Here is a 46,457-nt window from a genome sequence, read left to right on the forward strand (position 1 = left end):
GGGGATGTGCCTTAGTTTTGACACAGCCCCTTTCATATTTAGATCCAAAAAGAAGAATCTATTCCACCTCAGCTATAGTCAAAACATTCACGCCATACTTTCCATCTCTGGAAATCCACCAGTCCGTATCTCCATTAGCGCAATGGATAGCATAACGAGGATTATATCTGAGCCTGTCCGATCCGTCCGGTATCCATAACCCTAACTGATAAGTTCCGGCAGGAATCGAAGCCGGGAGTTTAAGAGATAAATTTACCGTGTGCGTCAATGAGGTATAGGTCGAATCATTCGGTTCAAACGGTTGCCAGTTCAAAGGATTGGCATCCGTTGGAAATTCCGTAACTTCTCCTTCCTTATCTATCAGCACGAAATAAACAGGATGTTCACCAAATACAGTGGCAAAGCCTCTGTTCTTCAAACTTAACTTCAGCATGTTCTCTTCTCCACCCACGAATTTTGAGGGAAGCTGAAGTGACTGCAGTTCAATCCGATAACCCAGATGATCTCGTATGTAATCAAACACATTACGCTTTACCTTCGTTCCGTCTTTCTTCCGGAAATAGCTGTCGGACACAGGCATGTGATGCTGGAGAAGAGAGTCTTCCGTTATCATCGTTTTTTTCCAGACTACCATAGAGTATTCGGGCGGGTTATTTTCGTCAAACCGATTGTTGGGATGCTGTTCTTTATAGTTATGTATAACGCTCAAGGAAGTATAGTGCTGGAGGAACAACCGTCTTGCCGCCTGCACACCGTCAATAATCCATCCGGCAGAAGGGCTGTCCGGATCGGCTCCTACACTCCAGAATCCCCAGGGCAGTTCACCGTCAACCACTAAATAAGGAGATTCCGCCACTATCTGATCAAACTTGGGAGTTCCTTCGTGCATGCCGGCATCCCATCTGTCAGGACGTATGACAATAAAATCATCATGGAAAGAAAGTCTCTTATAAAGCTCCGGTTTATCCTTCAACAGATTCTTGAATTCAGGAAGTCTTACTTGTACATTTCTCTCCGCAGGTACTATAGAAAGCAGTTTCTCCAATACGGCAGCCTTTGTTTCTTCCGAGTTTTCCAATCCTTGAACTGAACTATGCCATTCTCCCCATGCACCGATCATTCCGGCTTGCACCACTAAAATCAGATCTTTATTTTTCTCCAGGAAAGGTTTCAACTGGTCCAGATGATCCAGTATCTGTTCGCCGGTAGGACCGATGGGTGATCTCCCCATAAAGTCCCGTTCATAGGCAAAACGCAGTACAGCCTTTTTCCCTTGATTTTGCAGTTCATCAAAATAAGCCTGCATAGTCCGGAAGTTTTCTTCAGATAGCTTCTCGCCTATTAAATAGGTAAGATAAAAGTAACTCTGTGCCAGTGACACACTATCGGACATATATTTAGCGGACAATTCATCCAGTTCTTTGGTAGGGCTATCTTTTTCGTGCAGTACATCCACGGCTGTTTCCAGCCGGAATCCTCTTCCTGGATTGTACAATCCATGTTCTCCCTGCGCATCATCTACACAAATTCCACGAAACTCCAGAGTCCGCTGTGAATTACCGCACCCGCCTGCCAACAAAGCAAACATGGCAACGACCATAGTGCTACATATCCAATTCCTTTTCATAGTCTTATTTTTGTTTACCGGACAAATGTATAACAAATCCGGAGACAAGCATCACCCTACAGTCATTTTGCACAAGAAAGTATCAGTATCTGATAAATAACGCAAAAGTATTAGTGAATGCTAAAATTGTATTTGTCCCACTATCAGAATAATCCTACCTTTGCCATATCATTCGTTATGACAGTTCATGATCGTAAGATTAATCTTAAAAATAAGGCAATACATGAAAAATCTCAATTGGTTATTACTATTCATTATTCTGCTGATTCCGATAAAAAGTATCAGTGCCAAAAAGAAAGCGGAAAAGAGTGACAGAGAAATCTGGTGTGATATAATGTACCGAATGGCAGCCCCTGTATTGAGTAATATGAGCGAAGGACTTCTGAAACAGAATATGCTGGTTGAATTAAGTCCGACATGGGACGGACGCAATAAGAACGTCACCTACATGGAATGCTTCGGACGTTTAATGGCAGGGCTGGCACCCTGGCTGGCACTGCCGGATGACGACACACCGGAAGGAGTCCGACGCAGGCAACTTCGTGAATGGGCATTGAAAAGCTATGCCAATGCCGTAGATCCGAATTCCAACGATTATTTGCTATGGCGTCAGGAGAATCAGACATTGGTAGACGCCGCTTTTATTGCAGAGAGTTTCTTAAGAAGCTATGACACTTTATGGATGCCATTAGACAGCATCACCAAACAACGATATATCGCTGAATTTACTGATCTCAGGAGAGTAGACCCTTCTTATAGCAACTGGCTGTTGTTCAGCGCCACTGTCGAATCATTTCTCCGGAAAGCAGGTGCATCCAGCGATACCTATCGCATCAGTTCTTCTCTGCGTAAAATAGAAGAATGGTATATAGGAGACGGCTGGTACTCGGACGGTCCTAATTTCGCTTTCGACTATTACAACAGTTTTGTCATACATCCTATGTATATAGAAACACTGGAGATCATTACCGAAGCCGGCAAACATAAAAAGATTGGAAATATGCCCGGCTGTAACTATCATGAAGCGATCAAACGCGCGCAACGATTCGGAATCATTCTCGAACGCCTCATCTCTCCGGAAGGTACACTACCTGTCGTCGGACGGTCTATCACTTACCGCACAGGCTCCTTACAGACCTTGGCCCTGCTCGCCTGGCGCCATTGGCTACCCAAAGAATTACCAAACGGTCAAGTACGTTCTGCTATGACGGCAGTCATCAAACGTATGTTTGGAGACAATCATAATTTCAATGAAAAAGGCTTCCTTACATTAGGATTCAATGGTTCTCAGCCTGATATATCTGACTATTATACCAACAATGGCAGCCTATATATGGCATCTCTCGCCTTCCTGCCGTTAGGTCTCCCTGCCGATGCTCCATTCTGGACAGATGCTCCACTGCCTTGGACGTCGAAAAAAGCATGGGAGGGAGAAGATTTCCCGAAAGACCACTCTTATCATAGAAACGATTGATAATCAATATTATACTATAGTTTCCATTCGTACTGAAAACTATTATTCATGAGGTTGTGTCAAAATGCTGGCACAACCCCATTTTGTTTATATAATTCCCCAATAATCCGAAAATTCTTCCAAAATAGTTTCTAATACACTTGGAGACCATTTATAATAAACCCTTCAACTATTTATTAAAAACACTGTGACCGTTTATTCTAAAACTGTAAAGATATTATCTCTAACAAAAAGAGAGTCTATTCATCTTTGGAGAAGAAGACTATGTTGATAGTTAATATTACATACAAAAAACGTATGCGCATAAATTTACAATCAGGATATCGAAAAGCAAAATCAAAATATAGAGCATCCAAAGAAATAGTATAAAAAGTATTAGTATCTGCTAATATTATATTTGTCTTCCCCCTAAAATAGTCCTACCTTTGCCTATCATTAGTTAGGGTCCTCCCATTAAATAATGAATAAAACATTAACCATATAAATAACAATATCATGAATAAACAAACCTTTTTAACCCTACTTGCTACATTCGTCCTTCTCTTCAGTTTCACCTTCTCCTGCAGTGCCAAAGGAAAAGATAAAGCCAAACACGTTGTCTTCATCGGTTTAGACGGCTGGGGAGCCTACAGCCTTCCTAAGGCAGATATGCCCAATGTGAAGAAACTGATGGAAGACGGTTCTTATACGTTGAAAAAGCGTTCTGCCCTCCCCTCTTCCAGTGCCATCAACTGGGCATCCATGTTTATGGGAGCCGGACCGGAACTACACGGATATACCGAATGGGGATCTAAAACTCCGGAACTTCCATCACGCGTATTAAACAAGAACGGTATCTTCCCGACTGTTTTCCAGTTGCTGCGCGATGCTCGCCCGGAAGCAGAAATCGGCTGTCTGTACGAATGGGAAGGTATTAAATATCTGGTAGATACACTTTCTCTAAATTACCACTACCATGTGGCCGACTGCAATAAAACACCCAAAGAATTAGGTAATATGTCCTCTTCTTACATAAAGGAAAAACATCCGGCATTGGTAGCCATCTGTTTCGACGGTCCCGACCATACGGGACATACAGAAGGACATGATACTCCGGCATATTATGAGAAACTTAAAGAACTGGATAGTTATGTCGGACAGATCGTTCAGGCAGTCAAAGATGCAGGAATGCTGGATGATACTATTTTTATATTAACTTCCGACCACGGAGGCATTGATAAAGGACACGGAGGCAAAACAATGCAAGAAATGGAAACCGCTTTCATTATATCTGGTAAGAATATTAAAAAAGGCCTCCGATTCGACGATGTAAGTATGATGCAATACGATGTGGCCTCCACAATTGCCTGCATCTTTAATTTAGAACAACCACAAGTTTGGATAGGTAGACCCATGGAGATTGTTTTCAAATAATCATTCAAGATTATTAAATCAGGAAGAGAAAAGGAGAGACTAGTCATTTTTAGTCTCTCCTTTTTAATTTATCTCTTATGCTCATGATAACGGACAAGAAACACTACACCGGCCTACTTCCAGCAAAGCAAGAATTGACGAATAGGAATTTGCTTAATACCCTGATAGGCCCCCTTCCAATTCATCCATAGTAACAACTATCTTTGGATAATTATCTGGTATAGCCAATAAATTACCAAATTCCCGTTCATGTATTTTGGAATCCATCACTGAATAGGCAACCTGGACATATAATTTCTCTCCGTTACGTTCGGCTACAAAATCAACTTCTTTGTCCCTATCTCTACCTATACATAGCGTATACCCGCACACCAGCAAATGATGACATACCACATTCTCCAACACCTGCCCAATATCAGTTACCCGGAAAGATCGGATTGCATTGCGTATTCCCAAATCCTCAAAGTAGTATTTCTCTCCAATCTGAAACTGTTTCTTTCCCAGCATATCCATCGGACAAATTCTCCTTACAAAAAAAGCATTATTCAAGTAAGTGAGATACTCTAATATAGTTTTGGGCTGCATATTTACACGCTGTGACTTCAGATAAAGACAAATATAACTATTTTAGTTCTTATAAAGAACAGATTTCGCCATCGTTATGATTTCATTTCTTATAAGTAACAAAAAACCGTACCTTCGCATCTGTTAATTACAGAATAATATTTGTATCACAATACAGTTCCTTATACCTTTACCCTCGATGTTATGATAGAATGCAGCTAAAAACCACAAAATGAAATCAATCATTCTATTAACACCAACTATTATCCCGGCAATTATTAAACTATATTTCTCCATTCAAGAAAGAACAATAATGTATTTGTAATACTACATTATAGAAAAGTATTAGAATGGGATAAAATAATACTTGTCTGCCATTACATTATCATCTACTTTTGCATCATACAATTATTGATTGAGATTTCCATGGAGCAACCAATAATTGAATAGAGTTTATAATCTAATACAATAAATCATGAGAAGAAAAGTTCAATTTTTACTATTCCTTTTTCTCTGCCTGACCAGCATTCCACTAGCAGCACAGAATATTGAAGTCAAAGGAATGGTTACAGAAGCAGCGACAAACGAACCTTTACCAGGAGTAACAGTAAGAGTAAAAGGAAAAGACGCTGGTACAGTTACAAGCATGGATGGGAAATTCACCGTAAAAGTCAATAAAGGTGATATTCTTGTATTCTCAACAATAGGTATGAAAAGTATAGAGCGTACCATATCTTCAAACGCTCCGATCAATGTCAGCATGGAAGAAGATAATGTAGCCCTTGAGCAAGTAGTTGTCATCGGTTACGGTACGGTAAAGAAAAGTCACCTCTCCGGAGCTGTCAGTTCAGTAGGCACAAAGGAACTGAATGGCGCTGTCGCAACAAATGCGGGTACAGCCCTTCAAGGTAAAATAGCCGGTGTGTCTGTGGCAAGTACAAGTGGTGACCCGAATGAAGGAATGACCATCAATGTACGTGGTATCAGTTCTCTTTCAAACAATGATCCGCTCTATGTTATCGATGGCTCCTTCGGAGACCTCAGTATGGTAGACCCGTCGGATATCGCTTCTATCGAAGTATTGAAAGACGCTGCTGCAGCGGCTATCTATGGTTCGCGTGCTGCCGGTGGTGTAGTATTGGTAACTACAAAAAGTGGTCGCAAAGATATGCCTACTAAACTTGATATCAACTTCTTCACAGGTTTCAGCCAAACTCCGAAAACATTAAACGTTTTCAATGGTGAAGAATATAGCCGTTTTGCACGCTACTATAATCTGGCAGCCGACGGCTATGGTACAGAAATTGGTTCTGTTCCTTTTATTGGTGCCGGTACTGACTGGCAAGATATCATGCTCCGCACCGCAATGACTTATAAAGCAAATGCCAATATCAGCGGTGGTTCTAAGACTGCTTCATACAGTGCGTCTGCAAGCTATTTGAACAGAGAAGGTATTCTTCGCAATACAAGCCATGAATCATATAATATCCGTTTGAAAAGCGATTACTCTTTTCTGGATAATCGGCTGATAATCGGTGAATCGATGATTGTACGTCTCTCCAAAGGAGAAGGTAACATTAATCAGGATACCATGGGGGAAATTTTACGTTTCCCTTCAGTAGTTCCGGTGTTCGACCCAACCAACCCGACCGGATGGGGAACTTCTGCAGACATCAATCTTCCGAATCCGTATGCATATTATAATACGGTGAACAAAAACAATGAAAAGACTCAAATTTTCTTAAACGCTTATTTACAGGCTGAAGTTATTAAAGGATTAAAATACAAATTGAATTTGGGACTTAGGAAGGATCATACCAAAAGCCGTACATATACAGGTACCTATGACCTAGGAACTTATGGTAAAAACGACGCTCCAGACCTAAGTGAAGGTTCTTCAGACTACGAATCATGGGTATTGGAGAATACATTGAACTATGATAAAGAATTTGGCAAGCATAACCTTGCTGCAATGGTTGGTTATTCTGCACAAAAAGACAAAAGCTATGGCTTGAACGGCAGCAATGCGGATATTCCCGAATTCATTGAAACAATGACAGGCAACGTTAAATCAATGACAGCCTCCAGTTCATTAAACGAATTGGCCTTAGTTTCTCTCTTCGGACGTATTATGTATTCTTACGATGACCGTTATCTGGTTTCCGCATCGATCCGCCGTGATGGTTCTTCACGCTTCAAGAAAGGACACCAGTTCGGCAGTTTCCCTTCAGTATCTATCGGATGGAATATCAGCCGCGAAAAATTCTTCAAACCATTGGAAAATGTATTTGACCAATTCAAGCTTCGCTTCAGCTACGGTAAACTGGGTAATCAGCAAATGGATAAATACTATCCTACCATCAGTGTAGTATCCGATGGTATGAATTATCTACAAGGTAATAACATCTGGTTCGGTCAGTTGCCGAATGTAACAGCAGTATCTCCTGCCGATCTGACTTGGGAAAGTACAGAAACTTTCAATGCAGGTCTAGACTTAAGCCTGTTGAACGGTAAATTAACATTGACAGCCGACGCTTATGTAAAAAACACCAATGACGTATTACTTCCCATTCCGTATGCTGCTTCTACCGGTATCAGCGGCCTTTCTATCCAGAACGCCGGACAGGTACGTAACAAAGGATTCGAATTATCTGTAAACTGGCGCAGTACTATCGGCGATGATTTCAGCTACTATATCGGTGCAAATGCTACTACAGAAAAGAATGAAGTAACGAAGATTACTGCCGGTGGTAACAACATGGCTATTTCCGGTTACTCAGCTCACGGTGCCGGCGGACGCGGTATTAACAGATTTGAAGAAGGACACCCTATGTCATATTTCAACCTGATTGAAACTGACGGTATCTTCCGCACTCAGGAAGAGATTGACAACTACAAAAATAAGGATGGCAAACAAATTCAGCCGGGAGCCCAGCCGGGTGATGTACGCTACAAAGACTGGAATGGCGACGGTGTCATCGATGAGAATGACCAACATGACGTAGGCAATCCGTTCCCTGATTTTACATTCGGCCTACGCTTAGGCGGTGAATGGAAAGGATTCGACTTCGGTCTGTTCTTTGATGGCATGACAGGCAACAAAATATATAACTATCAACGTTATTGCCTCGAATCGGGTAAGTTCAACGGCAATTACAGCACTAAGTTGGCTAACTCATGGAGGCCGGATAATCAGAACACCGACATTCCTCGTTTCTCTAAAACAGACGGTGCAGATAATGGACTGGCATATACTGACAGATGGTTAGAAAACGGTTCTTACTTTCGCCTGAAAACACTAGATATCGGTTATTCACTCCCGAAGAACCTGTTGAAGAAAATAAAACTGGAAAATGTAAGAATTTACACATCGATGGAGAACCTTTTCACATTGAGTAAATATTCGGGCTATTCCCCTGACCTCGGTGAAAGTGGCAGCGTAGATATCGGCGCATCTTACAGCGTATTCTCAAGAGGAATTGACCAAGGACGCTACCCAATACCACGTACTATCTCTTTCGGTATTCAGGTTAGCTTATAATACGAAGATTATACACACTAATTGAATTTATAATATGAAAAAGAACTGGTTATCATATATATGCGTGGCAACTCTCCTTTCCGGAGTGCTAACCTCGTGCAACGAATCCAACTTTCTGGATTTGTCAGACCCCAATCACTTCACAGAAAATAACTTCTGGAGGAATAAAGCTGATGCAGAGAGCGGTCTCGCTGCCGCCTACTCGCCTATTAAATATCAAATGAATGGTTATTACGGCGCATTCGACGGATGGTTGAACTTGAATAGCCGCGGCGATGATATCTTTACGATCCTGAATGAAGAGGCTTCTATGTGGGCCATCGCTACATTCCAGAACTCCAGTACCACAGGAAATGACCCATACGGAGCACTCTATGCAGGTATTCAGCGTGCCAATCTAGTATTGAAGAATATTGATCTGGTTCCGGCAACAGGTATTAGTGAAGAAGACCGTTCCATGATCAGAGGAGAAGCGCTCTTCCTGAGAGGGCTCCAATATTTCTTGCTGGTACACAATTATAAAGAGGTTCCCTTACGGGTAGTTCCATCCAATGAAGATGAAAGCAATAAGCCCGCTGCTAAAGAAGAGCAACTTTGGAAACAGGTAGAAGATGATTTGAAAGATGCTATCGACTGCAACCTTCCTGTGACCCGTTCCGGCGATGAAAAAGGTCGCATTGAGAAAGGAGCCGCTATCGCTATGCTTGGCAAAGTATATCTGTACCAGCACAAGTATCCCGAAGCAAAAGCACAACTACAATTATTAATGAGTGCTCCTTACTATCCGGGACGTTACGACCTGATAGAGAATTTTGCCGAGAATTTTACGACAGCAAATGAAAACAACAAAGAGTCAGTATTCGAATTGCAATATAGCAGCGACGGCGAATTGACATGGGGTAATGAAAGTGGTATCAGCCTCGGCAACTCCCTTCCCCAGTTTGTAGGTCCGGTAGCCGGCGGCGGTTGGGCCAAGCTGATGCCTTCCAGTTTTGCTGTTGGACAGTTTGTGAAAGAAGAACGTCCCGCCGGATCGGATACGAAGTTTGACAAGCGTATATATGCAAGCTTATTCTTCAATCCGGAAGCTATGGGAGACGTAGTAAAGAACGAAAAATGGTATGGTGGCAACCGTTCGATGGAAGACCTCTGGGATGGCAACAGTGGTAAAATGACCGGTGGTGCTCCCACATTTAGTCAGGGAGACGGCAAGTTCCTGCTGAAAAAGTACACTGCATATTTCGTAAATGCGACTAATGCCGACAACATGGGACATAAAGAAGGCAAAGCAAACAACCTACGTGCCATGCGCTTCTCAGAAGTGCTGCTGATGTATGCCGAAGCCTGTGCCATGACAAACGACGCAAATGGTGCAAATACTGCATTGAAAATCGTTCGCCAAAGAGCCGGCTTGGCAGAAAAGACATTTGCCCAAGCAGATCTAATGGCTGAGATCGAACATCAATGCTTGCTCGAATTCTTCGGTGAAGGACATCGTTTTGACGATTTGAAACGTTGGTATACGACTCAAGAGATCAAAGCAATCTTCAATGCTAATGAAAAGCAGGGAGCAGATAACTTCCAAGAGAAATACAAATATTATCCGATTCCTTCCGGTGAATTGAATAATAACAATGCTATGGTACAAACTGAATTGTGGAGATAATACCTTTTAACCAATTAATATTTAGAAAATTATGAAAAAGATATATTCATTATTATTTATAGCACTTTTCCTCTTTTTAGGATACTCTTGCGACGATGGAAGTTTGGATCACAGCGATGTCTACATTCCGGACCCTGTAGAAGAAAACTTTGAAGATGACGGAATTGCGCCGGAGCCAACCACTACCGCTGTCATAAAGATGAAGATTGGAGAAGAGAACAAACACCAAGTGATTGATGGTTTCGGTTGTGCATTCTGTGGATGGTCACACCGTATTTGGAATACCATGCAACGTGATGCGGTGATGGAAGACTTGTTCGGAAAATCAGGTTTAGCCCTGAATATTTTCCGTGGCGAAGTATTCCCTTCTTATTGTAATCCCGAAACGGGTGATATTGAGTTCAAAATGGACCGCAACTTCATGTTGCGACCCGATGATCCTTCTATGATCAATAACTATTGGCGTAACTACAACGGTGAAGAGTGCGGAGAGCAGATGCAACTGGGACAAATGTGGCTGGTTGACCATATTAACAAAAAATTTAAAGATGTCAAATTCTTCTTCTCTGTTTGGTGTCCCCCTGTTGTATGGAAAAGCAATGGTAAACTTAATGGTGGAAGCCTGAAAACAGACTACTACGAAGATTATGCAAAATACCTGATGGATTTTGTAGATGCGTATGAAAAAGGATTGGGCATTGATATCTATGCGATGTCCGGATGGAATGAACCGGACGTTCTATCCAGCATGGGAGGATGGGCCAGTTGCTCTTGGAGCGTAGACCAAATGGCTAAATTCGTACTCGAAAACCTTCGTCCGGAGATGGACAAGAGAGGATATAGTGATATGAAACTGGTATATGGCGAAAATGCCTGGTGGTCATGGGCTACTAAACATATTAACTCAAGTCTTGAAAAGTATCCGGAATTGGCAAACCAGAATATGATTACGGCAGGACACGGCTATTCCACAACAGATGCAAGTATCGCACCTTTCGAGCAAGCGGAAAAGCATAATCTCCATATCTGGCAGACAGAGATCAGTGATGATAAGGACCGTAAGGAAACATGGCCGGATGCAATGAAGTGGGCAAAAACCTTCCACAGTTATATGGCAAATGGTAATGTAAGCGGCTTTGTATGGTGGGCAGGTGCACGCCCTTGCAGCACAACGGGCGAAAACCTAATTCAGCTGGAAGAGGCATTGCCTAGTACAACCTACTATAGAGTACCCCGCTACTATACTTTCGGACAGTACACTAAGTACATCGAACCTGATGCTGTACGTGTGGATGTAGAAGCCGTTTCTTCAGAAGCCGACAAGCTTCCGGAAGAGTTATTGGTTTCTGCTTATATAAAAGACGATACTTATACCATCGTACTGGTCAATGCTTCTGAAAAGGAATCCTTCTCTACTTTAGTGGAGATCGAGGGAGTGGAATTCCAAAATATGAGAACTTATACATCCAGTGAAAATGTGAAATGGCAACAAAAAAAGATCAATCCGTCTTCAAGCGGTTTGCGTGCCATTACTGTTCCTAAATACAGTGTAGTAACTGTGACCGGCAAAATAAAAGGCCACGAAGCTGAATAATGAATTATAAATTAGAGAATACCATGAAAAGAAATATAATATACTTAGCAGGAATCGCATTTTGTGCTATCGGATTATTTTCCGGTTGTGACGAAGATGCACCCAGTTATGCAAATCTGGCTGTAAATACAAAGACCTTAACGATCAATCTGGATGAAGCAACCGAAGGAAGTTTTAATATCGTTGAGGGGAATGGTAACTATAAAGTGATTAGTTCGAATGCCACAGTCGCAACAGCAGTTGTCTCAGGCAACGAAGTAATTGTGACAGGTCTGGAATATGGCACTGCAACATTGACCGTTACTGACTGGGCCAAGAAGTCTGCCAGTGTGCAAGTTATTGTGGATCAGGAACAAGATCTGGTAATAAAGACAAGTTCCACTACTATGTTCTTCGGAGAATACAAGACTCTGGAAGTATATACCGGAAACGGTGGATATAGTATTACCTCCTCCAACGAATCAGTGGCAACTGCTACAATCAGTGAGGACGGTAAAATAGATATTACTTCTATTATCCCGGGCACCACTACGCTGACTGTAAAGGACAAACATAACAAAACGGCTGAGATTTCAGTGAAAGTCATCAGACGCCTGTCCCTTGATCGTTCAGAAGAAATTACTTATCTGACCGTGGGTGAACCTCTTACGATCAAGATTCTAGATGGTAACGGAGGCTACACTTGTACAAACAATGGTTCCGCTACTTATCTGAAATGTACGATGGCAGAAAATGGAACGGACGTAATTATCGAAGGCCTCAAAAGATATCGTTTCAACAAGGCGGTAACCATCAAAGACCAGGAAGGACAGTCCATCAATATTAATGTAGTCTATATAGACGATCCTTATCTGGAAAATCCATCTTACCGCTACTTAATAGCAGGGTCTTCTTCTTATCAGGCTATCTCTACCTCAACAGTAGGCTCTATCACTCATTCAAAAGAATTTAACATGTCTGAATTGGTGATAAAAGGAACAGGAAGTTATGCCAGTGGTTTCTCTGTTCAGTTTACCGGTGACTTGACAGAAGGCAATAAGAGTGATGCAGTATTATATAAAGTAACAAGAAATGCAGTCGATAAGAGTGTGAAATATTCGATAGAAGACTGCCGGATCGATAAAGTGGAAGGCGACTGGTATTGGGTTAGCTTTGTAGAGCCGAATTGCACCGCCCGCTCTTATATGATTACTAAGCAATAATTTGTAAACTTGACACATCCAGTATTTGAAAGTACCCCCATACTTTCAATGTGATGAATATAAAAAAGAGACTGTTCTTGCAACACAGTATATTACATATATCTGTCTGAATTGTGGTCAGTCTCTTTTTATCTCGTCAGGCAACACAGAAGAATCGTATCCGACTCTTTATAATTTTATGAATAGATATGAATAGATATGATAACAGATTACATATTCTTACGAAAGAATATGAAACACTCATCTCACGTGAAAATGAAAAAATACTGCCCGGCAATGGAATATTTGAACGTTACAAATATCCTATTTTGACGGCTGCCCACACTCCCCCCGAATGGAGATATGACTTTAATCCGGAAACCAATCCTTTTTTTATGGAGCGTTTCGGCATTAATGCAGTATTCAATGCAGGTGCTATCAAATTCAACGGAAAATATCTTGTTATGGCACGGGTAGAAGGGCATGACCGAAAATCATTCTTTGCAATCGCCGAAAGTCCCAATGGCTTTGACAACTTCCGTTTCTGGGAATATCCAGTACAACTGCCGGACTTATATCCGGAAGAAACAAATGTTTACGATATGCGCCTGACGAAGCATGAAGATGGATGGATATACGGTATCTTCTGTTCGGAAAGCAGAGATCCGAGAGCACCTGCAGGAGACCTTACATCAGCTATTGCAGCAGCAGGAATCATACGTACCAAAGACCTTAAAAACTGGGAACGCCTGCCAAATCTCATCTCCGGAAGTCAACAACGAAACGTAGTGCTACACCCCGAATTCGTAGATGGTAAATATGCTCTTTATACCCGTCCGCAAGATGGATTCATCAACGCAGGAAGTGGCGGAGGTATTTCCTGGGCATTAATAGACGACATTACCCATGCAGTGGTCAATAAGGAAACCGTCATAGAACAGCGCTATTATCACACGATCAAAGAAGTGAAAAATGGCGAAGGTCCTCATCCTATCAAAACCCCAAAAGGATGGTTGCACCTTGCACACGGAGTTCGTGCCTGCGCCGCCGGACTCAGGTATGTTTTGTATATGTATATGACTTCTTTGGAGGACCCGAGCAAAGTAATCGCACAACCGGGAGGATACTTTATGGCACCTGTAGAAGAAGAAAGAACAGGAGATGTATCCAATGTACTATTCTCTAACGGATGGATTGCGGACGAAGACGGAACCGTGTATATTTACTACGCTTCCTCCGACACACGGATGCATGTAGCAACTTCTACCATCGAACGATTAACAGATTATTGCCTGCACACACCAGAAGATAAACTTCGCTCCACAACTTCCGTGGAAAATATATACGATATTATAGAAGCCAATAAACTGGTCATGTCAGAAAGCATTGTTACATCATAGTTTCAAGTTTATTAATCAACAAAGAAATAGCTTTCAATCAAACAAGGTTTTTATACAGATAGGGTATAAAAGCCTTGTTTCTTTATATCCAACTATACGGACACCTGTCTACTATTATTTTCCGAATAAAGATACTTCTATTCAAATAGTATCAGAATGAGCTAAAATAATATTTGTTTCCTTATCACTTTCCATCTACCTTTGCAACATAGATTATTAATATATAAAACCTAATCAAAATAGCAACATGAAATTACACACACCCGATCTTCTCATCATCTGCGCCTATCTCATTACCATGATTGTCATCGGACTCATTTTGAAGAAACGGGCAGCACAGAATATGGATTCCTATTTCCTGGGTGGCAAATCACTGCCTTTCTATATGCTGGGGCTATCCAATGCATCCGGCATGTTCGACATTACAGGTACTATGCTGATGGTATACTGGGCATTCGCTTATGGCTTTAAAAGTCTTTGGATTCCCTGGTTATGGCCGGTATTCAACCAGATATTCCTGATGGTTTATCTGTCCGTGTGGCTGCGCCGTTCCAATGTACTCACCGGGGCCGAATGGATCAAAACCCGTTTCGGCAAAGGCAAAGGAGCTACCCTTTCTCACACAATCGTGGTAGTATTTGCTTTATTGAGCGTACTTGGCTTCCTGAGTTACGGATTTATAGGAATAGGTAAATTCATGGAAATCTTTATTCCTTGGGAAGTCATCTCACCTTATATTCCTTTCACTGTTTCACCGGAGTATGTTCCTCATGTATATGGCATTTTCTTTACAGCTATCGCCACCTTCTATGTAATGTTGGGAGGAATGCTGAGCATTGTATGGACAGATGTCGTACAGTTCCTTATCATGACGGTGGCAGGCATCGTTATCGTAGTGATCGGTATGCAGATGGTGGCGCCGGATATGATACACTCCTTTGTACCTGCCGGATGGGATTCCCCTTTCTTCGGATGGACGCTCGATATTGACTGGAGCAGCCGGATGAGTTTGCTGACCGAACGAATGGCGAACGAGCCTTACAGTCTGATAGGCATCTTTGTCATGATGGCGTTGCTCAAAGGTATCTTCATGAGTATGGCAGGCCCTGCGCCCAATTATGATATGCAGAAAATTCTGTCCTGCAAGTCTCCCAAAGAAGCGGCGATGATGAGTGGTTCCGTATCCGTAGTGCTGTTGATTCCGCGTTATCTGATGATTATGGGATTTGCATTACTTGCTATCTATTTCTTCAAGGAAGACGGCGGGATGACACAGATGGAAGTGACCCGCACGGACTTTGAGACGATTCTTCCCCATCTGATCACACGATATGTTCCGGCAGGACTTGCAGGATTATTATTGGCAGGTCTACTGGCAGCTTTCATGTCCACCTTTGCTTCTACCGTCAATGCAGCCCCTGCATATATCGTGAACGATATTTATCTGAAATACATCAATCCGAAAGCGAGTGTGAAGACACAGATACGCAGCAGCTATGTCATCTCTGTGGCAGTAGTAGTGGCGAGCACTGTCATCGGATTCTTCCTGAAAGATATCAATGAAATATTCCAATGGATTGTAGGTGCACTATTTGGAGGATACATCGCAGCCAACGTACTGAAATGGCATTGGTGGCGTTTCAACGGTGAAGGTTATTTCTGGGGAATGACTGCCGGAGTAGTGGCCGCTATTGTGATGAAATTTACCGTTCCGGATGCATGGGTACTTTATTTCTTCCCCGTACTATTCAGCGTCTCTCTGATCGGATGTATCATCGGGACTTACAGTGCTCCGGCTACAGATGAAGAGACTCTGATCAACTTCTATGTCAATGTACGTCCGTGGGGATGGTGGAAACCGATTCAAGAGAAAGCAATCGCCCGCTACCCGCATATCCAGACGAATAAAAATTTCAAAAGGGATGCCTTCAATGTGGCGATAGGAATCATCTGGCAATGTACGCTTACCATCATCCCAATGTACCTCGTTGTCCGCGAACAGTTAGGACTTTGGAGTTCTATCACTTTGCTTCTGATTACCACGCTGATATTAAGAAAGACCTGGTACAAGCCTTTGTGCAAGGAGGAAGCGAGATACAACGAAGAGATGAAACAAATCAAATAAGGAAAAAGAATACATAGCTTAACACACTAAAACAGAGAACCGGCCATGAAAAGACTATCAGTAATACTATTGTCATTTTTATTATACCTTCCGCTATACGCTCAATTCAGAGGAACAGTCTATATCGACACCGATCAATCGGGCACATTCGACAAAGGAGACAAACCACTGGCGGGAGTGATGGTAACTGATGGAATGAATGTAGTAAAAACAGATAAAAAAGGACGGTTCTCCCTGCCAGGGTTCGAGAAAACCCGGTTCATCAGCATGACTACCCCTGCCGGGTTCGAGACGCAACAATTCTACCTCCCTGTCAAAGAAAACAGAAAGAGTTATGATTTCCTGCTGACCGAAAGCGAACGGACCCAACCGAGAGAGCATTCTTTCGTTCAAATCACCGATACGGAAGTAACCGGAGGAATGGGACGTTGGGTAACTGACTTACAACAATATGTAAAGAACGAAAAGCCTGCCTTTCTGATTCATACCGGAGATATCTGTTATGAACCGGGATTGAAAATGCACAATCAAGTAGTGAACGCAGAGACTATGAATTGCCCGGTCTACTATTGCATAGGCAATCACGACTTAGTAAAAGGCAACTATGGTGAAGAACTCTATGAATCGATTTATGGTCCGACCTGGTATTCGTTTGATATAGGAAACATTCATTATGTCGTTACCCCCATCGATCACGGAGACAATCCCACCGATTATACTCAAAGGGATGTATATAACTGGCTAAAAAACGACCTCGCCATGATGAAGAAAGATCAGTCATTGATTCTCTTCAACCACGATCTGTTCACCCCCGGCGATACTTTTGTTTTCAAAGCCGATAACGAACATATCCTCGACTTCCGTACCTTCAATACAAAAGCACAGCTCTATGGACACATGCACTACAACTATGTCCGTAATCAAAAAGGTATTTACACGATCTGCACCGGCACACTGGATAAAGGGGGCATCGACCATTCACCTTCTTCTTTCAGGGATATAAAAGTAGATGCAAATGATCATATCACAACGCAACTGCGATACACTTTCATTGAACCGCAAGTCGCCATCGTTTCTCCGATGGAGAATCAAACAACCCCAATACATCCGGACAACAACCTGCTTCCGGTTTCGGTCAACACCTATAACTCACAGGCAAGAACATCGCGTGTTTCTTATATCCTGAATGATTTGGAAAATCATCAGGAAATAGCCAAAGGCGAACTGACTCCCCGCAGTGACTGGAACTGGAGTGAAAACATCCAAATTCCAGCTAATACAGACGGAAAGAAGCTGGGGCTGACAGTGACCTCATTCTTCAACGACGGAAAGAAAGCGACTGCCACAAACCGATTCCTTTATCAAAAGGACTTTAAATTGACTTCCATTCCGGGAAAAGACTGGAACACTTTACTTCAGAATGCCAGTCATTCCGGCGGAATAAATGACTCTCAGATCAAACTTCCCCTGCAACTCCAATGGACAGCAAACACAGGCAGTAATATTTTCATGACGTCCCCCATCATCACCAGACAAAAAGTATTCATTGCCACTACCGACGATAACACGTCACTCAATACATACATTTGTGCATTCGATTTCAATTCCGGCAAACAAATATGGAAATTCCGCACGGAAAACTCAGTAAAGAATACGATTGCCTGTGAAGATGGAATCATTATCGCCCAAGATGCCTCCTGCAATCTCTACGCCCTTGACGCAGAATCAGGAAAACTACTGCGGCAGCAATACATCCACCTGAATAGCTATCCTTATCTGACGGAAGGACTAACAATAGACAAGGGAATCGTTTATGCCGGAATCGGTACCGGACTTTCAGCCTACGACTTGAAAACCGGAAAAGTAATATGGACAAACAAAGACTGGAAACAACGGGAAGGCTCTACCACCACACTCACCGTTGCCGGAGATGTATTAATCAGTGGAACGCAATGGGGAGGGCTATACGGCAACGATATCCGTACAGGCAAACAACTTTGGAAACTCTCTGATAACGGACTCGGTAACCGGGGAGCTTCTCCGGTCTATAAAGATGGGAAATTGTGGATCATTTCTTCCAAGAGCTTTTTCATAATAGAACCTCAAACCGGAGAAGTACTCCAACAAAAAGAGTTATCAGCCAATCTGGATGTTACGTCTACACCGCTTGTCACCGAGCAAGAAATTATATTCGGAACCGCAGACCGTGGAATCATGGCACTGGACAAATCCACACTTTTCATCAAATGGAAAGCTGAAACAAAACCTTCACTCGTATATACAGCCCCTTATTCTTCCACTCCACAAGCCGGAGTAGAAACAAGCCCTGTATTATCACAAGGAATTGTTTACATCGGAGCTTCCGACGGATACTTATACGCCATCGACCAAGCAACGGGAATTATCAAAGACAAGCTGAATCTCGGGGCACCCATTTTCTCCACAGTGGCAGTGTCAGGAAATAAAATGATAGTTTGTGACTTCGCCGGGAATGTCTATTGCATAACTACCCCCTTTTCTCTAAATATCAGTCCGGAGAACGATTTATAACTTTTTATTTTTCCCGGTCAGCTCTCCGGGCACACAGTTTTCTCGCCCCACAGCGTTGTAATTTAAAGATTATCACGTATCTTTGCCCCTCAATCATAAATACGAGATATGGCTATTACAATCAAGAAAGTCTCTACAAAGAGAGAACTTAAGAAGTTTATTCGCTTTAATTACAGGATGTATAAGGGCAACCCCTATTCCGTGCCCGATCTCTACGATGATATGCTCAACACATTCAACAAAAAGAAGAATGCGGCATTCGAGTTCTGTGAAGCAGACTATTTTCTGGCATACCAAGACGACAAAATCGTAGGCCGTGTGGCTGCTATTATCAATAACCGTGCCAACGAAAAATGGGATGCTAAAAACGTCCGTTTCGGATGGATAGATTTCATAGATGATCCTGAAGTATCATCCGCACTTATCAAAACTGTAGAAGACTGGGGAAAAGAACGAGGTATGACCCATATTGCCGGACCACTCGGATTTACCGACTTCGATGCTGAAGGAATGCTGATTGAAGGCTTTGACCAGCTCAGTACGATGGCCACCATCTATAATCACCCGTACTATCCCGTACACATGGAGAAACTCGGTTTCGAGAAAGACGCCGACTGGGTGGAATACAAAATCTACATCCCCGATGCCATCCCCGACAAGCACAAGCGTATCTCCGAACTGATTCAACGAAAATACAACCTGAAGATAAAGAAATACACCTCCGGAAGAAAAATAGCCAAAGACTACGGACAGGAAATCTTCGAACTGATGAACGAAGCATACAGCCCGCTCTACGGCTACTCCCCGCTGACACAACGGCAAATCAACCAATACGTAAAAATGTATCTTCCGATTCTTGACTTACGAATGGTTACCCTTATCACCGATGCCGATGACAAGCTGGTTTGCGTAGGTATCTCGATGCCTTCACTGGCCGAAGCCCTGCAAAAATCACACGGACGATTACTGCCACTCGGATGGTTTTATCTGCTGAAAGCATTATTCATGAAACGTCGTGCCAAAATGCTTGACCTACTGCTTGTAGCAGTGAAACCGGAGTACCAAAATAAAGGTGTTAACGCTTTGTTATTTTCCGATTTAATTCCAGTTTATCAAAAATTAGGTTTTATCTTTGCGGAAAGCAACCCCGAACTGGAACTGAACGGAAAAGTTCAGGCACAATGGGATTACTTTGAGACTAAGCAACATAAGCGCCGCCGTGCGTTCATCAAAGAGATAAAATAAAAAGCAACTATGGAAGAGAACGAATTGATACCTGTAGACAACAACAATACAGTAGAGTACACAGATGACAATATCCGCCACTTAAGCGACATGGAACATGTACGCACACGCCCCGGTATGTATATCGGCAGGCTGGGCGACGGTGCGCATGCCGAAGACGGAATCTATGTCCTTCTGAAAGAAGTCATTGACAACAGTATCGACGAGTTCAAGATGCAAGCCGGTAAGAAAATCGAAATTACCGTTGAAGAAAACCTCCGTGTCAGTGTTCGCGACTACGGTCGAGGCATTCCGCAAGGAAAACTAATTGAAGCCGTAAGCATGCTGAATACAGGTGGTAAGTACGACAGCAAGGCATTTAAGAAAAGCGTCGGTCTGAACGGTGTCGGTGTAAAAGCCGTCAACGCATTGAGCTCTCGTTTTGAAGTACGCAGTTACCGTGACGGTAAAGTACGCATCGCCACTTTCTCGAAAGGCAACCTGCTAACTGACATGACGCAGGACACCGAAGAAGATAACGGAACATACATCTTCTTCGAACCGGATGCCACACTGTTCGTAAACTACTGCTTCAAGCCCGAATTCATCGAGACAATGTTACGCAACTACACGTATCTGAATACGGGACTTGCCATCATTTACAACGGCCACCGAATCTTGTCACGTAACGGTCTGGTAGACCTGCTGAACGACAATATGACGGCAACCGGACTCTATCCTATCATCCACCTGAAAGGAGAAGACATCGAAATTGCTTTTACACATACCGGACAGTACGGAGAAGAATATTACTCCTTCGTCAACGGGCAGCATACTACCCAAGGAGGTACTCATCAAAGTGCCTTCAAGGAACACATCGCCCGCACCATCAAAGAGTTCTTCAACAAGAACATGGATTACACCGATATTCGTAACGGGCTGGTGGCAGCCATCGCCGTCAACGTAGAAGAACCGATCTTCGAAAGCCAGACTAAAACCAAACTGGGCTCTACCAATATGGCTCCCGGAGGTATGACAGTCAACAAATACGTAGGCGACTTCATCAAACTGGAAGTAGACAACTTCCTGCACAAGAATACGGACGTAGCGGAAGTGATCCAACAAAAAATACAGGAATCGGAAAAAGAACGCAAAGCGATCGCCGGCGTAACAAAATTGGCTCGCGAACGTGCTAAAAAAGCCAACCTGCACAACCGGAAGCTACGCGACTGCCGTATTCACCTCAACGACCCGAAAGGGAAAGGAATGGAAGAAGACTCCTGCATCTTCATCACCGAGGGAGACTCAGCGAGCGGCTCCATCACCAAAAGCCGCGACGTAAACACACAGGCAGTATTCAGCCTCCGTGGTAAACCGCTGAACTCATTCGGACTGACGAAAAAGGTAGTTTACGAAAACGAAGAGTTCAACCTGCTGCAGGCTGCCCTTAATATAGAAGACGGCATTGAAGGACTACGCTACAACAAAGTAATCGTAGCTACCGATGCCGATGTGGACGGCATGCACATCCGCTTGTTACTGATTACTTTCTTCCTGCAATTCTTCCCCGATCTGATAAAGAAGGGGCATGTATATATTTTGCAAACGCCTCTGTTCCGCGTACGCAACAAGAAGAAAACGATCTATTGCTACAGCGATGAAGAACGGGTGAATGCTATCAATGAATTAAGTCCCAACCCTGAAATCACCCGATTCAAAGGTTTGGGAGAAATTTCACCGGACGAGTTCAAGCACTTTATCGGCAAAGACATGCGTCTGGAACAAGTGACATTACGTAAGACTGATGCCGTGAAAGAACTTCTGGAGTTCTACATGGGCAAGAATACAATGGAACGACAGAACTTTATTATAGACAATCTGGTTATAGAAGAAGACTTGGCATCATGAGAAGAGCAATATTTCCGGGTACTTTCGACCCCTTCACCATCGGTCATTATTCGGTAGTGAAACGTGCACTCACCTTTATGGACGAGGTTATTATCGGAATCGGTATCAACGAAAACAAGAATACCTATTTCCCCATCGAGAAAAGAGAAGAAATGATCCGGAATCTCTACAAAGACAATCCCTGCATCAAAGTGATGTCTTATGACTGTCTGACGATAGACTTTGCGCAACAGGTAGAAGCGCAATTTATCGTCCGCGGTATCCGCACAGTGAAGGATTTCGAGTATGAGGAAACGATTGCAGATATTAATCGTAAACTGGCGGGTGTCGAAACCATCCTGCTCTTCACGGAACCGGAACTGACCTGTGTCAGTTCAACCATTGTACGTGAACTGCTGACCTACAATAAAGATATCAGCCAGTTTATCCCCGAAGGAATGATAATCAGCGAATAATAATCAAGTTAAGCACTTGCCCCAAAGAGAACAGCAGGCAAACTTAACCCAATAATACAGAAGATGATAAAAAAGCTAACGATACTGTGTATTTGCCTGTGTGCTATTAGTGTACAAGCTCAGAACTTCGGTTCTTCCGCCATGCGAAAACTACAGATGGCAGAATTTGCCATTTCCAACTTTTATGTAGACAAAGTAGATGAAGACAAACTGGTAGAAGAAGCCATCATCAAGATGCTGGCACAGCTTGACCCGCACTCCACCTACTCGGATGCCGAAGAAGTGAAGAAAATGAACGAACCGCTTCAAGGCAACTTCGAAGGTATCGGTGTACAGTTCCAGATGATTGAAGATACCCTACTCGTCGTACAACCTGTCAGCAACGGACCTTCCGAGAAAGTAGGTATCCTTGCCGGAGACCGTATCATAGCTGTTAACGACTCCACCATCGCAGGAGTAAAGATGAGCACGGAAGATATCATGAAACGCCTGCGTGGACCGAAAGGCTCAAAAGTTAATCTGACAATTGTCCGTCGTGGCGTACAAGAACCGTTAATATTCACTGTGAAAAGAGATAAGATTCCTATTCTCAGTCTCGACGCTTCTTACATGATTCAGCCAAAGACCGGATATATTCGTATCAACCGTTTCGGAGCCACCACTGCCGAAGAATTCAAGAAAGCTATGACGGCTCTCCAGAAGCAAGGTATGAAAGACCTGATTCTCGACCTGCAAGGCAACGGCGGAGGATATCTGAATGCCGCTATCGACCTTGCCAATGAATTCTTAGGGCAAAAGGAACTGATTGTTTACACCGAAGGCAGAACTGCACAGCGCAGCGAATTCTTCGCCAAAGGAAACGGAGATTTCCGTACCGGTCGCCTCATCGTACTGGTAGACGAATACACTGCTTCTGCCAGCGAGATTGTGAGCGGTGCAGTACAAGACTGGGACAGAGGTATCATCGTAGGCCGCCGTTCTTTCGGCAAAGGACTGGTACAACGTCCTATCGACCTTCCGGATGGTTCTATGATCCGACTGACCATTGCACGATACTATACTCCTGCCGGTCGTTGCATCCAAAAGCCTTATGACAGTTCGACTGATTACAATAAGGACCTGATAGAACGCTTTAATCACGGAGAACTGATGAATGCCGACAGTATTCACTTCCCCGACTCTCTGAAAGTGCAGACCAAGAAACTGAAACGTACTGTCTATGGTGGAGGCGGCATCATGCCGGACTACTTCGTTCCAATCGACACAACTCTCTACACAGATTATCACCGGAATCTGGTCGGAAAAGGAGTCATTATCAAATTCACGATGAAATTCATAGAGGATCACCGGAAAGAATTGGCTGACAAATATAAGAAATTCGAGCACTTCAACGAGAAGTTCATCATTGATGACGATATGCTGGCCACTCTCCGTGAAATGGGCGAGAAGGAAGGTGTGAAGTTTAACGAAGAGCAATATCAAAAATCATTGCCGCTTATCAAAACGCAACTCAAAGCACTGATAGCCCGTGACCTCTGGGATATGAACGAGTACTTCCGGGTGATGAATGCCACGAATGAAAGTGTTCAGAAAGCTTTGGAAATCCTCCGCTCGGGTGAGTATCAGAAGAAGTTGAAATAAATATCGAAAAATAAAACAGATAAACCGTACCCGATCAGACACCTTGGTTGTAGTATAAGTAAAATCATTAAAACAGAAGTATGATACGACAGTTTGATTTTACTTGGACAGCAATCGGCTGGTTACTGATCGGATACGGTTTATTTTTTGCCCTTCCCCTTTTGCAGGCACAGACCTCTGCAAAGAAGTTCTCACTGGAACTGAAAAAAGAAGGTCTGCCCGAAGCACTGAAACAAATAGAAAAAGCGGGCGGAAAGAATATTCTCTTCACCTACAACGGAACAGAAAGTTATCGGGTAACCGTCAGCATCCGCGAAAAAACGGAGCACGAAGCCATTGACCTTGTATTAACCGGCAAACCTTTTGTCTGTATCGAACGGGAAGAGTATTTCGTCGTACAGCGCAAGAAATCGGACAAAGCCATCGCCGTAGAAGGCAAAGTATATGACGAAAAAGGGATGCCCCTGCCTTTTGTCAACATTCTCGCCCTTGCCGCTGATTCCAGTTTCCTTGCCGGAAGCGTGACCGAAGAAGACGGCTCCTTCCATCTGCCTCCGATAGCGGGAGAAGACTGTTTGCTGAAAGCGACTTACATAGGATACTGTCCTCAAATAATCCCCTGCCGCCAACAAAATACCATCCGCCTGCAACCCGACACAGAGCTACTGAGAGAAATAGTCGTCACCGCTTCCCGCCCGCTGATAGAACGGAAAGACGGAACGCTGACAGCCAACATAGCCGGAACGCCCCTTTCACTGATGGGGTCAGCCAAAGAAATGATCTCCCACCTCCCTTTTGTCACCGGCTCGGACGGAGAATATACCGTACTGGGCAGAGGCACCCCCGAAATCTATATCAACGGTCGCAAAGTCAGAGACAAGACTGAACTGGACCGCCTGCAAGCAAATGAAATACTATCGGCAGAAATCATCACTACACCGGGCGTACAATATGGCTCTTCGGTGGGCGCGGTCATCCGTCTGCGCACCATCCGCAAACGCGGACAGGGAATGAGCGGCAGTTTCTACACTGACTACTCGCAAGGACACGAACCGATCGGTAACGAAGGCATCTCCTTGAACTACCGTACCGGCGGACTAGATATTTTCGTGAAAGGGGACTTTGCGGAAATCAACAATTACAGAACAGGTACCTCCAGTCAGGACATTTATGCCTCATCCGACTGGAACCAATCGACAGAGGATAAGAGCAAACAAACCTATCGTACCTTCAACGGTGAACTGGGATTCAACTACGAAATCGACGAAGATCAGTCATTCGGCATGCGCTATATGCCCGGCACGAACATAGGCAATGCACATACTACCAATGAAGGGATAACTCGCATTCTGCAAGACGGCAAAGAAGTAGACCATCTGCACGCTCTCCGCCAAACAGATGCCCATACCGGCTGGTGGCAGGCAGCCAACGGATACTACAACGGTACATTCGGCAAGTGGAACATCGACTTCAACGCCGACTACCTGTACGGACGCGACCGCATCCATCAATATGCCGAAAACAACGGAACCGAAGACGCCACTTCGAGCAACCGCGTACGCAACCACCTCTATGCCGCCAAACTGCTGATCACCGCCCCACTCTGGAAAGGCAAACTCAGTTTCGGCACAGAAGAGACATTCACCAACCGCCACGACATTTTCCTCCAAAGCGGCTTCTCCGCCGATGCCGACGACCGCATCAAACAAACGATGTTCTCCGGCTTCATCGACTACAGCCTGCCATTGGGAAAGTTTAATATCTTAGCCGGACTGCGCTATGAATTTCAACAAACAGATTACTACGAGAAAGGGATTCACCAGGACGGACAAAGCCCCATCTACCACGACTGGATACCTGTAATCAGCATCAGATACACTTCCGGAAACTGGTTTCTCGCCCTTTCTCACCGCACTCTGAAATACAGTCCCAGCTATGACATGCTCACCAGCGCCATCACCTATCAGAACAAATACTCCTATCAGAGCGGAGAACCGTTTCTCGTTCCTCAGATACACCGTTCAACCACCTTCGATGTCGGATGGAAATGGGTCAACTTCAACATCAACTACGACCATTGCTGGAATATGTACACCAACTACACCCGACCGTATGACGACATCAACCATCCCGGCGTACTGCTATTCGGTATGGCAAGCATTCCGCATACCAACATATACGGAGCCGGCATCGCCCTCTCACCGAAAATCGGCATCTGGCAACCTCAGTTCACCACCAGTGTCAACTGGTACGACTCACATGCTGCCTGCGTAGGCATTCCCCAAAACTGGAATGAACCACGATTCCATTTCAATTTCGACAACAACTTCAGTTTCCCTAAAGGTTGGTTCTTCAACATCAAAGGAATACTGTCACCCGGTGCCAAACAAAGTTACGCCATCTGGAAAACCGAAGGAAGAGTGGATGCCCAACTGACCAAATCGTTCCTAAAGGACCAGTCGTTGAAAGTATCAGTAACTGCAAAAGACATCTTTCATACTGGCTACAGATACTTCACCATCTATGGTGACCGGACCTTTAGTTCCAACCGTGATTACCTTGATCAACAGCGTTTCGGCATCCGACTGAGTTATCAGTTCAACGCCACGAAGAGCAAATATAAAGGAACCGGAGCCGGAGCAAGCGAAAAGTCACGTTTGTAAACTGGTAGTTTGAAAGAGAAAAGCTACTTTTACAGCCACAGAATCCTTAAAAGAATGTTCCTGTTCCATAAAAGTCAAACAAAGCGAGAAGCCTTCGGACAGATGTTTACGGAAATGTATCCGCGAATGGTACGATATGCCACACAATTGATGGGGGATAGAGAAGAAGCACGTGATATAGTGAGCGAAGTAATGGAACAAGCTTGGAAACATTTCGAGCAATTGAACAAGAATGACCGGGGCGGATGGATATACACAGCCGTCCGCAACAACTGCCTCAACCGCTTGAAGCATCTCCAAGTAGAGCAGGAAAATGTAAAAGCTCTCTACGAAGCAACACTGGCTGATGTAGAAAATAACTATCGGGAACACGAAGCGCTGCTACAAAAAGCGGAAGCGATTGCCCGAAGTCTGCCTGAACCAACTTGCACGGTACTTCGTTTGTGCTACTACGAACATCTTACCTACCGGGAAGTCGCCCGGCAGCTTGGTATCAGTCCCGACACAGTAAAAAAACATATATCTAAAGCTTTGCGTACACTACGCGAAGCCATGAAAGATTAAAAAGGAGGACAGGTTATGAAAGAGAAAGAAAAATGTACGATGAAAGCGGAAGATTCCAGTTATGGACCGGTAGCAGATAACCGTTGTCCATTCTCTGAAGATGCTGAGATACACCGCTTGCAGAACGCCTTCGGTGAAGCATTGGGTGATATGCCCCTGCCGGAAGAAACCCGGAAAGAATGGAGTATATTCGTGCAACGTCAAGAACAGAAAAAACGGAAACTCCATCTCCGCATCTGGTTGTCCGGCGGCGTAGCAGCAATGCTCGCTTTATCCATATTGCTCTGGTCGCCCTGGCAGAAAACGGATAACAGACAGTTTATCGAAATCTTTAGTGCCCTCCATGCACCGGAGCAGATTACAACCACGGAAGAAAACGGCATCATCATCATCTCTACCCCACCAGCTACAACGACCAAAGTCACTTTGGAGGACGGAAGCAAAGTACTGCTAAACGCAAACAGTCGTCTGGAATACCCGAAAGAATTTGCTTCCAAAAAGAAACGTATCGTAAGTCTTACCGGAGAAGCACGTTTCGAAGTTACTAAGGACAACCACCATCCCTTTATCGTCTCCGCCGGGAAGATGCAAACACAGGTACTGGGTACTGTATTCGATGTAAACGCTTATCCCGGCAATCCTCCTGTCGTCACACTATACCAAGGACATGTGAGTGTAGGCAAAGTAAAATCTCTACCCGAAAAGAGAATATTGCCCGGACAATGCGCTACATTAACGGCAAACGGTGATATTCAGTTATCAAAAGCCACCCAAACAGAAAATGAAGGGTGGCTCAAAGACGAATTTTATTATGATAATACCGAGATGCTAACAGTACTGCAAAATATAGGCACTTGGTATAATATCAGCATCATCTGTCATTCGGCGGACCTGCTACACAAACGAGTTCATTTCCGCTTTAGCCGGAACGTCCCGATAAAGACTTTGCTGAATGTACTGAATGATTTAAACATTGCACACTTTCAGTATGACAATAAACAGATAATAGTCGAATAAACTTCTAGTAAGAACTGTACGGTCTGATAAACAGAGGAAAAAGAATCAAAGTATAAAACAGTTTTTATTCAAAGGAATAAACAAATAATTCTCTTCTATGAAAGCGGTTTACTCAATAATGTTATAATCGAACGTGCCGGAATCCTGACCGTTTTTCCACTCTTTACCTTTTCAACGGGCATTAAGTCTTCTCCTTCTATATCAGAAGTCCGATAAACTTGCCATTGAACTCTGTTACCGTCAATTTTGTCGATGGCAAATTCTTTCTCCGCCTGTGCATAGTTAATGAGAACAATAACGTACGAACCATCCGCATTTTTATAAGCAGAGCACATCAACCCCTGTTGATCCGTATCACCACCGGGAATTAAATTCTTCATTTTATCGAAAGCAGAAACAGTCAGGCGGACAGCTCCCGGACGGATAAAGCGACTGTAATTACCCAATGCCCACATAAGTTTGGAATCTTCCACACGTCCATCTCTGAGATCTTCATCGGTATATTCCCGAATCAATCCGTCTTTATAATCGCCGCCAATGGCACGCCACCACTGCCAGCTCTTCGCTCCCGCATACACGATGTCATGATGGATGATACGAGCGACGTAAAGCGCTGTCTTCATCGTACGGTCGAAGCCGTGACCACCGCCTATCTCTTCATCATTCCCCATGATGCAGGTTTCTGACTGCCAGAAGCCGACGTTGTATTTATCCAAGGCTTCACGCAGTTCGCAGCGCTTGGCACGCAATTCACTCAGAGGAGTCGTTGTCCAGTAGCTATGTCCAAGCATTAATCGGGGAACATTGGGTATATCCCCCAAATAAGTATCCACACTATCCGGACAAAAGAAAGACTGAATCTGATAGCCACGCTGCCAATCCGTTTGATGGGTACGGAGCATACAACGATAATCCGAAGATTCATTCACCATAATCTGCGTATCCATTTTCCGGTTCACAAACTCTTTGCTCAGCAAACGAACGGTCCGGGCAACTTCCCGATTGGTTGCCGGAGAACCTTCTTGCTTCGGTCCTACCCAGTTCCAATGCCCGTCCGGTTCATTGAAAGGGCATATATAGTCAAACTTAATTCCATCCTGCCTCTCTACTCCTTCTACTACATCTGCCAGAAAACGTGCATACTTCTCGTAACAGTCCGGTTTCAAGTTTGCCGTCCCTCCACGACCGGTATTAGTAGCCAAACCGTTTTGAGTATAATACACAGGAGGAGAATTAAGGAAAGCAAGAAACTTGGTAACACCCCGTTCCTTTGCCAGTTTCAAGAAGTTACGCTGTCCCTGTTGCTTATTCCAGTCGTACGTTCCGTCCGCTTGCAGAAAACATTCGGTACGCATCCAAGGTGAAGCAATCTGGCTTGCTTCACCTTGTTCCGTACTACCTGCTCCAACGTTGAAACGCCAGAGAGACAAACCAATCCCTTTCGGTTTACCATTCTCATCATTCTCCATGCTGAACAGCCAGTCAGCGATCTGATTTTGTTTTTCCTGCGGCCATAAACCAATGAACTGCATACTCCAGGCATCAGAAGCACCGAAATAGTCCATTGTCTGTAGCGGTTTATCCACTTCAATCTGATAGCACAGATCAGGGACAGGCTGAGAACATCCACCTACTATCCCCATATATAAAAAACCGAAAGCGCCCAAAAACATTTTACCTTTCATTACCTAGTCTTACTACCTATTAAAATATGCTCACGATCAGTTATTCTTTAAAACAACGCCTCCTTGCGGTTGAATGGTCAACTGAAACTTGCCATCAGATTTTACATTATACTGCCGTAACTGTGGTTGCAATTGTTTGTCATCACTATAGAAAGAAACTGATTTTCCGGCAAACATCGGTAAATCCAGTTTCAGTTTCAAGGGTTCTTTAGTAGCGTTCACAGCAGCCAGATACCAACTATCACCATGACGACGGGCCAGCACTACATATTTCCCGGGATAACCATCAACAAAACGACTCTCATCCCACTCAGTAGGAACTTCTTTCATAAAGTCAATGCAGACCGGGGAAACATCTGTCAGATTATTAGGAGTCAAAGCAAAGTTCTGAACCGGATTTTGGAATAAAACAGCAGTCGCTAACTGAAATACATCTGTAGTCCGGCGTGTTGTTCCCCCGTTATTTCCCTTATTCAATCGTCTGTTGAAGAAACAGCCGCCAAATTCCATAGAACCGACCGAATTACGTATAAAGGGGTGTAAACAAGCATTGAAAGCCTCTTCATCACAGAAATGCTGATTGAAAATCATATTCTCCGAAGCCAGCACCGCTTCACTGCCTACATAATTGGGATACATCCGTTCCCAGCCACGCGGCAAAGTACAACCGTGGAAGATAACCATCAGCCCATGATCATCGGCATCACTCAATATAGCTTCGTACAAACGCATTGTCTCCTGCTTGTCACCGCCGAAGAAATCGACCTTAATACCTTTTACTCCTTGACTTTGCAACCATTTCATTTCGCGCTTACGGGCAATAGGGTTATCCATCAAATTCGTAGGCCCTTGTTCGATATCATTCCAATAGCCGCTGGAACTATACCACAAAAACATATCCACCTTCTTACTCTGTGCATATTTAATAAGTTGCCCCATACGCTCATAACCGATATTCGTATTCCACCAATTATCTATCAGTACATATTCGTAACCCATAGTTGCAGCCAGATCGATATAGCGCACCTGATCATCATAGTTAATACTACCATCCTGCCAGATTATCCAACTCCATGTTCCCCGTCCCATACGATATTGGTGTTCCGTTTCATACAGCGGTTCGACTACATCCCACGGGACAGTCGTTTCCACAATAGGCTTCAATGTTTCCCCCACAGTAATAGTACGCCAAGGAGTAGAACCGGGTAAAGAGAAAGCCGGTTCTACCGTTCCATTACCATTGTTCTCTTCAGGCATAGGAAAGGTAACTGTATAAAGACTTCCCTCTGTGACATCGCTCAGACGTGAACCGCAATAGCGGCTGTCCACTCCCGTCTCACTGACAAGCACCCAACCATTTTCCCCGATTTTAAACAAACAAGGGAACGTATATCCATGTCCATATTGTGAACGCACATCCATCGGGATATCTGCCTTGTACTCTTCTTCGTAACTAGGTTTCGTCCGTTTCCAGCCAATCATAGGATCACTCTGCGGACAAAGAAAGGTGGTAGTTCCGGCAGGAAAACGGAATCCCGTTTCTTCGCTATTCACTACAACACTTCCTGTCTCTCCCTGACGAGGCAATGTATACCGGAAAGCTACATCATTGTTGCTCACCCGAAACGTTACATTCACTTTCTGCCCCTTATCATTAGAGAAATAGCAAACCAGTTCATTAGCACGATAGTGTATGCGGGAAAATTTTATGCGCGACTGAGTATAAACGGTATCAATCTGCTTCTCCTGATGTCCGATCAGCTTCATTCTTTTGACAAAACTACCCAAATTCGTTTCCAACCCCAACGGGGAAGATTCGAGCATCTGCTTTCCGTTATAAACAAGAGAGTAGGATGCCTTGCCTTCTTCCGGACACGAAACCGTGACCTGCAACTTACCATCAGGTCCGTTAACAACCACATTCTGTGCAGTCAGCGACGAAACAACTGTCGTCAACATAAAAGCGAAACCTTTTAGTCTATTCTTCATCATATCAAATATTTAATAGTCAATATAGGCAGGCGGATATTTTCCGCCTGCCATATTTATAAAAGCAATCTAAAACAACTGATAACCTTTTAAGATTCATGATTTGAATCACAACCCATATGCATATATCTCTGCCAAAGAAGTATTGAGGTCTCTGTTACTTTGTGTAATCTGTACCTTGAAATAACGGCCTTGTACCGGAGTCTCCAAAGTAAAGTTCTGAGTAGCATGAATTTTCTTCATAGTGAACGTTCCGACTTCTGTCCAGTTTACCTTATCATCACTCACATAAAAGACTCCTGTACCCGCATCCATATAACTATCATGTTGTCTTTGTACCAGACCAAACTGAGTAAATGTATATGACTCTTTGGTATCAATAATCAACTCATGAGGTAAAGCATGGGTACCACTCTGCCAGGACGAATGCCAGTAAGTCGAAAGATCGCCGTCCAATGCACATGAAGGCACACCATTTCCGGAACCTTCACCACTCGGTTCTTGTGTATTGGCCTCTATCGTCCAACTCGTACGATCTAACAGCGGACCAAGAATACGAATAGTCAAAGGATACACATCATTGGTTGAAGAGATACCAAATATAGAAACCGATTCAATACGGATAGGTAACATATAATCACCCGGTTCCAACTGATCAGCGTTTATTGTGACAGCCAATTCCGTATTCGTAGTACCGGGAGAAAGAGTCATCTGATCCTGAAAAGAATAACTGCCATCCGGCAAAGCCTGAAATATAGTCTTATTCTTTGTATTATAAGCTGTGCGATATGCATCGTCTACAGCAAACTCACAGTTTATCTCCCAGCTATTTTCCGTATCAAGCCCCAAAGCGACTTTTTCGGTAACAGCAGAACCATAACTATACTCCTTCACAGATACAGCCGAACTTTCAAATCCAAAAGACGGGGTGATGACTCCGGTTATTTGCAGAAACAGCTCATTCTTCTCACTATTTACAGAGTCATTTTCACTTACAACCTGCAAAGGCAATACCCATACCGCATCCGGATTGGCTGTTATCATAGACTTAATATTCTCCGGGTCCAATGACACCGTAACCGGTTTATAACGGTCGGTAGCCGAAAAATCCAGATGGGTCGACTCTATCGAATAACAGTCTGTACCTATCAATTTATAGTTTACAGCCTCAGGATCACTATACTCGTTGTCAAGTTCTTCCTGCGTCAACACATAAATGTCTGCGCTGGCAGTCAGACTGGGTTCACTTCCCGATTTGAATATTGAAAAAGTGTATGCATAGCTCTCCCCCGTATCATACAAAGTCACTTCCTGTTTACCACTATTATTCACATACAATATCTTATGATACTGTTCCGGGACCAAGCTGTCCAGATCATATTTTGATTCATCGCAGGCACCCAATAAAAGCAGGCTTCCCGCCAACAATAATGTATTTCTTATTTTCATAATGCATTGTTTTTAGATGATTAATAACCGGGTGCCTGCACCATCTGCGGATTACTGTAAAGTTCATCCATATCACTTCTCGACCATACCGGAAGCAGATACAACCGATCGTCCCATTTAAAAGGCTGGTCAATCTGAGTTGGTGTGTTGAATTCCTCGAAATTCGGGTTTAGAGCTAGTCCGTTCAAACCATAGCGGAGTCCTGCTTTAAGCATTTGTGGAGCAATTGCCCAACGACGTAAGTCATAATAGCGGTGTCCTTCTTCGTACAACTCAATAAAGCGTTCATTGCGTACCCATTCCGTTATATTCATATCTGTCAGGTCAGCTGTTTCCAGGTCTCTGACTCCGGCACGTTTGCGGATTACGTTCAGATTCTCAATAGCATTCGGTGTATCGTCCAATGCTGCGTAACATTCTGCCAGATTCAGATAAAGTTCCGCCATACGGATAAACGGACGTCTTGAAGGAGTATGGCTACGGGTTCCACTTGCACTGAAACGTATATTCGGATCAATAAACTTCTTCGACAAATAACCGGTACCTGCTATATTGCGTGAATCGGAAGAACGCCATCCATTGGTATTGGTGTTTTTGAAATTCAGCCAAAGTGGATTACCATTATTGATTTTCTTTGCATACTCGCAACCATCAAAAGCAATCCATGCATAGAAACGAGCTTCACGCTTGGCATTCAGTTTGATGATATCATTCTTCACATCTTCACTATCCAGCCCGTTAGTTGCGAGTTCGGGACTCGAAGTTCCTTCATAAAAACGGGTATACCATTCTGACTTCGGATAAAAATCACTGTCCTGTTCCGGAAGTTCTCCATTCTCTGTATAAAAGTGTTGCACAGCGTACAAGGTAGGTGCCAGACCTGCCCAACCGCCTGCCCAACTTCCATCACTTTTCTTCACTACACGGTTCGGCAAACGAGAGTCGGTAGCTTCTCCACCATTATTCACATCTGAGTCAATACGCTGTCCCCAGATAATTTCTTTGTTATTGTCCCCTTCATTGGCAGTAATCAGATACTGGAACATACGGACACGCTCTTTGAATTCCTCATTTTCCGGTGTGTCTTCTTCCTTACCCGGAATAAAAGGTAATTCCACTCCGTCACGTTCCGCTTTCTTGTTAGCTGTATCAATATCGAACAAGTCATGACCAGCTGCTTTGGCAGCTGTCAGAGCTTCCTGGCACGCAGTCAATGCACGGTTCCATTTTTCACGGTCGTAAGAGTTGCTGACCAGTTCTTTGCCATAATCCGGTGTTTCATAATTCTCATTCTGCCAGTCCGGCTTAAAGAAAGAACCATTCCATAGCGGAGAAGCGGCATACAGCAGTACACGAGCTTTAAGACATTTACAAATGGTAGAAGTAGCACGACCGAGGTCTTCCGTCGCTCTCGTAGCCGGAAGAACATTGGCTGCATCATCCAGTTTACCTACAATGTAATCCACGCAGTAGTCAAAATGTGAACGTCCGGGAATCTGATCGTTTGTTATATTCGGATCTACTTTCTCTGTAATGAGCGGACACGGTCCAAAAGCCTGCAACACACGAAAATGATAGTATGCTTCCAGGAAATAACATTCAGCTTTGTATTGTGCCTTGTCATCTTCGGTTACTCCAGTAGGCTGTAGCTCATCTATCAGACTCAGGAAATGATGCACATAACCCAGCCAGTTGTAGCTGGGTGTCCAGATATTCATGTCATCACCACCCCAACTGTTGTAATAAGAAGGCGAAATCGTTCCCCACGCTACTTGTTGTTGATAATCATCCCACATCTTAGGTGATATAAGTTCATCAGCAGATTGTTCGAATGCTTTAAATTCGAACGGATGTACACGGGGAATATAGCCGTAACAAGTAAACAGGAAATTCAGCGTAGCAGCTTCATCTTTCATGGTATCATCAAAGTCAGCTTGTGCAGGCGGAATGACGTCCAGATAATTACAAGAAGTCAACAGGCAGCAAGGGATCAGCAAGGTCCGTGATATTTGGATTATTTTTTGTATTAGTTTCATACTTCTTTTCTGTTATAAGTTAAACTGTGCTTTTAGAAAGTAAATTGAACGCCTAAGTTAAAGGTTCGTTGCAAAGGATAAGCATTCCAAGAAAGTTCCGGGTCCCATAACTTGAACGGACTAAACACCGCCAGGTTGTCACCGCTAAAGTAAACACGGCAATATGGAAAACGATAACCTACTTCCAGACTCTTAAAACGCAAGAAATTTCCATTGCGCATCCAGTAAGAACTAGGCTGAGTATTATTGGAAGTATCGGCACTGGTTATACCCAAACGAGGATAAGCCGCATTCGGATTCGGGTTATCTACCGACCAATGATCATCAGCAATCCATTGCATCAGGTTGCGTTCCAGACTTTCAGTAGTCATACCATCGCCACCGCCGGAAAGGAAAGGAGCATATCCGCTGTTGATCATGATCTTGCGTTTTGCTGAACCATTGAAGAATACACCCAAATCAAACTTCTTATAGGTTAGATTCAAGCCGAAACCATATTGAATACGGGGAACACTATTATAGGGAGACAGCATCACCTGATCTTCCGTTGTAATGGCTCCGTCGCCATTGATATCACGATACTTAATATCGCCCGGCATAATGTTGGCTCCCAGTTGTGACTGATCCGGCCAGTTAGCTATTTCTTCCTCACTGGTAAATAATCCTTCAGCTACATAACCGGTCAGGGTATTCAATGGCTTCCCTGTTTTAGTCTGCCATACATAAGGATACTCCGGCTCATCGACATACTTATATTCATTCTGATTATAAGTAAAGTTACCACGGAAATCTACAATCCAATCTTTGCCAAACCGCTTATTCCAGTTCACGCTCAATTCGACACCACGGTTGATTACCTCACCAATATTACTCCAAGGCAGAGATCCCCAGTATCCTAACATATTCGGCCAAGATGAACGTGCCATCAAAATACGGTCACGATGATCGCGGAAATAATCAAAAGTAATATTCAACTGATTGAACAGAGACATATCAAAACCGACATCAAACTTCTTCACATGCTCCCAACCTGCATTTTCAACAGCTAATACATAGAAAGCAGGACCTTTTCTGTTTATTTCATTGGAAGGAAGACCGGTCCAGAAACTGTGTCCCGCACCAATACTGATGTTATTTTGATACAAGAAGTGCGGAGCACTGCCGTTAAACTCATCACTACCGACCAAACCATAAGAAGCTCTAAGTTTTAAGTGGTCGACATACTTACTCATCGGTTCCCAGAACTTCTCAGAACTTACCACCCAACCAACGGAAGCAGCAGGGAAAAATTCAAAACGTTCACCGGATGCCAGACGTTCAGAACCGTTATAGCCAAAGTTAAATTCAAATAAATAACGGCTAGAGTAATCGTAAGTCAAACGCCCTGAGTAACCTTGATTACGGTTAGGTAATACACTACTACGATATTCACGCATCATATACATAAGCATCGCAGTCAGATTATGATCGCCAAAGCTACGCTTCCAGTCAGCACGAAAATCAAAGTAGAAGGTCTGATCGGCACTTTTGCTGATATCCGACTGACTAACATAGTCCGATCCGGTCTGTAATGTCTGAAGTTCATATTGATTTGTTCCGGAATCATAAGATCCATCTTTCACTTTATAGTAATAAGGTGTAATGGAACGGTTATAAGTAGATTCCGACCAGTTCTTAAAGTTAACCAATGCTTTTACGCTCAAACCTTTGGTAAGGAAACTCAAATCCTGAGTGATATTCAATGAGGTATTCAGCGTATTATAGTTACCTTCTTTAAAAGAACTCATCATATATGCGTACGGGTTCTGTCCGTAAACACCGGATTTTATTTCTGCATTACCGAAGCGTATATGCTCATCACCGTCTTCACCGGGGAAATAAGCAGGAAATGCTACAGGATTGGCCTGCATGACGATCTTATATAAATCGGAGGTAGAATAATTAGGCCCCTTTTTGTTACCAATCTGTGCCATCATACGCAAGTCAACGGTCGTCGTATTAGTCAACTTATACGATATGTTGTTCTGAAAATTATATTCCCAGTTGTTTATATTAGGGCTATAGTAATAATCAGGAGCATCCAACAGTCCGGTATCGTGATTTGCCTGCAAACTCATATAGTAAGTCACACGTGATCCCCCTCCCTGCACATTTACATTGGCACGCTGGTTGAAATTGCCTTCTCTGAAAATAAGGTCATACCAGTCGACATCCGGATATACATAAGGATTTACCCCATTTGCAGTATTGGTGATTTGCTCTTCCGTATACTTCGGAGAAGTAATCTGCGTTGCACTTCTGGCTTGGGCAGCTTCATTATAGGTCTGCATATAAGTTGCTCCATCAGCAAATTTCACCCGATTCATCGGACGAAAATAAGAAGCTTCCAAAGACACATTTACAGTCGCTTTTGTGTTTTCAGTACCACTTTTGGTAGTTACCAACATAACACCATTAGCTCCACGATTACCATAAATAGCTGTAGCAGAGGCATCTTTCAGCAAAGAAAAACTTTCAATAGATTCTGCCGGAATTCGATTCAGGTCATTAGAAGAGATTTCTACCCCATCCAACAAAATCAACGGTGTAGAACGTCCGCCGAAAGTATTGATACCGCGAATATAAAAATCAGAAGTAGAACCCGGTTCACCGCTATTAGTAACAGAAACGATACCCGATAACTTTCCGGCAAGTGAACTGGTCAGTGAAGAAGATGGTAGTTTCAGTGTAGTACCCTTGACTGTAGCGATAGAACCTGTTACAGACACCTTTTTCTGAGTACCGGCGCCGATAACTACCACTTCATCCAACATCTCATTATCAGATTCCATTTTAACAGTCATCACCCCCAAGTCTCCTACCATTAACGTCTGTGTCTTATAACCGATATAAGAGATTTCCAGTTGCGTCTGGCTCGTTACCCCGATAGAGAATTTACCATCCAAATCGGTAATAGTACCTTCTCCCGTTCCTTTCACCTTAACATTGACTCCAATCAGCGCATCTCCAGTACTTGCATCTATTACAGTACCAATCAAAGTACGCTTTCCTACAGTCTTTTCCTTTGCAGCTGCACGATTAACAGTGTTCGCCTGTTGTGCATTTCCCGACAAACAAAATAGCAGACATAATGCCACTAACAACTTTTGTTTAGAGTTACAACATAAACTTTTCATCATAGTATTAATTGTTAATATAGATATTTCAGAAAACTCAAGTTCGCAGTGAAACCAAACAGTATTTCTTCTGTTTTACTGCACAAATATAGACCAATAACATAGAGATAACAGACAAAAATCATGCAGAGAGGCTATGTAAATCATGCAATGCACGATTTACATAGCCAAAATAAAATATTTATTTCTATTTTTGGAATTGAATATAAAACAAATAAACACAAATCATGAAACGATACATCATTCTTGTGATTTTGCTTCTGACATCCTCCTGTTGGTTGATGGCTCAACCCTATATTATCAAGCGATTAGGTATAGAGCAGGGACTCTCCAATAATTATGTAGTCGGCATTACACAAGACAAGCAAGGTTTCCTATGGTTTGCCACAGAAGAAGGGCTGAACAAGTTTGATGGTACCCGTTTTATTACCTATTATAAGAATGATCCGTCCAACAATACCCAAAGTATCACCGGTAATGAACTAAACCAAGTATATGCTGATCCGAAACGTCCTATTATCTGGATTGCCACCCAGCGTGACGGGCTTAACGCTTACAACTATCATTCACAAACCTTCACTGCCTATCAGAACGATCCGCAGAATCCAAACAGCCTGATAACGAATGATGTTACTGACATCGTCTCAGCCCAAAACACAGATGGTTTATGGATTTGTACCTATTATAGAGGTATAGAATATCTTGATATCGCTACAGGTAAGTTCACACACTATAACAAAAAAACTGTCCCTACATTAGAAAGTGAACAGACCTGGACAGTACTTGACGGAGGAGATGAAAATCTCTATATCGGTCATGTCAACAGCGGTTTCAGCATCCTTTCATTAAAAGACCGAAGTACAAAAAACTTCCGTCATGATCCCAATGATCCTAACAGTCTGCCGGGAGATGAAGTAAGTACCATCTTAAAAGACAGTTATGGAAATATATGGCTGGGGACAGATGGAGGGTTGGCTCTTTACAACTCAACTACCCAAAGCTTTGTCACTTTCAAGCAAAATCGGAACGACAAATATGGTACACTTTCCACCCGTATTTTCTGCATCAAACAACTAAAGAATAATAAACTTTGGATTGCCTCCGAGCTAAGCGGTATCACAATACTGGATTTAAAACAAAGCCAGTTCCTGTCACCCGAGCAAATCACCTTTGAGTTTCTCCGGGAAGGAGACGACAGCCGCAGCCTTTCCAATGCCAGCGTACGCTATATCTATCAGGACTCTTTTGACAACGTATGGCTCGGAACATGGGGAGGAGGAATCAACTTCATCAGCAGTGAACCTGCTTTGTTCACAACGATCGATTATTCTCCTATTCCCACCAACAGCAACAGTTTGAATAACAAGATTGTAAGCAGTATATGTACAGATCAACAAGGACGTCTATGGATTGGTACAGATGGCGGAGGAATCAATGTTTTTGAAAACAACAAGCGTGTAGCCATCTACAAAAAAGAAACAGGAGAACTGCTGTCCAATTCCGTACAGGCTGCTTTCCGGGATTCTAAAGGAAATTTATGGTTTGGAACCTTTCTGGGAAGTGTCAGCTTCTATAATTCCCAAACAAAGACATTCCGCTCAATCACTCCAATGGGCAGAACCAATTTAGATGTACGTGCTTTCTGCGAAGACAATCATCATCGTATCTGGATAGGATGTAGTGAAGGCATATACATTTACGATCCGGAAAAGATGGAAGTGATACAGCATTATCATTCCGGCAACAGCGAATTACACGGTAATCTGATCCGTACAATTGAACAAGATGAGAAAGGACGTTTCTGGATCGGAACATTCGGTGATGGAATGGGAGTATATAGTCCGGACTTTCACCTAATCAAGCATTATATACAAAGAGAAGGATTTTGCTCCAACACCGTCAATCAAATATACAAGGATAAGGAGAAAAGGATGTGGGTGGCTACCGGTGACGGGCTGGTATGTTTCCGTTCACCGGAAGATACGGATTACAAAACCTATCAGCGTAAAGACGGTTTTGCCAACACCTTCATTCAGGCAATTACCGAAGACCAGCAAGGAAATATCTGGTTCAGTACCAACAAGGGGATCGGATGTTACGTGACAAAGAAAAAACGGTTCTATCACTATGGACACTCTGACGATGTTCCTGCCGGAAACTTTATGAGAGGTAGTGTAGCAAAAAACACCGATGGCTCCATTTATTTCGGATCTATCAACGGACTCTGCTGCTTTGCTCCCAATATTGCGATGAGCAATTTCAAGATACCACCTGTCATCATTACCGAGATGAGAATATTTGAAAGATTGGGGAATCAAAAAAACAGCGAAGTATTTGTTTCACTATCCGATAAACAGGAAGTAGAGTTGACACATGAGCAGAACACATTCAGTCTGACATTCAATGTACAAAACTATTCTTTTGTGAATCAGATGGATTATACCTATATGCTGAAAGGACTTGAGAATTCCTGGTATACCGTTAATGAGAACAACAGCGTAACCTTCCGAAATATTCCACCCGGCAAATATGAGTTCCTTATCAAAGCACGCATACACAATCAGGAGTGGCCGGAAGAAGCCACTTCCCTTATCATCCGGGTCAATCCCCCTATTTGGCTGACATGGTGGGCAAAGCTTATCTATATCCTGACATCTATCAGCATCATTTATCTCATTCTACATGCTTACAAAAAGAAAATAGATTTGGAAAGCCTCTATACACTGGAAAAGAAAAATCATGAGCAGGAACAAGAACTGAACCAGGAACGCCTGCGTTTTTACACCAATATCACACATGAGTTGCGTACACCTCTCACACTGATTCTCGGTCCTCTGGAGGATATGCAAAAAGATACATCTCTGCCGACAAAACAAATACAAAAACTTTCTGTCATTCATCAGAGTGCCCTTCGTTTACTCAATCTGATCAACCAAATTCTGGAATTCAGGAAAACGGAAACGCAGAACAAGAAGCTATGTATCTGTAAAGGTAATCTCACCCCGCTCATTTATGAAATAGGACTTAAATACAAAGAACTGAATCAAAAGCCTAAGATTGATTTCCAGATTCAAACAGAAAAAGAAGAGATACTGCTTTTCTTTGATAAAGAAATCATTACCATTATATTGGACAACCTGATATCCAATGCCCTCAAATACACAGAGCAGGGACGTGTAACTCTTAGTTTGTATCAAACTATAAGAAATGAAGTTTCCTATACAGAGATAAAGGTCAGTGATACAGGATACGGTATTTCAGCGAAAGCCCTACCGCATATTTTCGACCGTTACTATCAGGAAAGCGGCAAACATCAGGCATCAGGTACCGGCATCGGACTGTCATTAGTCAGAAATCTTGTCGAACTGCATGAAGGTGATATACGTGTAGAGAGTACACTGAATGAAGGAAGTACTTTCTATATCAGTTTACTGACGGATAACACCTATCCGAATGCCTTACATGCCGACTCCACAGAAATGACTCCAAAACCGGAATATCAGGAAACAATCACGGATGATTCTCAAACAGCAACAACAGAGAACAGCAAACCTATCCTGCTAATTGTTGAGGATAATGAAGAAATACAGAATTATATCGCCGAATCCTTTTCCGACTCTTTTGAAGTGATCGCAGGAAGCAATGGTGAAGAAGGAAAAGAGCAGGCACTCAACCGCATTCCCGATATTATAGTCAGTGATATCATGATGCCGGTGATGGACGGTATCACACTATGCCGGCACTTAAAAGAAGATGTACGTACCAGTCATATTCCCGTCATCCTGCTGACTGCCAAAGACTCACTACAAGATAAAGAAGAGGGATATCAGGTCGGAGCAGATTCCTATCTGACCAAACCCTTCAGTGCTTCTCTACTGCGTAGCCGCATCAACAATCTGCTCGATTCGAGAAAGAAATTGATCGCTCAATTCCAACAGTCCGGAACAACTCATGCCTCCAGCGTCCATTTGGACGAGAAACATTCCATCATCACTGAAGCTCTCAGCAAGCTGGACAATGAATTCATTGAGAAAATTACACAATTGGTTGAAGACAACCTCTCATCAGAGAAGATTGATATCACCTATTTATCTGACAAAATGTGTATGAGCGGTTCTACACTCTACCGAAAAATGAAAGCACTAACCGGACTTTCCACAAACGAATATATCCGTAAAGTAAAAATGCAGAATGCGGAACGTTTGCTCCTCGAAGGAAAATATAATATCTCAGAAATAGCCTATAAAGTAGGGATGAATAGTACAGGCTATTTCCGTCAATGTTTTAAAGATGAATTTGGTGTTTCTCCTTCGGATTATCTGAAGTTGATAAAACAGGAATAAAGAAACAAAGTCAGTCAATAAGCCGTTAAGTCCAGAAAGTGTTCGAGGTGTGTTTTGCCCTGTTATCGGGCTTTTAAACTATCTTCCCAACTCCTCAAGCATCGTTCTGAACAATGATCTGCTGTCTTTCAGCGGCATATCCGTCGCCAAGTCCCAGCTCATCATCCCTTTCAGCTGCTGTTCCATCGCATAGCGCGTTTTAGTACGGATATGATCCTGCCCGTCAAAAACATATACTTCTCCCTTATAGGTCACTTCATTCTGTGCAGGCGTGGTAATCAATCCATCCTGTACAAAGCTGAAATATGCTTCCGTTTTCTTCGAGCCATTTTTCGTCACTCCATAAAAGGGAACGCCGGCCATCAGTTTCTCTTTGGGAATGCCGTAAGCCAGTACCATCTGTATATCCGAAGCATATTTCTCCATAGGAAAACGGACCGGAGAAGGGCCATAACATTGCAGAGAGATAAAATCAACGGCAGCTATCGCTTCTTTACTGATTTTATAGGAAACAGGATGCAAAGACACACTGAAAAGATACTTGTCTCCCAACACTTCTCTCATTTTCAGGATAGCCAGACTGTAATCCTTATACTCCTTCTCAGTCTCTGCCCACTCAAAATCCAGGTCGATGCCGTCCAGTTTATTTTCTCCCAATACCTTCTTTATATTTTTTGCAAATGTTGTCCGGGCAGCCTCATCCGCTACCATTGCTTTCCATTCGCCACCGGCGGCACCCAACCGAAGTTTCGCTTTCGTCCCCTTCACATCGGCACGGACCGACTTTATCAGTTCTTCCCAGGTCGTCACTCCTTTTTCCTGAAAAACACGGGGATTCTCAAAAGAAAGAGAACCGTCTTTATGGGGACGGACATTCAAAAAGATCAAGTCATCGCTTGCCCTCAAACTTTCAGCAGCAATACGACCACGGTTATAAAAATTACCCCGTACATAGGAGCTGACAAAATAGTCTTGTTGCGCATACAACGATAATCCTACTAACAAAAAAAGAAAGAATACAATTTTTCTCGGTACTAGCATAATGATTGATAATTAATCGGTTCAGGTCGCAAAAATACGCATACCTCACCCAAACAGATGTTCAAAAATCACTATTATACTTCCAAAAATCAACAGATAGTTTATCCTTAGAATATGAAAAACAGAACATCCCCCCAAAAATGCCAGGAAAAACAAAATAAAGTATGTTTCTTTGCAGCCAAAATCACCATCTTCTACTATATTAAGAAAAGAGAACCTATGAATAAAAATCAACGTATAGAAAACGGGTAGCAGATACTAAGATCAGTATCCGAAGGCGATTCGCAGGCTTTTCGTACGTTGTATATGCACTATTACGACAGGTTGTTCAACTTCGCCATGCTGTTTCCACACGTAGCTATGGTATACGACCAGACTAAATGTCATTTTTACGCCAACGGCAAGAAGGTGCAGGATGTAGATGCTACCGGTGTACCCGCCGATATGACTTCCATCATCTTCTTCAATGCCAACACGAAGAACGAACATATGATGGGACAGGTACGCTTATGGAACAAAGCACTGACGCAAGCGGAAATTCAGAGTAACATGGGAGGCCCCGTAGCTGTCAGCTCCAACCTTTACCGGTTATTGGAAGATGGACGAAGGTGAAGGGGATGTGGTACACGACAGCTCCGGCAATGGCAATGACGCTACCGTGGTGACCGGAAAAATCATTGAATGGAGACCTGAGCAATGCTTCACCAAAACGAAGAGCAACAACTAACGGTTGGTTAGCCCAAGGGCGATATATACTGGACAACCAACATTTTTTGTAGGGAAAACAGTATAATGTAAATCACATTCACTATCTTTAGGCGTGAATTAAGTAGTCCCGCGAATTTATTTGTAATTCGTTCTGTCTGCTTGATTCGCGTCTAAAACTTTAATAACACATCGTTTATATAACATACCCCCTTCATATGAAATCAGCTATCCGATACTCTTTTATATCCCGATATCTGCCGCTGGCGTTCACGCCCCTCGCCATCGGGTGCCAGTCGAAAACAGCCGGCGAAGTGCCGCCTCCCAATGTCTTATTTATTCTGACGGATGACATGCAGGCCACCTCCATACACGCCCTGGGCAACCGCCCTGCAAGCCAACGGATACAACACCGGACTGGTCGGCAAATGGCATATCCAGTCGCAACCGCAAGGGTTTGACTATTACTCTATCTTCTTCGACCAGGGCGAATACCGCGATCCTACATTCATCGAGAGCACCGATCCCTGGCCGGGCAACCGGCGTTTCGGCGAACGGGTACTGGGCTTCTCTACCGATCTGGTGACAGAAAAAGCCATCAAGTGGATCAAACAGCAGGACGGCAAGCAGCCTTTCATGATGTGCTGCCACTTCAAGGCGACCCACGAGCCTTACGATTATCCGATACGCATGGAGCACCTCTACGACGGAGTCACCTTCCCCGAACCGGAAAACCTTCTCGACTGGGGGCCGGAAACCAACGGGCGTTCTTTCGTCGGCCAGACACTCGAAGAACTGGAACGCCGCTGGCGCATTGCCTCGCAAGACCCCGACAAATGGTGGTGCCGTTATCCCGGACTGCCATTCAGCACCGAAGGCATGCAACGGACCGCTGCCAGAAAAGCCGCATACCAGAAGTTTATCCGCGACTACATGCGTTGCGGAGCCACTGTCGACGACAATATCGGCAAGTTGCTGAAAACATTGGACGAAATGGGCATCGCAGATAACACCATTGTTGTCTACGTTTCCGACCAAGAAATCTACTATCGCTACTGGACTAACCACGCGATTCGTCCGGCACACTTCGCCATCCGGTCAGACCGTTACAAACTCATCTTCTACTATGCCCGCAATCTGGATATGACGGACACGGAAAACTTCGACTTCACTCCGTCATGGGATTTCTACGACTTGCAAAATGATCCGCACGAGAATCACAACGCATACAATGATCCTAAATATGCACCTGTCATCAAGCAGATGAAAAAGGACATGCTGAACCTTCGCAAAGAAGTAGGAGATACGGATGAAAAGTACCCGGAAATGCAGGAATTATTAGAGAAATACTATTATAAATAGGGAACAACAAGGCCGGTCAGCCCAAGCAAATAGTTCCAAATTCAGTTCCAACCGTTGAAACAGC

The 46,457-nt window shown here is 43.5% G+C and carries 26 protein-coding genes and 1 pseudogene; 19 read left to right on the forward strand and 8 right to left on the reverse strand.

What is annotated here, in order from left to right:
• Positions 1-58 precede the first annotated feature (58 nt).
• Positions 59-1,627 carry a DUF4832 domain-containing protein gene (locus tag HMPREF2794_RS15800; RefSeq protein ID WP_070751895.1) on the reverse strand — a complete coding sequence of 523 codons (1,569 nt, stop codon included), beginning with the start codon at positions 1,625-1,627 and terminating at the stop codon, positions 59-61.
• Between the two features lie 223 nt (positions 1,628-1,850).
• Here HMPREF2794_RS15800 and HMPREF2794_RS15805 point away from each other — a divergent pair, with 223 nt between their 5' ends.
• Positions 1,851-3,101 carry a DUF2264 domain-containing protein gene (locus HMPREF2794_RS15805; RefSeq protein ID WP_070751871.1) on the forward strand — a complete coding sequence of 417 codons (1,251 nt, stop codon included), beginning with the start codon at positions 1,851-1,853 and terminating at the stop codon, positions 3,099-3,101.
• Positions 3,102-3,596: 495 nt separating this feature from the next.
• Positions 3,597-4,514: an alkaline phosphatase family protein gene (locus HMPREF2794_RS15810; RefSeq protein ID WP_070751873.1), complete on the forward strand. Its 918-nt coding sequence runs from the start codon at positions 3,597-3,599 to the stop codon at positions 4,512-4,514.
• A gap of 153 nt (positions 4,515-4,667) precedes the next feature.
• Here the strand turns inward: HMPREF2794_RS15810 and HMPREF2794_RS27860 are convergent, their stop codons facing one another.
• A complete protein-coding gene (locus HMPREF2794_RS27860) occupies positions 4,668-5,099 on the reverse strand; it encodes a DUF4143 domain-containing protein (protein WP_229035546.1) in 432 nt (143 codons plus the stop codon).
• 454 nt (positions 5,100-5,553) lie between these two features.
• Between HMPREF2794_RS27860 and HMPREF2794_RS15820 the strand changes: the two genes are divergently transcribed.
• From HMPREF2794_RS15820 to HMPREF2794_RS15885, 14 genes are all read left to right on the forward strand, one after another.
• Complete coding sequence (locus tag HMPREF2794_RS15820) at positions 5,554-8,619, forward strand: SusC/RagA family TonB-linked outer membrane protein (RefSeq protein ID WP_070751877.1); 3,066 nt, start codon at positions 5,554-5,556, stop codon at positions 8,617-8,619.
• 34 nt (positions 8,620-8,653) lie between these two features.
• Positions 8,654-10,285 carry a RagB/SusD family nutrient uptake outer membrane protein gene (locus HMPREF2794_RS15825; RefSeq protein ID WP_070751879.1) on the forward strand — a complete coding sequence of 544 codons (1,632 nt, stop codon included), beginning with the start codon at positions 8,654-8,656 and terminating at the stop codon, positions 10,283-10,285.
• Between the two features lie 31 nt (positions 10,286-10,316).
• Entirely contained in the window at positions 10,317-11,879 is a 1,563-nt protein-coding gene (locus tag HMPREF2794_RS15830; RefSeq protein WP_070751881.1) for a glycoside hydrolase, read from the forward strand.
• Between the two features lie 23 nt (positions 11,880-11,902).
• Positions 11,903-13,081, forward strand: a complete 1,179-nt coding sequence (locus HMPREF2794_RS15835; RefSeq protein WP_070751896.1) for an Ig-like domain-containing protein — start codon at positions 11,903-11,905, stop codon at positions 13,079-13,081.
• A gap of 188 nt (positions 13,082-13,269) precedes the next feature.
• Positions 13,270-14,460 (forward strand): glycoside hydrolase family 130 protein, encoded by a 1,191-nt coding sequence (locus tag HMPREF2794_RS15840; protein WP_070751883.1) that lies wholly within the window; start codon positions 13,270-13,272, stop codon positions 14,458-14,460.
• Positions 14,461-14,707: 247 nt separating this feature from the next.
• Positions 14,708-16,585 (forward strand): sodium:solute symporter family protein, encoded by a 1,878-nt coding sequence (locus tag HMPREF2794_RS15845; RefSeq protein WP_070751885.1) that lies wholly within the window; start codon positions 14,708-14,710, stop codon positions 16,583-16,585.
• Positions 16,586-16,630: 45 nt separating this feature from the next.
• The gene (locus HMPREF2794_RS15850; protein ID WP_070751887.1) at positions 16,631-19,135 is read left to right on the forward strand and encodes an outer membrane protein assembly factor BamB family protein; all 2,505 of its coding nucleotides are present in this window, start codon (positions 16,631-16,633) and stop codon (positions 19,133-19,135) included.
• Between the two features lie 108 nt (positions 19,136-19,243).
• Positions 19,244-20,380, forward strand: a complete 1,137-nt coding sequence (locus HMPREF2794_RS15855; RefSeq protein WP_010535817.1) for a hypothetical protein — start codon at positions 19,244-19,246, stop codon at positions 20,378-20,380.
• A gap of 9 nt (positions 20,381-20,389) precedes the next feature.
• Positions 20,390-22,267 carry a DNA topoisomerase IV subunit B gene (locus HMPREF2794_RS15860; protein ID WP_055269251.1) on the forward strand — a complete coding sequence of 626 codons (1,878 nt, stop codon included), beginning with the start codon at positions 20,390-20,392 and terminating at the stop codon, positions 22,265-22,267.
• A complete protein-coding gene (coaD, locus tag HMPREF2794_RS15865) occupies positions 22,264-22,722 on the forward strand; it encodes a pantetheine-phosphate adenylyltransferase (protein WP_010535819.1) in 459 nt (152 codons plus the stop codon). The genes HMPREF2794_RS15860 and coaD overlap by 4 nt, the downstream gene beginning before the upstream one ends.
• A 63-nt stretch (positions 22,723-22,785) precedes the next feature.
• Positions 22,786-24,363 carry a S41 family peptidase gene (locus tag HMPREF2794_RS15870; protein WP_055269252.1) on the forward strand — a complete coding sequence of 526 codons (1,578 nt, stop codon included), beginning with the start codon at positions 22,786-22,788 and terminating at the stop codon, positions 24,361-24,363.
• A gap of 80 nt (positions 24,364-24,443) precedes the next feature.
• Positions 24,444-27,026, forward strand: a complete 2,583-nt coding sequence (locus HMPREF2794_RS15875; RefSeq protein WP_055269253.1) for an outer membrane beta-barrel family protein — start codon at positions 24,444-24,446, stop codon at positions 27,024-27,026.
• A 54-nt stretch (positions 27,027-27,080) separates the two neighbouring features.
• Positions 27,081-27,590, forward strand: a complete 510-nt coding sequence (locus HMPREF2794_RS15880) for an RNA polymerase sigma-70 factor (RefSeq protein ID WP_010535822.1) — start codon at positions 27,081-27,083, stop codon at positions 27,588-27,590.
• A gap of 15 nt (positions 27,591-27,605) precedes the next feature.
• Complete coding sequence (locus tag HMPREF2794_RS15885) at positions 27,606-28,607, forward strand: FecR family protein (protein ID WP_055269254.1); 1,002 nt, start codon at positions 27,606-27,608, stop codon at positions 28,605-28,607.
• Positions 28,608-28,702: 95 nt separating this feature from the next.
• On the opposite strand, the gene HMPREF2794_RS15890 is transcribed toward HMPREF2794_RS15885, so the two are convergent.
• The 5 genes from HMPREF2794_RS15890 to HMPREF2794_RS15910 form a co-directional block, all read right to left on the reverse strand.
• Complete coding sequence (locus HMPREF2794_RS15890; RefSeq protein WP_029425119.1) at positions 28,703-30,292, reverse strand: glycoside hydrolase family 30 protein; 1,590 nt, start codon at positions 30,290-30,292, stop codon at positions 28,703-28,705.
• A gap of 36 nt (positions 30,293-30,328) precedes the next feature.
• Complete coding sequence (locus tag HMPREF2794_RS15895; protein WP_029425121.1) at positions 30,329-32,281, reverse strand: glycoside hydrolase family 97 protein; 1,953 nt, start codon at positions 32,279-32,281, stop codon at positions 30,329-30,331.
• Between the two features lie 108 nt (positions 32,282-32,389).
• A complete protein-coding gene (locus HMPREF2794_RS15900; protein WP_070751889.1) occupies positions 32,390-33,730 on the reverse strand; it encodes a BT_3987 domain-containing protein in 1,341 nt (446 codons plus the stop codon).
• Positions 33,731-33,750: 20 nt separating this feature from the next.
• Positions 33,751-35,766, reverse strand: a complete 2,016-nt coding sequence (locus HMPREF2794_RS15905) for a RagB/SusD family nutrient uptake outer membrane protein (RefSeq protein ID WP_070751890.1) — start codon at positions 35,764-35,766, stop codon at positions 33,751-33,753.
• Positions 35,767-35,798: 32 nt separating this feature from the next.
• Positions 35,799-38,945: a SusC/RagA family TonB-linked outer membrane protein gene (locus tag HMPREF2794_RS15910; RefSeq protein WP_083312106.1), complete on the reverse strand. Its 3,147-nt coding sequence runs from the start codon at positions 38,943-38,945 to the stop codon at positions 35,799-35,801.
• 224 nt (positions 38,946-39,169) lie between these two features.
• Between HMPREF2794_RS15910 and HMPREF2794_RS15915 the strand changes: the two genes are divergently transcribed.
• On the forward strand, positions 39,170-43,285 hold the full coding sequence (locus tag HMPREF2794_RS15915) for a hybrid sensor histidine kinase/response regulator transcription factor (protein ID WP_070751893.1): 4,116 nt from the start codon (positions 39,170-39,172) through the stop codon (positions 43,283-43,285).
• 78 nt (positions 43,286-43,363) lie between these two features.
• Here the strand turns inward: HMPREF2794_RS15915 and HMPREF2794_RS15920 are convergent, their stop codons facing one another.
• Positions 43,364-44,326: a glycoside hydrolase family 18 protein gene (locus HMPREF2794_RS15920; protein ID WP_022301286.1), complete on the reverse strand. Its 963-nt coding sequence runs from the start codon at positions 44,324-44,326 to the stop codon at positions 43,364-43,366.
• A 306-nt stretch (positions 44,327-44,632) separates the two neighbouring features.
• Between HMPREF2794_RS15920 and HMPREF2794_RS29275 the strand changes: the two genes are divergently transcribed.
• Both HMPREF2794_RS29275 and HMPREF2794_RS15930 read left to right on the forward strand, forming a co-directional pair.
• Positions 44,633-44,938 carry a LamG-like jellyroll fold domain-containing protein gene (locus HMPREF2794_RS29275; RefSeq protein ID WP_022301287.1) on the forward strand — a complete coding sequence of 102 codons (306 nt, stop codon included), beginning with the start codon at positions 44,633-44,635 and terminating at the stop codon, positions 44,936-44,938.
• A 474-nt stretch (positions 44,939-45,412) separates the two neighbouring features.
• A pseudogene (locus tag HMPREF2794_RS15930) lies at positions 45,413-46,393 on the forward strand (sulfatase-like hydrolase/transferase); the annotation flags it as partial.
• Positions 46,394-46,457: the final 64 nt, after the last annotated feature.

Source organism: Bacteroides sp. HMSC067B03, assembly GCF_001811315.1.
GTDB lineage: Bacteria > Bacteroidota > Bacteroidia > Bacteroidales > Bacteroidaceae > Bacteroides > Bacteroides faecis.

Coding starts and splice junctions, on each gene's coding strand:
- HMPREF2794_RS15915 (WP_070751893.1), top strand. CDS start 39,170: ATGAAACGATACATCATTCTTGTGATTTTGCTTCTGACATCCTCCTGT.
- HMPREF2794_RS15885 (WP_055269254.1), top strand. CDS start 27,606: ATGAAAGAGAAAGAAAAATGTACGATGAAAGCGGAAGATTCCAGTTAT.
- HMPREF2794_RS15870 (WP_055269252.1), top strand. CDS start 22,786: ATGATAAAAAAGCTAACGATACTGTGTATTTGCCTGTGTGCTATTAGT.
- HMPREF2794_RS15920 (WP_022301286.1), bottom strand. CDS start 44,326: ATGCTAGTACCGAGAAAAATTGTATTCTTTCTTTTTTTGTTAGTAGGA.
- HMPREF2794_RS15855 (WP_010535817.1), top strand. CDS start 19,244: ATGGCTATTACAATCAAGAAAGTCTCTACAAAGAGAGAACTTAAGAAG.
- HMPREF2794_RS15805 (WP_070751871.1), top strand. CDS start 1,851: ATGAAAAATCTCAATTGGTTATTACTATTCATTATTCTGCTGATTCCG.
- HMPREF2794_RS15800 (WP_070751895.1), bottom strand. CDS start 1,627: ATGAAAAGGAATTGGATATGTAGCACTATGGTCGTTGCCATGTTTGCT.
- HMPREF2794_RS15900 (WP_070751889.1), bottom strand. CDS start 33,730: ATGAAAATAAGAAATACATTATTGTTGGCGGGAAGCCTGCTTTTATTG.
- HMPREF2794_RS15820 (WP_070751877.1), top strand. CDS start 5,554: ATGAGAAGAAAAGTTCAATTTTTACTATTCCTTTTTCTCTGCCTGACC.
- HMPREF2794_RS15890 (WP_029425119.1), bottom strand. CDS start 30,292: ATGAAAGGTAAAATGTTTTTGGGCGCTTTCGGTTTTTTATATATGGGG.
- HMPREF2794_RS15835 (WP_070751896.1), top strand. CDS start 11,903: ATGAAAAGAAATATAATATACTTAGCAGGAATCGCATTTTGTGCTATC.
- HMPREF2794_RS15880 (WP_010535822.1), top strand. CDS start 27,081: ATGTTCCTGTTCCATAAAAGTCAAACAAAGCGAGAAGCCTTCGGACAG.
- HMPREF2794_RS29275 (WP_022301287.1), top strand. CDS start 44,633: ATGCACTATTACGACAGGTTGTTCAACTTCGCCATGCTGTTTCCACAC.
- HMPREF2794_RS15830 (WP_070751881.1), top strand. CDS start 10,317: ATGAAAAAGATATATTCATTATTATTTATAGCACTTTTCCTCTTTTTA.
- HMPREF2794_RS15860 (WP_055269251.1), top strand. CDS start 20,390: ATGGAAGAGAACGAATTGATACCTGTAGACAACAACAATACAGTAGAG.
- coaD (WP_010535819.1), top strand. CDS start 22,264: ATGAGAAGAGCAATATTTCCGGGTACTTTCGACCCCTTCACCATCGGT.
- HMPREF2794_RS15850 (WP_070751887.1), top strand. CDS start 16,631: ATGAAAAGACTATCAGTAATACTATTGTCATTTTTATTATACCTTCCG.
- HMPREF2794_RS15895 (WP_029425121.1), bottom strand. CDS start 32,281: ATGAAGAATAGACTAAAAGGTTTCGCTTTTATGTTGACGACAGTTGTT.
- HMPREF2794_RS15905 (WP_070751890.1), bottom strand. CDS start 35,766: ATGAAACTAATACAAAAAATAATCCAAATATCACGGACCTTGCTGATC.
- HMPREF2794_RS15810 (WP_070751873.1), top strand. CDS start 3,597: ATGAATAAACAAACCTTTTTAACCCTACTTGCTACATTCGTCCTTCTC.
- HMPREF2794_RS15910 (WP_083312106.1), bottom strand. CDS start 38,945: ATGATGAAAAGTTTATGTTGTAACTCTAAACAAAAGTTGTTAGTGGCA.
- HMPREF2794_RS15825 (WP_070751879.1), top strand. CDS start 8,654: ATGAAAAAGAACTGGTTATCATATATATGCGTGGCAACTCTCCTTTCC.
- HMPREF2794_RS27860 (WP_229035546.1), bottom strand. CDS start 5,099: ATGCAGCCCAAAACTATATTAGAGTATCTCACTTACTTGAATAATGCT.
- HMPREF2794_RS15875 (WP_055269253.1), top strand. CDS start 24,444: ATGATACGACAGTTTGATTTTACTTGGACAGCAATCGGCTGGTTACTG.
- HMPREF2794_RS15845 (WP_070751885.1), top strand. CDS start 14,708: ATGAAATTACACACACCCGATCTTCTCATCATCTGCGCCTATCTCATT.
- HMPREF2794_RS15840 (WP_070751883.1), top strand. CDS start 13,270: ATGAATAGATATGATAACAGATTACATATTCTTACGAAAGAATATGAA.